The organism is Geodermatophilus sp. SYSU D00696, from assembly GCF_054050235.1.
In genome coordinates this window covers 1-44776 of the sequence record NZ_JBJGYY010000039.1, presented here as the reverse complement: position 1 = coordinate 44776, position 44776 = coordinate 1, and the positions used below count along the sequence as shown (strand labels likewise).

The window sequence follows — 44776 nt, the reverse complement described above, 5'->3', positions numbered from 1 at the left end:
GGTGCCCGACCTCACCCCGCAGCGCGAGGTCGGGCACCGCGCGGGGAGGGCGGCCGCCCCGTGCGCGTCGAGGAGCGCCGCGGTCAGCCGCCGTAGAGCACGAAGCCGGCCACCCGGCGCCCCGCGTCGTCGGCCGGGGTCGCCATCTCGACCTGTCGCCGTGCCTGCTCCTCGACCGGGTCGTCCGACAGCGCCTGCAGGTAGCGCCGGTGCTCGGCCAGCGAGGCCACCGCCCGGTCGACGACGGCGGTCACGTCGACGGTGTGGGTCACCCCCACGGGCGTGGAGACGGCGGTCCACCGCACGCCCTGCCACGGCTCCGGGTCGGCCAGTTCGGGGAAGATCCACTCGTTCGCCGCGTCGCCCACGGCGTCGAGCACCGCGCGGCCCAGCACCCTGTGGTCGGCGCTGTTCCAGTACGCGGGCGCGGTGCCCGGCGGCGTCCAGGTGTCCCCGAAGTGCATCGTCACCACCAGCTCCGGCCGGTGCCGGCGGATCGCCGCGGCCAGCGACCGCCGCAGGTCCAGACCCTCGACCAGCCGGCCGTCGGGATGGCCGAGGAACTCCACCACCGAGACGCCCGCCACCGCCGCGGCCGCCCGCTGCTCCCGCTCACGCAGCGGCCCGGCCGCCTCCGGCGGCAGACCGGCGATGCCGGCCTCCCCGCTGGTGGCCAGCACGTAGCGCACGTCGCGCCCGGCGGAGGTCCACGCGGCGACGGCGGCCGCGCAGCCGTACTCGATGTCGTCGGGGTGGGCGACGACGACCAGCGCGCGCTCCCAGTCCTCCGGCAGCGGCTGGGTCACGCCCGCCCCCGGGCCACGCGCAGCGCCGCGGCGATCATCGGCACCTGCAGCGGCAGCCGCACCACCCCGGCCGCCAGCAGCGCCGGCCGCCCGCGCGCCACCCGCAGGTGGTGCAGGTGCGCGGGCAGGAACGACGCCAGCAGGACCGCGGCCGCCCAGCCCCCGGCCCGCCGGCTCGGCGACGCGGACAGCAGCGCGGCGGTGGCCACCTCGGCGACCCCGCTGCCCAGCACCCAGCCGCGCGCGTCCCCGAGCTCCGGTGGCACCAGCCACTCGTAGGTCCGCGGCCGCACCAGGTGCAGCACGCCGGAACCGCCCAGGGCGGCGGCCAGCCAGGTCGCGGGCGCGGGCGGTCGCATGCGGCCACCGTAGGCTGCCGCTCCGTGCCCGTCGCCGACCTGCTCGTCGCCGCCGCGGTGGCGCTGGCCGCGGGCGTCGTCAACTCCATCGCCGGCGGCGGCTCGCTGATCCTCTTCCCCACCCTGGTGGCGCTGGGCCTGCCGACCGTCGCGGCCAACGTGACCAACTCGGTCGCGCAGTGGCCCGGTTACCTCGGCGGGATGGCCGGGTTCCGCCGCGAGTACGCCGGCCAGGGCGGGCGGCTGGCCCGCCTCGGCGTCGTCTCGGTCCTGGGCGGGACGGCGGGCAGCGTGCTGCTGCTCACCACACCCAGCGCGGCCTTCGACGTCGTCGTCCCGGTGCTGGTGCTCCTGGCCAGCCTCCTGCTGGCCGTGCAGCCGCTGCTCACCCGCCGGCTGCGGGACCGGGACGGCGCCACGGTGCGCGACCCGCGGTGGCTGTACCTCGCGCTGTTCCTCGCCACCGCCTACGGCGGCTACTTCGGCGGGGCGCTGGGCGTGATCCTCGTCGCCGTCCTCGGCACGGCGCTGCACCGGCTGCCGCTGGCCAACGCGCTGAAGTCGGCGCTGTCCGCGGTGACGGCGACGGTCACGCTGGTGGTGTTCGGGCTCTTCGGCCCGGTCGCCTGGCAGGTGGTCGCCGTCGCGGCGCCGGCGAGCCTGGTGGGCGGCTTCGCCGGCGCTCGCATCGCCAGCCGCATCCCCGCGACGCCACTGCGGGTGCTCATCGTCGTCTTCGGCGTCGTGGTGTCGGTGTACCTGTTCAGTCGGATCTGAGGGTCATTCGCCGCCGCGGCCGGGCTCGCCGATGGCGATCATCGCCTCCACGGCCCGGCGGGCACGGGCGGCGGTGTCCGGGTCGACGTCCACCGCGCCCTCACCGGTGCGCAGCGTGTGCAGCAGCTTGGCCGGGGTGATCATCTTCATGTAGCGGCAGGCCGCGCGCTCGTTCATCGGGATGAACGCCGTCCCGCTGTTCAGCGAGCGCAGCTGGTGCAGGATGCCGACCTCGGTGGCCACCAGCACCTGGCCCGACGACGTCCGCGCCGCCGCCTCGACCATGCCGCCGGTGGAGAGCACGCGGGTGCGGTCGGCGGGCAGGTCGCCGTGGCTGACCAGGTCGAGCACCGAGGTGGTGCAGCCGCACTCGGGGTGCACGAGGATCTCCGCGTCGGGGTGCGCGGCCACCTGCGCCCGCACGTCGGCCGGGCTGATGCCGGCGTGCACGTGGCACTCCCCCGCCCACACGTGGATGTTCGACCGGCCGGTCACGCGCTTGACGTGCGCGCCGAGGAACTGGTCGGGGCAGAACAGGATCTCCCGGTCCTCGGGGATCGAGCGGATGACGTCGGCGGCGTTGGACGACGTGCAGCAGATGTCGGTCTCTGCCTTCACCGCGGCGGTGGTGTTCACGTAGCTGACGACGACGGCGCCGGGGTGTTCGGCCTTCCACTCGCGCAGCTGCTCGGCGGTGATCGAGTCGGCCAGCGAGCAGCCGGCGGCGTGGTCGGGCAGGAGCACCGTCTTGTCCGGCGAGAGGATCTTCGCCGTCTCGGCCATGAAGTGGACGCCGCAGAAGACGATCTCCCGCGCGTCGGTCTGCGCCGCGACCCGGGAGAGGTAGAGCGAGTCGCCGGTGAAGTGGGCGACGTCCTGGATCTCGGGCACCTGGTAGTTGTGCGCGAGCACGACCGCGCCGCGCTCCTCGGCCAGCCGGCGGACCTCGGCGGCCCAGGTCTCGAACTCGGCGGGCGACAGGGTGCGCTCGTCACCGATGGCGGCGGGGGCGGCGGGCGCGGAGGTCGCGGTCACGGGGGCTCCTCGGAGGGGAAGGGGCTCTCATGGTGCCCCGCCCGGCGTCCGGTGCGGCAGCGTGGGGTCGCCGGGGCGGGCCGTTCGGTGCAACACCCGCCCGCCCGGCCCGCTTCCCCGTCAGCGCCGCACGTCGTAGACCAGGTGGGTCACCCGCCTGCCCTGGACCACCTGGGGGTCCTCGAACTGGATCTCCGGCGGGCCACCGGCGCCGAAGTACGGCTTGCCCGAGCCCAGGACCACCGGGACGAGGGCGAGCACCACCCGGTCGACCAGGCCCGCCCGCAGCGCCTGCCCACCGACGTCCCCGGCGCTGACCGTGACGTCGCGGTCCCCGGCGAGCTCCCGGGCCCGCTCGATCCCGGTCCGCACGTCGGGCACGAAACTGAACGGCGCGGTGCCCAGGTGCGGCCAGCCGTCGGCGGGCCGGTGGGTGACCACGACGACGTGCTCGCCGCTGGGTGGCACGCCCTCCCAGCCGTTGGTGATGTCGAACAGCCGGCGCCCGCAGACCATGACGCCCACCCCGGATGCCACGGCCTGCATGAACTCCGCCGTCTCCTCGGTCACGCGGAAGGGCCGGTCCGGGTCGCTGAAGGTCATCTCGACGTCGCCGTTCTGGTACCAGTCGAACAGCGGCCCGGGCATGTCGTCGTCCCTGCCGACGAACCCATCGAGCGACACCGCCGCGAACAGCACGACCCGTCCCATCGCCTGCCTCCTCGCTCGCGGCCCCCGGACGGGGCCGGCTGCAGTGGAGACCGCCCCGACGTGTTCAACTCATCGGTTGAACACGTTCCGCGCGAGATCGGCGCTCTCGTGGCGATCACGCGCTGATGGCCACGAGACCGCCGATGTCGTGGCGGGGGGCGGCACCTCAGCGCAGGTGCGACGTGTCGTTGACCAGCCGGACCGACGTGCGGCCGTCGGAGCTCCACGCCACCGTCGACAGCGCCGCGGCCTCGAGGAACACCCGGTGCACCACCTCGTCGCCGACGCCGAGGCCCGCGGCCAGCAGCAGCTTGATCGGCGTCACGTGGCTGACCACGAGCACGGTCCGCCCGGCGTGCCGCTCCAGCAGCCGCGCCCGCGCCCGGGCCACCCGCCGGGACACGTCGGCCACCGACTCACCACCCGGCGCGGCCACCGTCACGTCGGCCGCGAACCGCCGGACCGCGAGCGGGTGCCGCTGCCGCGCCTCGGTGGCGGTCAGCCCCTCGAGGTCGCCGAAGTCGAGCTCGGCGAGGTCGTCGTCGACCTCGACGTCGAGGCCGAGCGCGGCGGCCACCACCCCGGCGGTCTCCCGGGTGCGGCGCAGCGGGGAGGCGACGACCACCTCGATGCCCAGCTCCTTGGCGCGGACGGCGGCCGCCTCGGCCTCGGCCCGCCCGGTGGCCGACAGCGGCAGGTCGTTGCGGCCGCTGTACCGGCGTTCGGGGGTGTGCTCGGTCTGCCCGTGCCGCAGCAGGTGGGTGACCGTGGTGACGACGGGAGCGGGCTCGGCGGCGGGCTGGACGTCGTCGGCCACGACCGCGGGCTCGGCGACGGCGTCGCGGTGCACCGGCCGGCCGTCCATCGCGCTGTTGGCCAGCGCGTCGGCGGCGCCGTTCTGCGCGCGCGGCACCCAGGTGTAGCGGACCCGGCCCAGCTGGCGGGCGATGTCGCGGGCCTGCACGGCCAGCTTCTGCATGTCCGGGTGCTTGATCTTCCAGCGGCCCGACATCTGCTCGACGACGAGCTTGGAGTCCATCCGCACCTCGACGTCGGCGCCCGGGTGGAGGTCGAGCGCGGCCTGCAGCCCGGCCACCAGGCCGCCGTACTCGGCCACGTTGTTGGTGGCCCGGCCGACCGCGGCGGCCCGCTCGGCCAGCACCCGGCCGGTGTCCGCGTCGCGGACCAGCGCGCCGTACCCGGCCGGGCCGGGGTTGCCGCGCGAGCCGCCGTCGGCCTCGACGACCAGCCGGCGCGTCACAGGCCCGACTCGGCGGTGCGCACCAGGATCCGGCCGCAGTTCTCGCAGCGGACCACCTCGTGCGGGTCGGCGTTGCGGACGGCGGCCAGCTCCTTGCCGAACAGCTCGATCCGGCACCCCTGGCACTGGCGGGCCTTGAGCACCGCCGCGCCGGTGGTGCCCGTCTGGGCGCGGATGCGGTCGTAGAGCGCCAGCAGCGCGTCGGAGATGCCGACGGCGATCTCGGCGCGGGCGGCCTCGTGGCGGGCGGTGGCGTCGGCGATGTCGGCGAGGGCGTCGTCGCGGAGCTGCTCGGCCCGCTCGCGGTCGGCGACGGCCGAGGCGCGGCCCTCCTGGGCGGCGACCAGGGCGGCGTCGGCGGTCTCGCGGCGCTCCATCAGCTCGAGCACCTGGTCCTCGAGGTCGGACTGGCGCCGGCCGAGCGAGGCCAGCTCCGACTGCAGCGAGGTGATCTCCTTCGCCGTCACCGCGCCGGAGTCGATCCGGGACCGGTCGCGCGCCGCCCGCTGCCGGACGGTCTCGACGTCGGCCTCCAGCCGCTTCTGGTCCCGGTCGAGGTCACGCACCTCGGTGTCGGCGCGCACCTCGGCCTCGGAGAAGGTCCGCTCGGCCTCCGCCGCGGCGTCGACGGCGGCGATCTCCGGCAGCGTCCGCTTCCGGTGGGCGAGCTGGGTGAGCGCGACGTCCTCGTCGGCCAGCGCCAGGAGCTTCTGCTGCTCGAAGTGGTCGGCCTTCACCCGGCCAACCTACCTTCGGCCAGGGCGCCCTCCCGTCGTGCCGGGCGGGGCGGACTCCAGCGGGTCGGGCAGCTCGCGGAACGTCGGGTCCTCCCGCTCGGCGGTGTAGTCGGTGTCCTGCGTCCCGTCGACGCCGTCGTCGACCCGGGCCGCGCGCAGCGCCACCGTGACCAGCACGGTGACCAGCAGGTTGACCAGCAGCGCGAGCAGGCCGGTGTACACGGTGTAGGTGGTGTCCAGGCCCAGCTTCGACAGCGCGAACGACGACCCGCCGAAGTGCTCGCGCACCACCGTCCCGTCCGGGCCGAGCCGGGGGGTGTTGTAGAGCATCAGCAGGCCGGCGGTCATGCCGGCGACCCAGCCGGCGATCAGCCCGCCGCGGTGCATCCACCGGGTGTAGAGGCCCAGCGCCACCGACGGCAGCGTCTGCAGGATGATCACGCCGCCGATGAGCTGCAGGTCGATGGAGAACTGCGGGTCGATGAAGAGGATGGCCGCCACGGCGCCGAACTTCACGACCAGCGACACGATCTTGGCGACCTGCGCCTCCTGCCGCGGGGTGGCGTCCTTCTTGAGGAACTCCTTGTAGATGTTGCGGGTGAACAGGTTGGCCGCGGCGATCGACATGATCGCCGCCGGCACCAGCGCGCCGATGCCGATGGCGGCGAAGGCGATGCCGGCGAACCAGCTCGGGAACATCTCCTGGAACAGCACCGGGACGACCGTGTTGCCGTCCTCGCCGATCGGCGTCACGCCGGCCGCGATCGCCATGAAGCCCAGCAGCGCGATGAAGCCCAGCGCCAGGCTGTAGACCGGCAGCGCGCTCATGTTGCGCTTGAGCACGTCGCGGTTGCTGGCCGCCAGCAGCCCGGTGATCGAGTGCGGGTAGAGGAACAGTGCCAGCGCCGAGCCCAGCGCCAGGGTGGCGTAGCCGAGCTGGCCGCTGGCCGGGAGCAGCAGGCCCGCCCCCGTGCCGGCGGAGAACTTCTCCTCCGCGGCGCCGAAGATCGCGTCCCACCCGCCGAGCTTCGACGGGATGACGATGACCGCCACGATGATCGTCAGGTAGATCAGCGTGTCCTTGACGAAGGCGATCAGCGCCGGCGCCCGCAGCCCGGAGTTGTACGTGTAGAGCGCCAGGATCACGAACGCGACGATGAGCGGCAGCTCGCCCTCGACGCCCATCGCCTTGAGGATCGCCTCGATGCCGACCAGTTGGAGGGCGATGTAGGGCATCGTCGCGACGATCCCGGTGAGGGCCACCAGCAGCGCCATCGTCGGGGAGTCGAACCGGGAGCGCACGAAGTCGGCCGGGGTGACGAAGCCCCGCACGTGGCTCACCGACCACAGCCGGATCACCACCAGGAACACCAGCGGGTAGATGACCACGGTGTAGGGGACGGCGAAGAAGCCGGCGGCACCGGCCCCGAACATGAGCGCGGGGACGGCGACGAAGGTGTAGGCGGTGTAGAGGTCACCGCCGAGCAGGAACCAGGTGATCCAGGTGCCGAAGTTGCGCCCGCCCAGCCCCCACTCGTCGAGGTGCATGAGGTTCTCCGCGCGCCGCCAGCGCGAGGCGACGAACCCCAGGACGGTGACGACGAGGAACAGGACGATGACGATCGACAGCTCGACGACGTTGACCCCGTCCACGGCTCAGCGCTCCCTGTCCCGCTCGACGGCGGCGCGGGCGGCGGCCCGCTCGGCCGGGCTGCGCCGGGTGGCCCGGTAGACGACCACGGTGGTCAGCACGCCCAGGCCGACGAACGCCAGCTGCAGCCAGTAGAAGAGCGGCCAGCCGAACAGGGTCGGCTCGACGCTGTTGTAGAGGGGCACCAGCAGCGGCACCACGATCGGCACCAGCAGCAGCCAGTTCCACGGGCTGCGGTCGCTCCGCCGGGGGACCGCACCCCCTGACGGCGGTCGTTGGGCGGTGGCCACGGCGTCCTCCCGTCTCAGCCGGCCGCGCTGGCCGGGTCCCCTCCTGCCGACCGGCCCCGGTGCACCGTCCAGGGGTCCGTGCGGTGCCGCGAGGCGGCGGCCCCGACCCTGCCGGACAGGTCCGCGGCCAGCACCTCGGCGGCCACGGGCACCCAGGGCCACTCGGTCGCGAAGTGTGCCACGTCACACAGCGCCGGGCCCCTCGACTCCTGGGACTCCGACACCGGGTGGTGCCGCAGGTCGCTGGTGAGGAACACGTCGGCCCCCGCGGCCGCCGCCTCGGGCAGCAGCGAGCCGCCGCTGCCCCCGCAGACGGCGACCGTGCGCACCGGCCGGTCCGGGTCGCCGGCCGCGCGGACCCCGCCCTCGGTGGCCGGCAGCACCGCGGCGGCGTGCGCGGCGAAGGCGGCCAGCGTCGTCGGCTCGGCCAGCTCGCCCACCCGGCCGAGGCCCTGGCGGGAGCCGGGCGCGGCCGGCTGCAGCGGCCGGGTGCCGGTCAGCCCGAGGACGGCGGCGAGCGCGTCGTTGACGCCGACGTCGGCGGCGCGGTCGGCGTTGGTGTGCGCCACGAACAGCCCGCAGCCGGCGCGCACCAGCCGGTGCACCAGCCGGCCCTTCGGGTCGTCGGCCGGGACGCCGTGCACCGGGGTGAGGAACAGCGGGTGGTGGGTCACCAGCAGCTGCGCGCCACGTTCGACCGCCTCGTCGACGACGGCGGCCACGGGGTCGACGGCGACCAGCACCCGCTCCACCGGCTCGGCGGGGTCGCCGCACACCAGGCCGACGGCGTCCCAGCTCTCCGCGAGCGCGGGGTCGTAGCGGGCCTCCAGCGCGGCGACGACCTCGCCCAGGGTGGCGGTCACGGGCGCCGACCCTAGGTCAGACGGAGCGGCCCATCACGACGCGGCGGCCGTGGACCGCGAGGCCCATCGCCGCCTCCCGGTCGACCAGCGCCGCCAGCTCCGGCCCGGGGTCGGTGATCTCGGTGAAGCCGCGCACGGCGTACCACGGCGCGTTCCACGGCACGTCGGCGTAGGTGGTCAGCGTGACCCGTGCCGCCCCGGCCTCCCGCGCGGCCCGCACGGCGGCGTCGAGCAGGGCGGTGCCGAGCCCGCGCCGTCCCGCCGACGGGTGCACCGAGAGCTGTTCGAGGTGCACGTCGCCGTCCACCCGCTCCAGGACGGCGAACCCGGTGGCCGGGCGGCCGGCGACCAGCACCCGCCAGGCGGCCGCCCGCTCCTGCGGGGTCTGCGGCGGCGGGAGGTCGGCGAAGCCCAGCGGCTCGAACAGGGCGTCCGCGGCGGCCTCGATGCCGGGGAGCAGCTCGAGGTCGGCCGGCTCCGCGACGCGCACGTCGGCGTCCACGCCGTCAGGCCGCCGTCGGGGCCGAGTGCTCCACCATGCGCCGCAGCATGCCGGGCACCACCCGCGCGTGGAACGGGCGGACCGCCGCGAAGTACGCCCGGCCCAGGGCGTTGTGCCGCCGGACGACCGTGACGGCGACGAGCTCGTGCCCGTCCGCGGCGGGGCGCACGTGCAGGACCAGCCGGAAGTCCAGGTGCCGGTCGTCGACGCCGAGCACCACCGTGTCCGCGGCGGTCGAGTGCACGGGGAAGATCCCCGTCGGCCCGGTGCGCAGACCCAGGGGCCGGACCACCAGCGTCCGCACGGCCATGAGCGCCCGCACCCACGCCGGGACGGCGGCCGGGCCGAACGCGGCGAGCCAGTCGCGGACGTCGGTCGAGGCCCCCGCCGGGACGGGCGCGGCGAAGGCGTCGGCGAAGTCGGCGCCGTCGAGGGCCGCGGCGGCGACCAGTCCCGGTGGCACGGCGACCGCGCGCGGGCGGGGCCTCGCGACTGCTGCACCGGGGGTCACGGGCCACCTCCGTACGCTGCCGTATGGCCGTCCGTACGGTAGCGTACGGACGTGCCCCCACGGGAGAGGTTGTCGGCGGAGGACTGGGCCCGGGCGGCGGTGGAGGCGCTGGGCCGTGGCGGCCTGGCCGCGGTGGCCGTCGAGCCCCTCGCCACCCGCCTCGGGGCGACCAAGGGCAGCTTCTACTGGCACTTCGCCAGTCGTGACGCCCTCGTCGACGCCGCCCTGGAGCTGTGGGAGCGGGCGCACACCGACGCCGTGATCGCCGACCTCGACCGGCTGGCCGACCCCCGCGAGCGGCTCCGCGCGCTGGCCGGCCACACGCTCGACCACGCCGGCGGCGGTGACCCCGTCGTCTCGCTGCTGCGCGACGTGGACGACCCGCGCGTCGTCCGGGTGCTCGCCGCGGTCACCCGGCGCCGGGTGGAGTACGTGCGCGCGCTGCTCGTCGAACTCGGCGTCCCGCCCGCGGAGGCCGGGCGCCGGGCGACCCTCGCCTACGCGGCATACGTGGGCTGGTGGCAGGTGCGCGCCGTCGCGCCGGAGCTGGCCCCGGCGGGCGAGGCGTCGGAGCGCCACGCGCGGGTCCTGCTGGAGGTCCTGCTGCCCGGGGACCGGCCGGGGGCCTGGGCCGACGCCGACCGTCCTGGCTGACCGCGGCGCACTCCGGCTCACCGCAGCGGGTCATCCCTGACCGCAGCGCGTCCTCGTGCACCGCAGCGCGTCCTCCCGCACGTCCCACCGTGAGGGAGGACGCCGCACGATCAGGTCACCTGATCCCGGCGGCCCTCCGCCCCGGGTGAGACGCTGCCGGACGTGGCGGACCGGTCGCTGCGCGCCCCGGCGTGGCTCGAGGAGCTGGTGCGCACCTCTCCCCCGCCGGTGCCGTGGCGCGACGTCGCACGGTTCGCCGTCACCGTGCCCGCCCCGCTGGCCCTGGCGCTCGCCGTCGGCGGGGAGGCGGCCCTCGGCGCCGGGGTCTTCGCCACCACCGGGGCGCTCGCGGCCACCCTGGCCCCGCAGGGCGGACCGCGGCGCGACCGGTTGCGCCGCACCGCGGCCGCCGTCGGCCTGGGCGCGGTCGGCCTCGTCGCCGGGCAGTACGCGGCCGGAGGCGGGGTCCTGCCGGTGGTCGTCGTCGCGCTGCTGGCGCTGGCCGCGGCGCTGATCAGCGGGATCGGCTCGGCGGCGTCCCTCGGCGCGCTGCAGCTGCTCATCTACACGGCCTTGGCGTCGGGCCTGGTGACGCCGCTGTCCCCGGCGGTGGAGGTGGCGTGGTTCGCGGCCGGCGCGGCGTGGGCGACCCTGGCCACCGTCGTGCAGGCGGCGACCGAGCCCAGCGACCCCGACCGCAGCGCGGTGGCCGCCGTCCTCACCCGTATCGCCGGGCTGCTCACCGCCGTCGGCACCGAGGAGACCGACGACGCCCGTCGCGACCTGACCACCGCGCTCAACGACGCCTACGACCGGGTGATCCGCAGCCGCAGCCTCGCGGCGGGGCGCAACCGGGAGCTCGCCGAGCTGGCCGGGGTGCTCAACGCCACCGCGCCGCTGGTCGAGGCGGCCGTCGCCTCGGCCCGCGCCGGCGTGCACGCCGACCCGCACGACGTCACCGCGGTGCACGCGCTCGCCGCCGCGGTGACCGGGAGCCGCGAGCTGCCCCCCGCGCGGCCGCCGTCCCTCGAGGAGGGGCCGGCGCAGCGCCGCGCGGTGCGGCACGGGGTGCGGCTGGCCTGGGCGGTGGTCGGCGACCCGGAGGAGCGGGCGGGGGCCGCCGTCGACCCCGCGCGGCCGTCCTGGCGGGAGCGGCTGCGCGACCTCGCCGACCGCACGCTCGGCAGCGCCGACACCCGCGACTTCGCCCTGCGCCTGGTGCTGTGCATGACGATCGCCGAGGTCGCCCGCCAGCTGCTGCCCATCGAGCGGCCCTACTGGGTGCTGCTCACCGTGGCGATCGTGCTCAAGCCCGACTACGGCTCGGTGTTCACCCGGGCGGTCCAGCGCGGCGCCGGCACGCTGCTCGGCGTCCTCATCGGCTCGCTGCTGCTGTCGGTCCTGCCGCGCGACGGCTGGGTGGTGGTCGCGATGGCCGTCGCGGCCGGGCTGCTGCCGTGGGCGCGTGGCGCCAACTTCGGCCTGTTCTCGGTGTTCCAGACGCCGGTGATCATCCTGCTGCTCGACCTCGCCGACCCCGGCGGTCCGGGCCTGGTCGGCGCCCGGCTGGTCGACACCCTCATCGGCTGCGCGATCGTGCTGGTCGCCGGCTACCTGGCCTGGCCCTCGACCTGGCGGGCCCCGCTGGACGAGGCGCTGCGCGCGGCCGCGTTGGCCCTCGACGCGTTCGTCGGCGCGGCCTTCGGCGGCGACCCCACGACCCGGCGGCGGTCGCGGCGGCGCACCTACCGGGCGCTGACCGAGCTGCACACCCAGCTGCAGCGCCGGCTGGCCGAGCCGCCGCCGGTGAGCACCCGCGCCGCGGCGTGGTGGCCGGTCATCGTGCAGCTCGAGCGCACCGCCGACGCGGTCACCGAGGCGGTCATCGCCGTCGGCCAGGGCGGTCCCTCCCCCGACCCGGACCAGGTGGCGGTGCTGCGCCGCGCGCTGCGCGAGCTGGAGGACGACGTCCGCGCGCACCGGCCGCCCGACGACGCCGAGATCCTCGCCGACGGCGTGCTCGCCCCGGTGGCGCGCGAGGTCGACGCCGCCCGCCGGCTCGTCCGCGACGCCGCACCCGGCCGCCGCGCCGAGGACGTCACCCGCCGCGGCTGAGAGACGGCCGTCACTCCCGGTTGCCGGGACCGCGCCGCGCGCCTGTCATGGACGGATGCGCCGCCGCCGACGGACCCCCGCGCCTGTCCCCCGCATCCCGGCCGTTCCCGGCATCGACGGTCCCCCACCGCCGGGATCGCGCACCGTCCGCACCGACGACGGCGTCGACCTGCACGTCGAGTTCGACGGCCCCGAGGCCGCGCCGCTGACCGTGGTGTTCTGCCACGGGTTCACCGCCCGCCTCGGCGAGTGGGAGCTGCAGCGGCAGGCGGTCCGCGACCGCGCGCGGCTCGTGCTGTGGGACCACCGCGGGCACGGCCGGTCGGGCTGGGCCGCCCCGACGACGGCGACGATCGACCGCACCGCCCGCGACCTGGGTCAGGTCCTCGACGCCGTCGTCCCGGCCGGGCCGGTGGTGCTCGCCGGGCACTCGATGGGCGGGATGACGATCATGGCGCTGGCCCGGCAGCGGCCGGAGCTGTTCGGCACCCGCGTCGTCGGGGCGTTCCTGCTGGCCACCTCCGCGGGCGGGCTGGTCTCCGCCGGCCTGCTCGGCACGGTGGTCCGGGTGATGCGGGCACTGCGGCTGCTGCCGCTGTACCTGTGGTGGCTGCGGCTGCTCGCCCCGCTGCTCGAGCGCTACCGGCGCCGCGGCACCCGGATCGGCCACCGCTTCGTGCGCACGTACCTGTTCGGCAGGGACGACGCGACCCCCGAGGCGGTGCGGGCCGTGCAGGAGATGCTCGAGGAGACGCCGCTGACGATCACCATGGCCTTCTACGGCACGTTCCTCGACCACGACGAGACCGCGGCGCTGCCGGTGCTCGGCCGGGTGCCGGTCACCGTCGTCGCCGCGGAGCACGACCGGCTGACCCCGGCCGCACACGGCCGCCGGCTGGCCGAGCTGCTGGGGCCGCGCGCCGAGCTCCTCGTCGTCCCCGGCGCCGGGCACAGCGTCAACCTCACCCGCACCGCGGTCGTCGACGCCGCGCTCGTCGCCCTCCTCGACCGGGTGGGGACGGCTGGCTCCGGCGAGGCCCGGCAGGCAGGCTGAACCCGACCGGTGCCCACCGTGTCCCGCGCTCCACGCCCGTGTTACGCCGGGCGACCTGCGGGACAGGTACCGGACGAGACCGTCTCGTCGAGCCCGAGGAGTGACCCCCCGTGGACCGCCTGAGCGCCACCGATGCCGGCTTCTACTACGCCGAGACCGAGAACGCGCCGCTGCACGTGGGCTCCGTGGCCGTGTTCGAGGGCCCGGCACCGTCCTACGGCGACCTGGTGCGGCTGCTGCTGAGCAAGCTGCCGCTGGTGCCGCGGTACCGGCAGCGGGTGCGCGAGGTGCCGCTCAACCTGGGCCGGCCGCTGTGGGTCGACGACCCGCACTTCCAGATCCTCTACCACGTGCGGCACACCGCCCTGCCGAAGCCGGGCGGGCGGGAGCAGCTGCGCAACCTCGCCGGGCGCGTGCTCGGCCAGCGGCTGGACATGGCCAAGCCGCTGTGGGAGGTGTGGCTGGTCGAGGGCCTGGAGGACGACCGCTGGGCGATCATCTCCAAGGTCCACCACTGCATGGTCGACGGCGTCGCCGGCACCGACCTGATGCAGGTCATGTTCGACCTCGACCCCGAGGCCGAGCACGCGGCGCCGCGGGACTGGACACCGCAGCGCAGCCCCTCGGGCCTGGCGATGGCGGCCGGCGCGGTGGCCGAGACGGTCACCACGCCGCTGCGCCAGCTCACCTCGCTGCCCGGCCCGCAGGCGGTGACCGGCGGCGCGCGGAGCCTGGTCAAGGGCGCCCGCGCGGCGGCGGCCGGGCTGCCCACGCTGGCCCGGCAGGCGCTCACCCCGCTGGCCCGCACGCTCACCGGCCCGATCGGCCCCCACCGGCGGTGGGCGTGGGCCGACGCCGAGCTCACCGAGCTCAAGACCGCGCGCACCGCGCTCGGCGGCACCGTCAACGACGTCGTGCTCACCGCTATCACCCGCGGCTTCCGCGACCTGCTGCAGGGCCGCGGCGCACTCGGCGGGGACACCGTCGTGCGCACCATGGTCCCGATCTCGGTGCGCAGGGAGGACGAGCGGGGAGCGCTGAACAACCAGGTGACGGCGGTGTTCGTCGACCTGCCCGTCGGCGAGCCCGACCCGCTGGCCCGGCTGACCTCGATCCGGCGGCAGATGGACGAGTACAAGCAGACGATGCAGGCGGTCGACGCCCGGTCGATCATCGCGATGGGCGACTACGTGTCCCCCACGCTGCTCTCCCTGGGGGTGCGGGCGGCGGCACAGGGCGGGCAGATGTGGTGCCAGGCGGTGACCACCAACGTCCCCGGACCGCGCGTCCCGCTCTACGTGCTCGGCCGGCGCATGGTCTCGTCGTACCCGTACGTGCCCATCGCCGGCGGCACCCGGATCTCCATCGGCATCTTCAGCTACCTCGACTCGATGACGTTCGGGATCAACACCGACTTCGACGCCTTCCCCGACGTCGACGTGCTCTCCGAGGGGATCCGCCGCGGGGTCGACGAGCTCGTCGGGCTGGCGCAGGGCCAGCAGGCAGCGGCGGCCCGGTGAACCGGTTGCGGCCGGGAGGGGTCGGGTAGCCGAACGGCGTGACCGCACCCGAGAAGGACCTGACCGTCGCCGTCACCGGCCCCACCGGAACCTTCGGGGAGGGGCTGGTGCCCCTCCTGCAGGCCGACGACCGGGTGGAGCGGGTCGTGGGCATCGCCCGCCGGCCCTTCGACCCGGCGGCCCGCGGCTGGACGAAGATGGAGTACCGGCAGGGCGACGTGCGCGACACCGCCGCGCTGCGCGAGGCCTTCGCCGGTGCCGACGTCGTCGTGCACCTGGCGTTCCTCATCACCGGCAACGCCTCCCGCCAGACGACCCGCGCCATCAACGTCGACGGCACGCTCAACGCCTTCCGGGCCGCCGCGGCGGCCGGTGCGCGCCGGTTCGTCTACGCCTCCTCGCTCGCCGCCTACGGCTTCCACCCGGACAACCCGGTGGGCATGACCGAGGACTGGCCGGTGCGCCCGGCGTCGCGGCTGTTCTACGCGCAGGAGAAGGCCGAGCTCGAGCAGCTGCTGCAGGCCGAGGCGGAGGCGCACCCGGAGCTGTCCCTGTACCTGCTGCGCCCGCCGGTGGTGCTCGGCCCGCACACCGTGGGAGCCAAGGACCTGCTGCCCGGCCCGCTGGCCCCGCTCGGGCGCTGGCTGGCCGAGCAGAGCACCCGGCGGCTGCCGGTGCCGGTCCCGGTCGCGGTGCCGGCCCTGCCGCTGCAGTTCGTGCACGAGGACGACGTCGGGCAGGCGCTGCTGCAGTGCGTCGTGGCCGCCGGCCCGCCCGGGGCCTACAACATCGCCGGTGACGGCGTCCTGACCGCCGCCGACGTCGCCCGCGAGTACGGCGCCCTCCCGCTGCCGCTGCCCGCGGCGCCGGCGCAGCTGGCCGCGCGGGCGGTGTCGCGGCTGCCGTTCCTGCCGCCGGCGGCCGAGTGGGTGGAGGCGGCCAGCCACCCGGCGATCATGGACACGACCAAGGCCCGTGAGCAGCTGGGCTGGCGGCCGCGCTACACCGGCCTGGAGGCGCTGCGCTCCACCCTCCGCTCGGGGTGAGCGCGGCTTCCGCCCGGGACGCCGGACCGGCAGGCTCGGCGTCCCGCGGGCGGAGCCGCGACCGCCGCCGGCCGGTGACCCGGCAGCCCCCCGAGCAGGCCGGCGACGAGACCGCAGAGAGGTGCACATGACCAGGCTGGTGGACGCCGACGTCCCGACCATCGTGCTGGCCGACGTGACCAGCGAGGTGGAGCGCCGGCTGGTCGCCGAGGCGCTGCCCGCCGACGGCGACCGCGTGACCGTGCTGCCGCTGCACGGCACGGCCCTGCACGAGGCCCTCGACGGGGCCTCCCCGGACACCGTGGTCACGGCGGTCCGGGTGGCGTGGGCGCCGCGCCGTCCGCCCGCCCCGGCCCCGGGCCGCAGCCGGCGCGGGCGGCTGCACGACGCCCGCCCCTCGCTGCTGCGCCGTCCCCCGGCCGCCCTGCAGGCCGCCGCGCTGCGCCGCGACCCCGAGCGCGCCCGGGTGGTGGTCGCGGAGCCGGCCACCGTGGCCGAGCTGACCTGCCGCTGGGACGGCGGCGGCGCGCTGCCCGACTTCGTCGCCCAGCAGGCCGAGCTGGCGCTGGACCGGGCCGAGCGCTCGGTGGTCGGCGACCGGGCCAAGGTGCCGCGGCACGTGGCCGAGGCCATCCAGTACAGCCCCGAGTTCCGCGGCGAGGTGGCCGCCCTCGCCGAGCGTCTGGAGCGCCCGGAGGAGGAGGTCTACGCCGAGGCGGTCGAGGACCTCGGCAGCCTGGTCGCGGCGATGGACCCGATGGCCGTCGAGCTGTTCACCGCGCTGCTGCGCCCGGTCCACGCCCGCGCCTGGGACGTGCAGGCCGACACCGCGCGGCTCGACGACCTGCGCGAGCTCAACCGGCGGCACCCGCTGGTGTTCCTGCCCAGCCACCGGTCCTACGTCGACCCGCTGGTGCTCGCCGACGTGCTCGCCGCGCACGACTTCCCGCGCAACCACGTGCTGGGCGGGGACAACCTGCGCTTCTGGCCGGTCGGGCCGATCGCCAAGCGTGCCGGGCTGGTGTTCATCCGCCGCAGCTTCGGCGACGACCAGGTCTACAAGCTCGCCGTCCGGGAGTACTTCGCCTTCCTGCTGGCCAAGCGGTTCAACCTCGAGTGGTACATGGAGGGCGGCCGGACCCGCACCGGGAAGCTGCGCCCGCCCCGGCACGGGCTGCTGCGCTACGTGGCCGACGCCGTCGAGCGGGGCCGGGTCGACGACGTCTACGTCGTCCCGGTGTCGATCACCTACGACCAGCTGCGCGAGGTCACCGGCATGGCCGCCGAGCAGGGCGGTGCCGCCAAGCGCGGCGAGGGGCTGTCGTGGATGGCCTCCTACATCCGCGAGCAGGTGCGCACCCCGCTGGGCACGGTGCACGTCGGGTTCGCCGAGCCGCTGTCGCTGGCCGCGGCGCTGCGCAACGGCGCCGACCCGGCCGACCCCGACGCCCGCCGGCTGACCCTGCAGAAGGTCGCGTTCCAGGTCGCCGTCGGTATCAACGCGGTCACCCCTGCGACGGCGACGGCGCTGGTCACCCTGGCGCTGCTCGGCGTGCGCGACCGCGCGCTGACGCTGGGCCAGGTGCAGCGGGTGCTCGAGCCGCTGCTGGCCTACCTGACCGAGACCGGCCGCCCGCACTCGGGCTCGGCGCTGGCCACCGCCCAGGGCGTGCAGCGCGTGCTCGGTGCGCTCGCGCAGCAGGGCGTGGTCACCGTCTACGAGGGCGGCGAGGAGCCGGTCTACGCCATCGAGCGCGGCCAGCACCTGGTCGCCGCCTTCTACCGCAACAGCGCCATCCACCACGTCGTCGACCGGGCGATCGCCGAGCTGGTGATGCTGCGCGACCCGGTCGACCGGTGGGAGGAGGCCTTCCGGCTGCGCGACCTGCTGAAGTTCGAGTTCTTCTTCCCCGAGCGGGACGCCTACCGCGAGGCGCTGACCGCCGAGCTGGAGCGGCTGGACCCGCACTGGGAGACCGCCGACGGCCGCGAGGTGCTCTGCGGGGCGCCGCTGCTGTTCGCCCACCGGGTGCTGCGCTCGTTCGTCGACGCGCAGCTGGTGGTCGCCGAGCGGCTGGCCGCCCGCGACCCGCGCTCGCCGGTGGTGCAGGCGGACTTCCTCGCCGAGTGCAGCGGCGTGGGGCAGCAGATGCTGCTGCAGGGCCGGCTGCACGGGCCGGAGTCGCTCTCCCGCGAGCTGTTCGCCAGCGCCCTGCAGCTGGCCGCCAACCTCGACCTGGTCGACCCCGGCCGCGAGGAGCTGGCCCGCCGCCGGCAGGAGTGGGCCGCTCAAGTCCGCGACGTCGTCGGCCGAGTAGGAGTGATCGACGAGTTGGACGCCGCGTCGCGGCGGGAGAACGTGGGGGTGGAGCCGTGAGCGCCGACCAGGAGACGGCGACCGGCGGGCTGCGCGAGAACGCCGCGGCGATGGCGCGGAGCAACGTGTGGACCGAGGAGCAGCTGATCGCCGACGTCGAGGCCGCGCCCCCCGGGCCCCGCGTGGGCGCCTTCTTCGACTTCGACGGCACCGTCATCGACGGCTACTCGCTGGCCGCCTTCGCCCGCCACCACCTGCGCTCGCTGGAGGTGACGCCGAACGCGCTGGGGCAGCTGCTGCTGTCCGGCCTGCGCGGGGTCACCACCGAGGAGGACTTCGAGCGGTTCACCGTCCTCGGCATGCGCGCCTGGGCCGGCCGCAGCGAGGACGAGCTGGTCGAGCTCGGGGAGCGGCTGTTCGTCCAGGGCATCGCCGGGTCGCTGTTCCCCGAGGCCTGGCGCCTGGTCACCGCCCACCTCAACGCCGGGCACACCGTCGTCCTGGCCTCCTCGGCCACCCGCTTCCAGGTCGAGCCGGCCGCCCGCGCCCTCGGCGTGGAGCACGTGCTGGTCTCCCCCGTCGAGATCGTCGACGGCGTCTGCACCGGCCGCCCCGGCGGGCCGCTGCTGTGGCGCAAGGGCAAGGCCGCCGCCGTGCGCGCCTTCGCCGAGGAGCACGGCATCGACCTGCTGCAGAGCTACGCCTACTCGAACGGCGACGAGGACGTGCCGTTCCTGCGCACGGTCGGGCGGGCCCGCGCGCTCAACCCCGGCAAGGGGCTCGCCGCCGCCGCCCGCCACTACTCGTGGCCGGTCGCCCGCTTCCGCCGGCGCGGGCAGACCTCGCCGGTCGACCTCGCCCGCACCGTGGCCGGCGTCGGCGGCATGGTCGGCGGCTTCGCCACCGGCCTGGCCGTCGGCGCGCTCAACGGCTCCCGGCGCGAGGCGGTCGACCTGGGCATCACCCTCGCGGGTGAACTCGGCAGCGCGCTGGCCGGCGTCCGGCTCGACGTCCAGGGCGCCGAGCACCTGGCCACCCGGCCGGCGGTCTTCCTGTTCAACCACCAGAGCCAGCTCGACGTCCTGGTGCTGGCGAAGCTGCTGCGCGGCGGGTTCACCGGCGTGGCCAAGAAGGAGCTGGCCCGGACGCCGGGCTTCGGGCTCGCCTTCCGCCTCGCCGACGTCGCCTTCGTCGACCGCGGCGACCCCGCCCAGGCCCGCAAGGCGCTCGAGCCCGCGGTGGAGCGGCTGCGGGAGGGCATCTCGCTGGTCGTCGCGCCCGAGGGCACCCGGTCGGCCACCCCCACCCTCGGCCCGTTCAAGAAGGGCGCCTTCCACGTCGCCATGCAGGCCGGCGTCCCGATCGTGCCGATCGTGCTGCGCAACACCGGCGAGCTGATGTGGCGCGGCGCGACCACCATCCACCCGGGCGTGGTGCAGGTCCGCGTGCTCCCGCCGGTCCCGACCGAGGGCTGGACCGTCGAGCAGCTCGACGAGCGGATCGCCGAGGTGCACGACCAGTACCTGCGCACCCTGGCCAACTGGGGCGGCCGCGGCGAGCGCCCGGTGGTCAGCGAGGAGCCGACCGCCGGCGAGCCCAGCCGCAGCCCCGCGCCGCCGCTGGACTGGGGCAGCGCGCCGGAGATGAACCCGCTGGAGACGGCGATGTGGCGCGCCGAGGTGGCCGACCCGCGGCTGCGCGCCAACGTCGCGCTGCTCGAGCTGCTCGACCCCGCGCCCGACTGGGAGCGGCTGCGCGCCGCCCACGAGTGGGCCTCGCGGATGGTGCCGCGGATGCGCCAGCGGGTGGTGGAGCCGGCGCTGGGCATCGGCACCCCGCGGTGGGTGACCGTGCCCGAGCTCGACCTCGACGCGCACGTGCGGCGGGTCCGGCTGGAGGCCCCCGGCTCGATGCGCCAGCTGCTCGACGTCGTCGGGGAGTTCGTCTCCGCGCCGCTGGATCGCGACCGGCCGCTGTGGCAGGCGATGCTCGTCGAGGGGCTCTCCGACGGTCGGGCCGGCTACGTCGTCAAGACCCACCACAGCACCACCGACGGGCTGGGCGCGGTCCAGCTCATGGGCAAGCTGCACAGCCGCACCGCCGAGCACGACCCGGCCCGCCCCGAGCCGCCCGTCCCCACGCCCGACGACGGCGTCTCGCGCACCGGGCTGCTCACCGAGCAACTGGTCGGCACGGCCCGCTCCGCCCCGCTGGCCGTGCTGCGCCGCGGGGTCGACGCGCTGACCGCGGGCGGGCGGCCCTGGGACCTGGTCGGCTCCGCGCTGGGCTCGGTGCGCTCGGCCGGGCGCACGCTCACCCCGCCGGGACCGGGCTCGACCCTGCTGACCCCACGCGGCGGCGACTGGCACCTCGAGGTCCTCGAGGTGCCGCTGGCCGACCTCAAGGCCGGGGCCAGGGCGGCCGGCGGCTCGCTCAACGACGGCTACCTCGCCGCGGTGATCGGCGGGTTCCGCCGCTACCACCAGCGGCACGGGGCACCGCTGGGCACGCTGGCGATCGGCATCCCGATCAGCCTGCGCGCCCAGGACGCGCCCGAGGGCGGCAACCGCTTCACCGGCGCCCGCTTCCCGGCGCCCCTGGACGAGGCCGACCCCACCGTCCGCATCCAGGCCCTCCGCGAGTTCGTCATGTCGGTGCGCGGCGACGCGAGCTCCAGCGTGCTCAACGACCTCCTGGCCCCGACGCTGAGCTGGCTGCCCGCCCCGGTGATCGGCGCGGTCTCCGGCCAGCTGACCAGCGCCAACGACGTCCAGGTGTCCAACGTGCCGGGCGTGACCCACCCGGTCTACATCGCCGGCTCGCGGATCGACCGGATGTACCCGTTCGGCCCGCTCCCCGGCTGCGCGGCGATGATCACGCTGCTGTCGCACGAGGCGCAGTGCTGCATCGGGATCAACGTCGACTCCGCCGCCGTCACCGACCCGGCCGGGCTGGTGGCCGACCTGCAGGCGGGACTGGACGAGGTGGTGGCCCTGGCTGGGGTGTGAGGGGCGGCGGATACGGTACTGGACCGGGAGTAACCCGCGTCACAGTCCCCACCGCCGGGAGCGTCCATGAGCTTCAACCTCGCCACCATCCTGCGGGAGTCCGCCCTCGCCCAGCCGGACAAACCGATGCTCCGGCTCGGGCCGCTGACCCTCACCTACGGGCAGGTCGACCAGCTCTCGGCGCAGGTCGCCGCGGGGCTGCAGGCCGCCGGGCTGCAGCGCGGCGACACCGTCGCGCTGCAGCTGCCCAACGTGCCGCAGTTCGTGCTCGCCTACTTCGGAGCGCTGCGCGCCGGGCTGACCCTCGTCCCGCTCAACCCGCTGCTCAAGGCGCCCGAGGTGGCCTACCACCTGTCCGACAGCGGGGCGCGGCTGCTGGTCACCTTCGACGCGTTCGCCGACGAGGCGGTCAAGGGCGCGGCCGAGGCCGGCGACGTCCGCGTGTACGTGGTGCCCTCCCCCGGCGCGCAGGCGGACTCGCTGCCGGCGGACACCACCCCGTTCGACGCGCTCCTGGCCGGCGGCGCGGGCGCCGACGCGGCCGACGTCGAGCAGATGTCGCCCGACGACACCGCGGTGGTCATCTACACCAGCGGCACCACCGGCCGGCCCAAGGGCGCCGAGCTCACGCACTTCCAGGCGTTCATGGCGGCCACCGTCGCCGCCGACACCTTCCAGTACCGCGACGACGACGTCGGCATGGCGGTGCTGCCGCTGTTCCACGTCTTCGGCCTGTCCAGCGTGATGAACTGCGCGGTCCGCGCCGGGGCGACGCTGGTGCTGGTGCCGCGGTTCGAGGTCGGCGCCGTCCTCGACGCGATGGAGCAGCACCGCGTCACCGTGTTCTGCGGCGTGCCGACGATGTTCGTGGCGCTGATGCACGCCGACCTCAGCGGCCGCGACGTCTCCGCGCTGCGGGTGTGCGTCTCCGGCGGCGCCTCGATCCCCGGCGAGGTGATCAAGGGCTTCGAGGCGGCCTACGGGGCCACGGTCCTGGAGGGCTACGGGCTGTCGGAGACCTGCGCGATCGCCACCTTCAACCGCAGCGCCGAGGAGCGACGGGTGCTCTCGATCGGCAAGCGGCTGTGGGGCTGCGAGGTGCGCGTGGTCGACCCCGACGACCGGGAGCTGCCGCCCGGCCCCGACCACGTCGGCGAGATCGTGCTGCGCGGCCACAACGTCATGAAGGGCTACCTGAACCGGCCCGAGGCCACCGCCGAGGCGATGAAGGGCGGCTGGTTCCACACCGGCGACCTCGGCTACCGCGACGAGGAGGGCTTCTTCTTCATCGTCGACCGCAAGAAGGACCTGGTCATCCGCGGCGGGTTCAACGTCTACCCGCGCGAGATCGAGGAGGTCCTGCACGCCCACCCCGCCGTCCTCGAGGCCGCCGTCATCGGCCGGCCCGACGAGCGGCTCGGCGAGGAGGTCGTGGCCTACGTCAGCCTGCGCGCCGGCGCGTCGGCCGAGCCCGACGAGGTGATCGGGTTCTGCAAGGAACGGCTGGCGGCCTACAAGTACCCGCGCGAGGTGGTCGTGATCGACGAGCTGCCGAAGGGGCCCAGCGGCAAGGTGCTCAAGACCGAGCTGCGGAGCCGCTGACGGCGACCTCCCCCAGCCAGGTCAGCACGAGGTCGGCCAGGCGCTCGGGCACCTGCAGCTGCGGCACGTGCCCGACGCCGGCCATCTCCTCGTACCGCCAGTCCGGGTGCTCGGCGGCGACCTCCCGCGCGGCCGACACCGGCACCAGCCGGTCGCGGTCGCCCTGCACCAGCAGGACCGGGGCGGTCACCCGCGCCATCGCGCTCCGGTAGCGCTGCGGGCGGAGCAGGATCCCCAGCAGCGACCGGGCGGCGACGAGGAAGGCGCGGTCCATGCCGACGACGTCCTCGCGCTGCTCGAGCAGCGCCACCGCCCGGTCGACCACCGGCGCGGGCAGCTCGTCGGGGTCGACGCCGACCAGTCCGAGCATGGTCCGCACACGGGTGAGCGGCGTCTGGCGGGCGCGCCGCACGGACAGCACGCGCTCGCCGACACCCGGGATGGCGTAGAGGGCGAAGGTGGCGGCCACCAGCGGGTCCAGCCGGCGGCGGCCACCGGGCAGGGCCGGGTCGAGGAGCACCAGCGCCCGGACGGCGTCCGGGGCGGCCGCGGCGGTGAACAGCGAGACCATGCCGCCCATCGAGTTGCCCACGAGCACGGCCGGCTCGCCGACCACCTCGCGCAGGAACCGCTGGAGCACGGCCACGTTGGCCGGCACGGTGGCGCGGCGCTCACCGGGCTCGCTGCGGCCGAAGCCGGGCAGGTCCAGCGCCCACACCCGGGCCGACGGCGTCAGCAGCGGGGCGAGCAGGTCCCAGTTGCCGTGCGAGCCGCCCAGTCCGTGCACCAGGACGACGGCGGGACCGTCGTCGGCGCCGCCGTAGTCGACGACGTGGACCGGCCCTCCCAGGTCGACCGTCCTGCTCGTGCCCGGTGCGTGCTCCACTCGCCGTCCTCCCGCCGTCGTCAGCGCCCCGCGCGCCGACTCCGTACGGTTCCACGGCTCCGCGGCTGTCGCGCGGCGGGCTCCTGGGACCCCTGCGACCGGTGTGGTCTGCGCCACACTCTCCTCACCGGCGTTCCCGCGCGCCGGAACAGTCAGGTGTGACGGGTCCCCGAGAGTGGTACCCGGCCGTACGGCGGCGACGGGGCTGCCGGCGAGGAGGGCGACGTGGCACGAGAGCAGTTCCAGGGACCGGGTCTGCCGCTCTACCTCACGGAGGTCGGTCGCGCGTTCGCCGACTACGGCCTCTACCTCGCCGCCCGGCCGCTGCTGCCCCGCCTGCCGGTGGGCGACGGGCACCCGGTGCTCGTGCTCCCCGGGCTGATGGCCGACGACATGTCCACGGTGACCCTGCGCCGCGTGCTGCGGCGGCTCGGTTACCGCGTGCACGGCTGGCGGCTGGGCCGCAACATCGGGCCGACGGCGGAGTGCGTCGAGGGCATGGCCCGGCGCATCGAGGACCTCGGCGACCGCTACGGCCGGCCGGTCAGCCTCGTCGGGCAGAGCCTCGGCGGCATCTTCGCCCGTGACCTGGCGCGCAAGACCCCCGACGCGGTACGCCAGGTGATCACCCTCGGCAGCCCGTTCGCGCTGCGGGCCGACAGCCAGACCCGCGCCCACCGGGTGTTCGAGCGCTACTCGCACCTGCACGTGGAGCGGCGCACGCTCCCGCTCGAGAGCGAGGCGACGCCGATGCCGGTGCCCTCGACGTCGATCTACTCCCACCAGGACGGCATCGTCGCCTGGCAGGCCTGCCTGGGCCGGCTCTCGCCGACGTCGGAGAACATCGCCGTCCACGCCAGCCACCTGGGCATGGGGCACAACCCGGCGGTCATCTACGCGGTGGCCGACCGGCTCGCGCAGCCCGAGGGCACCTGGCGCCCGTTCCGCTGCTCCCTGGCGCTGCGCCCGGCCTTCCCGCGCCCCGACGTCCCCGAGTTCGCCTACCTCCCGCCCGTCGCGGCCTGAGGAGGAACTCCGCCCGGGTCACCTCACAGGCTCGGGTCGGACTCGAGTGCAGGACCGGCGGGTGACGTCCACGGATGGATCCGGGCTGCCGGCAGTCCATGACGTCACTGATCGGCCGATCCTGATCGCGGAGCCTCGAGTTCACGCAGCGGTCGAACCTGTACCTCTCGTGGCGTTCCGCCGCGCTGGTCTCCGACGACGTGGTGCCGGGCTCCTGGTCGGTGCTTGGCGTACCCCCGTCCCCGGCCGGGGGGTCCAGCGAGTCGCAGCCTCGGGATCGATCTCGGGACGACGGTCGTCGCCGCCGTCGCGAGGGACGGCGATGTCGAGACGGTCCTCTCGGGGACACGTCGGCGGTCGCGCACGTCGCGGTGCACGTCGCCGCGGACGGCTCGGTGACCGCAGGCGATGCAGCCGTCCCCCGAGCCGTCAGCGACCCGGGCCGGGTGAGGACCTCGAGCACCGGTCCCGGGTGCCCAACACCGGTGGTGGTCGGCGGCATGCCGTTCGCGGTGCCCGCCCGTCCGGGCACACTCCTTCGAGGCCGGCGAGGACCTGCCGGCACCGACCTCGGCGACGGGGTCTCCGACCTCACCGCCTTCCTGCGGACCGACCCGTCACCGCAGGGAGGCGGTGAGGTCCACGCTGTCGGCGCCGACGGCCCTGCACTCGAGGTCCAGCGGGCCCGACGAGACGCTCTGCCCGGGCGCGAGGGAGACGTCCTCCTCCCCGACGCGGAGGTCCGCCCGGCCGTCCCGCACCTCGAGGAAGGAGATCGCCGTGTCGAAGACGGTCGCTCTCGAACCGTTGCCCGCCAACGTCACGGAGCACGAGGTCCCGGAGCAGGACACGCGGCTGACGGAGGAGGAGCCGGCGGACGCCGTCGCGGTGGCTGCGGCCGACGCACTCCCGCCGGGAGAGCCCGGCGCGCCAGGAGAGCCTGACGTGCCGGCGGACCCCGGAGCGCCGGGCGAACCGGACGCGCCGGCGCCACCGGAGGTGCCGGCCGCACCAGAGGAGGCGCTCGAGCCGCCGGGGTCGCGCGAGGTCGAGCAGGCGGTCAACAGGACGAGCAGGAGCACCCCGGCGAGCACTCCGGGGTGGCGGCGCAGGGCGGGCCCTCCACGCGGCCAGCGCCGGCGGGGCGGGGATGCAGGGTCGGAGATCACGGGCTCCACCTCCAGTGCATCGGGCACGACGGGTCCACGGTCACATCGGGGTGAAGCGGACCCGGAAGGAGACCGGCCACAGCTTGCCGGTGAGCAAATACTCGTCGTCACCGAGGGCCGCGATCCCGTTGAGCACGGCATCGGCGTTGGCCCGTCGCTGCGGGTCCAGCAGGGCGGCCGCGTTGACCACCGCGGTCACCGCTCCACTGCTGGTGTCGATGCGGACCAGCTCATCGGTCTGCCACACGTTGGCCCAGACCTCACCGCCGACGCACTCCAGCTCGTTGAGCCGGGTCACCGGGGTCCCCCGCAGCGTCACGGCGATGCTGCCGGTCTCCGCGAAGGTGCCCAGATCGTGGAAGTACAGCCGGTCGCTGCCGTCGCTGCGCGCCAGCCGCGCGCCGTCGGAGCACAGGCCCCAGCCCTCGCCGGCCAGCGGTAGCTGCCGACGCAGCGTGAGGGTGTCGCGGTCCCACTCGAGCACCACACCGTCGCGCCAGGTGAGCTGCCAGACGCTGTCCCCCGTCACCGCGATGCCCTCGCCGAACAGCTGCCCGGGAAGCGGGACGGCCCGCCGCACCTCCCCCGTCTCCGGGTCGAGCTCCCGTAGCTCGGATCGGCCGGCGAGTCCGGTGCCCTCGTAGAGCACGCCGTCGTCCAGCTCCAGGCCCTGCGTGAAGGCGGACGGGTCGTGCGGGACCTCGCTCAGCACCTCCGCCCGCAGCACCGGCACCTCCGGTGCGGTGGGCGACGCCGCCGTCGACCGGCTGGTCAGGTACTGCTCCGCAGACGCCGGGAGCGCCGCGGGCACGAAGAGCGTGCCGACGAGGACGAGCACGAAGGCGGGCGCCACGAGCGCCGTCCGCACCAGCGGGTGCGGCCGCTCCACCGGACGCCGCCGCACCAGCGAGTGCACGGCCAGAGCGGCGAGCACGGCGGCGGCGCACACGGCCAGCGGGAGGACCCCTACGGCACCCGGCGCGGGGAGGAGCGCGACCACGACCAGGGACCCCAGCACCACCGCCGCCCACCAGAGCTCGCGCATTGTCGACACCGCGGCGACGACGAGCAGCGCCGTGGCCACGAGGACCTGCTGCTCCGGGACGGAGAGCACGGTTCCCGCACGCGTGCGCAGCAGCACCGGGGCGACCAGTGCGGTCAGCACCGCGACCCCGAACGCCGCGACGGCCAGCGGGGTCCACCAGGCCACGGGCCCCGGGGCCGCTCCCCGGCGGACCACCAGCAGGACAGCGGCGACGGAGACGGGGATGCCGAGCAACGGCGCCGTCGCGATCCCCACCGCCACGGCCACGGCTCCCACCCCGCCCAGGAGCAGGTGCAGGAGCTGCCCCTGCCGGCCGCCGTCCTCGCGGCGGTCCCGAGCGGCCAGCGCCAGCGCGGTGCCGCCCGCGGCCACCCAGGCAGCCCCCACCACGGCCGGCCCCAGGGTGGCGAGGGTCGACACAGCAGGACCCATCGCGGCCACCGCCGCCAGGGGGACGGCGACGGCCATCGGCCGCCAGCGGTGGACGACGCAGACCAGGAGCAGGCAGGTGACCAGGACGAGGACGGCCAGGACGGCCAGCTCACGCCCGCCACCCAGGACGTTCGCGTGCCGGTCGAACGCGCCGGTCAGACCGGCCAAGGCGGCCAGCTGGTCACGTACGAGCGTCTCGCCCGGACCCACTGCCGGAGCGGCCGCACGCCCGACGTCCAGGACGCCCGCCGCGCTCGCGGCGATCCGGGCCTCGGTCGAGGACAGCGGCGCGGACAGGGCCACCAGGGTCACGCGCAGGACCAGCACGGCCCCGAGCAGGCCGAGTCCCACGGGCACGACGTAGTGGCGAGCCGCCGTCCACCGGCCGGGTGAGAGCCAGGTCCACCCCCACGACACGACGATGCGACGAAGGAGGGTCCCGACCATGCAGAGGACGAGGACCATGCCGACCCAGGGCACGAGGAACAGGACCAGCTGGAACACGCTCAGGACGACCTGTGGGAGGTCCCCCTCGCCCAGCGCGGTCTGCATCACGTCGCCGTACGCGAGCGCGGCCTGCCACACCACCGGCAGCACCCGGGGCAGGACGAGGAGGAGCACGACCAGGTAGTACGTGAGCACCGGGACGGCGACCGCCACCCACAGGGCGATCAGCCGGCGCGCCCGGGGCCGCAGCGCCCGCAACCGCGGGTCCGCCGGACGGCCGGGCACCAGGCTCTTGAGCACCGGCCCGACGTAGCCGAACAGGTCCGGCACCCCGATCAGGTCGGCGAGCATGTAGTAGCCGTCGAACCGGAGCAGGGGGAGGAACTGGCGGGTGGTCTCCAGGTGCATGGCGAAGACCGCCAGCAGCAGCCAGGCCTGCCCGGTACCGAGGTAGGCCAGGCCCACCGCGGTCATGACGAGGGCGTTGAAGTAGACGCCGCCGCTGTCGGTGCGCAGGCGCCCGGTCCGGCTGAGGCGGTAGGAGTCGGTGACCGTGCTGTAGAAGGCCGGCCAGACCAGGTAGACACCGACCCCCATGGCGCCGGGGCGAGCGCCGCCGAACCGGCAGGCAGCGGTGTGGCCGCACTCGTGGAACACCCCGGAGAGGAGGACCAGTGCGAGCAGCAGGAGGGTGAGGCCCGGGCGGTGGACGAACTCCGTCACACTCGCCGTGAGCCGGCCGACGAGGTCGCCCTGGGCGAGGATCGCGACGTCGACGGCCACGAACGCGGCCACCGCCGCGATCCAGACCGGGCGCAGGAAGAGGGGGCGGAACAGCACGGCGATGTGCCGGGCGACCCGTTCCGGGACGAGGTCCACCCGGTACCGCAACCCCAGCAGCGGGTCGGCACGGACCGGAGGCGGCGCCGCCTCCGCGTCGCCTGCCTCGGCGGCTTCCGGGGCGATGAGCCCGACGGGACGGAGGCGCTCGTCGGCGAGGTACAGCACCTGCTCGGCGGTGAGGTCCCGGCCCAGCCGTGCGCTCAGGTCGGCGGCGACCTCCCCGGCGGTGTGGCCGTCCAGGGACTCCGCCACCCGGTACAGGAGCTCGGGCAGCTGCATGACCTGGCCGTCGGCGCGGCACACGAGGTACTTCGGCTCCTGGTACCCGGAGTCGGCGTACGCACCGAGCAGCTCGGTGCCCTCGGCGAGGCGACGGACGTGGTCGTCGAGCGCCGCCGGCTCCCCGGCCAGGCTGCTCGGTGGCACTGTCTGCGTCACCTGGTGCTCTCGTCCTCTCTGGGGCCGTGCCGCCGCACGGTCGACGGCCGGTGTCGGACGGAAGGGGGGCGACCGAGTTCCGGTCGCCCCCCTCCTCGTCCGTGCGGTCCCGTCCCGTCAGGCTATGGGGCGGGGACCGCCGTTCAGGCGTACAGGTCAGCCGCTGATGCCCGGGCCGCCGGCGCCGCCCGCGCCACCCGCGCCACCGGTGGCCTCGGCCGCGCCGGAGGTGGCGTTGCCCGTGGTGACCTCGTTGAACGCGGCGGCGTCGCCGAACACCGAGACGGCGGTCGAGGTCTGCGTGGCCACCACCACGTTGGCCGCGAGGGAGAGCGCCAGGGCGTCGCCGCCGGCGCCGCCGGGACCGCCCGGGCCGCCCGTACCGACGATGGTGATGGTCTGCATGGTGGTGCGGGCCGGCAGCAGCTCGACGTACTGGTCCTCGAACATGGGTCCTCCTGAGTGGTCGGTGCGGTTGGTTCCTACGGTCGTGCCGGGACGGCCGAAGGGCACCAGGACGACGTCACGCACGTCACCTGCCCGGTGCTCCCCCGGCTGGCCGCGTCAGGTCAGCCGGCGGTGATGCCGGCGCCACCGGCACCGCCGTCGCCGCCGGCACCACCGGTGGCGGTGGCGTCGCCGGCGGTCGCGTCGCCGGTGACGACGGCGTTCGCGGCGGTGGCGTCGCCGAACCCGGAGGTGGCGGTCGCCGTCTGGCTCGCCTCCACGAGGTTGAGCGCAACCGACGCTGCGGCGGCGAAGCCGCCGGCGCCGCCGGCGCCACCGGCGCCGCCCGTGCCGTTGATGGTGATGGTCTGCATGGTGGTGCGGGCCGGCAGCAGCTCGACGTACTGGTCCTCGAACATGGGTCCTCCTGGTTGGTCGGTGTGGTCGGTGCTCAGGGTCGTGCCGGGACGGCCGGCGGACGCCGGGGAGACTTCGAGCAGACCGCCTCCCCGGCGCCACACCGACCGACCACGTCAGGTCAGCGGCGCCAGGTCACGCGCCGCCGATGCCGGCGCCACCGGCGCCACCAGCACCACCGGCACCACCCTCGGCAGTGGCGTTCCCGGCGGTCGCGTCGCCGGTGACGACGGCGTTCGCGGCGGTCGCGTCGCCGAACACCGAGGTGGCCTCCGCCGTCTGGTCGGCGAACACGACGTTCGCCGCGGCCGAGAGCGCGGCAGCGAAGCCGCCGGCGCCGCCGGCGCCACCGGCGCCGCCGGTACCGGTGATGTCGATCGCCACCTGCATGGTGGTGCGTGCGGGCAGCAACTCGACGTACTGGTCCTCGAACATGAGTCCTCCTGGTCGTCCGGTATGACGGTCCTGAGACAGCAGCCGGAGACCATGGAAAACGGCCATGAAATGGCCCAGCAGACGTTCCCTCAGCCCCGACCGGTCGCCGATCCCCATGTGGCGTCGACGGGCCCGACCATTTCATCAGATCTCTGCGGGGCGCAACCCGGGAATAACTGATAGTCAAATTGGATACCGACGTTCATGCCCACGCCCGCCCATGTCGAATAGGTGCCCTACGGAGACCCCTGCGGTGGACTACGTAGATCAGCCGGGCCCATCACTGACACCGGGCAACCGGCGTCGCCCGTCGAGCAGGTCGTGTGACCGCACTGAGTCCCCGACGTCGCCACGACGCCGGCAGCTGCGGTCGACGCATGGCCCCCACAACCCGGCGCACCGCCCTGATCAGCGCTGATCACTGTCCGTCCGGTTACCGATACGTACTTCGGCGCGCCACGCGGCCGACTGGGGAACATGCGGGAAACGACACGGACACGCGAGACCCCCGTGCCGCCGACCGTGGGCGCGACCCCGGTGGGACCACCGGCCCCCGCGCGAGGCGCGTCCGGCAGCGGCGGGACGGCAGCTCCGACGCGGTGACCTGCGGGTTTCCGGAAATCGATCGACCGACTCCCGGAGGCGAAGGACAATAGGCCTCGCAACTCGCGTGCGGAACGGTCGTGCGGCCGGGGTGGTCCCGCTGCAATCGGCCTCCGCCGAGACTCGCGCGGCCCCATAAAGTACTGGCCCGTGGGGGAGACGACGCGATTCCACGGGAACGGGCCGCCGCACGACGACCCCGGGTCCGGAAGTGTCGATCTTCCCGGTCAACCGCCCGAGCGGTCGGCGCACCCGGAGGCGGAATGGGTCTTCGTCGATCGAGGTGGGGAGCTGCGCACCCTCCTCGAGGAGGTCGACGGCGCCGAGCCCGCCGCTGTGGTGGTCTCCGGCCGACACGGGGCAGGCCGGACCCGGCTGGCCCAGGAGGCGATCCGGGTCTTGCGTACGCGGCGACGCGGTACCGAATGGGTCACCTGCACCCGGAGCACGGAGGCCATCCCGCTCGGGGCACTCACACACCTGGTGCCGGTCGGGGGGGCGACGTCGGAGGCGACGTCGGCCTGGCACGCCCTGGCTGCCGCACTCGACGCCCGGCGCGAGCAGTACGGGCGCGTGATCGTGGGGATCGACGACGCGCACCTGCTCGACGACCTGTCGGCCACCCTGGTGCACAAGCTGGTCCTCACACGCAAGGCCAGCGTGGTCCTCACCGTCCGCGGCGGCACCCGGCCACCCGACGTCATCGCCGCCCTGTGGAAGGACGGGCTGGCCACGAGGGTCGAGCTGCTGCCGTGGTCTCGCGGCCAGGTCGACCGGCTGCTCACCGCGGTGGTGCACGGGACGGTGGACAGTCGCACGACGGAGTTCCTCTGGCGCACCAGCCGTGGAAGCGTGGCTCACCTGCGCGAGCTGGTGGCGGCCGGCTCGGAGACCGGTCGCCTGCACCAGGTGGGCGGCGTGTGGCGCTGGGACGGCGACGTCGAGCCGACGCAGCGACTCCTCGACGTGCTCCAGGTGGAGACCGGCGATCTGGGACCTGACGAGCAAGCGGCGGCGGAGCTGCTGGCCGTCGGCGGTCCGCTGGACCTGACCGACCTCGTGGAGCTCACCTCGTCGGAGGCGGTCGCCTCCCTGGAACGCCGGGGGTTGGTGTCCGTCGAGGGGACGCCACACGGGCCGACCGCGCGCTTGACCGAACCCCTGCACGCGATCGGCCTCCGCGCCCAGCTGCCACACGCGACCGCCCGACGCTTCCAGCTCCGCCTCGTCGGGACCGCCTCGGCGCGACGATGGACCGAGGAGGACCCGGTGCGGGCCGCGGAGCTCCTCCTGCAGACCGGTGGCTCGACGGTCGCGGCGGATGTCCTGGTCCGCGCCGCTCAGCAGGCCTGCGCGTCGGCCGACCACCGTACCGCCGAACGGCTTGCCCGGGTCGCGCTGGAGCGAGGGGCGCGCACCGCGGCCTCGGTCGTCCTGGCGGAGGCGCTCCGGTGGCAGGGACGTCCGGTGGAGGCCGAGTGCGCCGTGCGGCAGGCCGAGGCGGGCACAGCCGCCGAGCAGGAGCAGCTCGTCGTCACGAGGACTCTCAATCGCTTCTACGGCCTCGGGTCGACCGAGGAAGCCGACGCCGCTGCTCCGGCAACCGAGCAGGCCCTGCTGTCCGGGGTGCGCGGCCTGCTGCTGTTCTCCGCCGGACGACCGTGGGAGTCGCTCGACCTGACCGAGGGCGCCCGGAGCGATCTGCGCTCCCGGCTGTGGGCGTGTGCCGCGCGGACCGGCGCCCTCGCCGTCCTCGGCCGCGCCGACGAGGCGCTCACCACCGCCGGGCAGGGGTGGACGGCGCTCGACGAGGGCGCGGCGACGGTGGAGTCGTCGACCGCGCGGGCCGCGCTCACCCACGCGGAGGTCCTGGCGCTGGAGCTGTCCGGGCGGTTCCGGCAGGCCGTGCAACGGGCCCACGAGCTGCACCGGTCCGCGCTGTCCCGGTCCGCCTGGGCCGGTGATGCAGTATCCGCACTCGCCGTCGGCTCGGCGACGCTCGCCACGGGCCGTCCGGCCGGGGCGCTCCGGTGGCTGGCGGAGGCGGCCACCGGGCTGGCCGACCGCGACCCCCTCGGGCTGCTCGGGCTGTGTCGGGCACAGCTGGCCCAGGCCCACGCCCTGGCCGGGGACGAGGTCCGCGCCCGACAGATCCTGGCAGCGCCCAGTCCCTCCGCGGTCACCGTGTTCGCGCCGGAGACCCACCTCGCCCACGCCTGGACGGCGGCCGTCGAGCACCGCCGCGAGGACGCGCTCGCCGCGGCGCTGGAGGCAGCCTCGTGCGCCGCGGGGACGAGGCAGCCCGCAGTGGAGGCACGCGCCTTGCACACCGTCGTCCGTCTCGGCGGGACCCGCGAGGCAGCGGGACGGCTGAAGGAGCTGGCGGGAGCCGTCGAGGGCCCACTGGTCGGCACCTGTGCCGCACACGCCGACGCGCTGACTCGTGGGGACGGGGACCTGCTGGACCAGGTCGCCACCCAGTTCGAGTCGATGGGTGCCCCCGCCCTCGCTGCCGACGCCGCCGCGCAGGCGGCCGAGGCGCATGCGGCGTCCGGCGAGCGGCGCCGGGCAGCCGCCTCCGCCGCGCGGGCGGTCGCCTTCGCCCGAGCGGCAGGGGACGTGCACTCCCCCGCCCTCCAGCGGGTGGGTGTGCGCCCACTCACGGCTCGGGAACGGGAGGTGGCCGCACTGGCGGCCGAGGGACTGAGCAACCCCTCCATCGCGCAGAGACTGCACCTGTCGGTCCGCACGGTCGAGACGCACCTCGCGCACGCCTACACCAAGCTCGGGATCAGCACCCGGACCGCGCTCACGGTCCCGTTGGTCACGGCTGCCCGAGGGTGGGTGCCGCTGCCCCGCACCAATCCCCGACCGGGGACTCAGCGCCCTCCGGAGCCGGGGCCGCCGAGAGCACGGCAGTGAGGCACGCCAGGCATCCCGGCGCGCGGACGGGTAGGTGGGTACGGCAGGCGTCGGACCTGCGACCGCTCACTCGTGAGGCCTCTCTGGGCCGGGGGGTGCGTCCTGCCATCGCCGGCCTCGGCACCGGCCGCTCCGACCTCACCCGTCTGCGGCAGCTGCCACTCGACGAGATGGAGCCCGACGCCGCATCGACGGCCGGCCGGCGCGACCCCGGCCGCGGAGCAGCCCTCGAGGCGCCCACCATGCTGCGGGCCCGGCCCTCGGCATCCTGCCGGGCCCTTGGTCCCTGTCGGCCTCCTCGGCGTCGCCCTTACGGTCGCCGCTACGCGCCGCCGGCGCGCTCAGCGGGGGCTGTCCTACCGGCCACGGGGTCCGGGGCCTCCTCCCAGGACGTGCACGACGGAGGAAACGGACGATGGCATCCCGGACGGTCACGCGCGCGTCGGCCGCGACACTCCTGGCAGGTGCGCTGGTCTTCGCCGGCTCGACGCAGGCGCACGCCGCCCCTCCCGGCGGAGGCACCGGCTCGACACCGCGCGTCATCCAGCGGGACCTGCCGCACAGCGGGGAGGGCGCCCAGACCGTCGTCGTCGACACCAGTGCCGGTGCAGGCAGCACCGGCGGGACGATCAGCCGCAAGCCGATCGTGCAGCTCGACCTACCCCACAGCGGCGACGGGGACCAGGTCGTCGTCTACGACGCGAGCGCCGGTAACGCGGGAACCGGCGGGGCCGGTGGCACCGCCATCGCTGCATCCCTCGCCGTCACCACGACCACCGTCACGCAGACGGTCACCGCCGTCGCCGTCACGGGCACCGCGAGCGCCACGGCCACCGTCACCACGGGCGGGGCGACCGCCGGCGACGCGACGGCCGTCGGCGGCGCCGGGGGTGCCGGGGGAACCGGCGGCACGGGGAGCGCCGGCGGCACGATCACCACCGGCCCGACGATGCAGCAGGACCTGCCGCACAGCGGCGAGGGCGACCAGACCATCGTCCTCGACGCCAGCGCCGGGAACGGCGGGGACGGCGGCGACGGCGGCGACGCGACCGCGCTCTCGGCGGCGCTGAACACCACCACGGTCACCCAGACGGCCACCGCCGTCACCGTCACGGGCACCGCGAGCGCCACGAACACCGTCACCACGGGTGACGCGACCGCCGCTGGTGTGCTCGCCGTCGGAGGCGACGGAGGCGACGGAGGTGACGGAGGCGCGAACAGCGCCGGCGGCACGATCACCACCGGCCCGATGGCCCAGCGGGACCGGCCGCACAGCGGCGAGGGCGACCAGACCATCGTCCTCGACGCCAGCGCCGGGAACGGCGGGGACGGCGGCGACGGCGGCGACGCGACCGCGGTCTCGGCGGCGGTGAACAGCCCCACGGTCACCCAGACGGCCACGGCCGTCAGTGACGGTGGAGACGCCACCGCGGCCAACACCGCGGTCACCGGTGACGCCTCGTCGGGGAGCGCGGAGGCCATGGGGGGCAACGGCGGAGCCGGAGGCGACGGCGGCACGGACAGCACGGGTGGCACGATCGCTGCCGACCCGATCGTCGAGCAGTCGTCCCCGATCAGCGGCGGGGGTGACCAGGACACGGTCGACGACACCGGCGGCGGGAACGGCGGGGACGGCGGCGACGGCGGCGACGCCGTCGCGGCGTCGGTCGCGGTGAACAGCCCCACCATCGACCAGACGGCCGTCGCCGGTGCCGACGGCGGCGCCGCCACGGCCGCGAACACTGCGACCACCGGCGACGCGACCTCCGGAGCCGCGAGCGCGACCGGCGGCGAGGCAGGTGCCGGCGGCGACGGTGGTGCCGGCGAGGACGGCGGTAACGGCCTGAGCGGCGGGGATGGCGGCGACGCCGGCGCGCTGTCGCTGGCGGTCGACGCCTCCACCGCGACCCAGGCGGCCACCGCGGAGGACGTCGCTCCCGCCGAGCAGCTCACCGGTGACGCCAGCGACGGCTGAGGTCACCGCGGGAGCCGCTGCCCGTCAACAGTCTGGACGCGACACCGGGAGGGGCCGCAGCGGGGACTGCGCGATCACTCCGCTCGGCTCGGGCACCCGCATCAGAGTCCGGACGCCACCGCCGGAGGCCTGAACCGGAGGGTCATCGGCGCACACACCTGGCCGCGTGGGGCCACGTGTGCTGACTCCGTGGCCGACGCGTGGCCGGACACGCCCTGCTGGTCCCTGGGGGTTCCGGTGACCGGATCCGGTCGCCCAGACCCAGTCGACGGTGCTCGGCCCGCGCCCGCTCGGGCCGAGTGCTGCCTCCAAGCGCCGGACCGCCTGCGCGCTGGACCATCCGACGAGGTCCACGAGCCCCGTTCCAGTGCCCGGCGGCCGGGTGGGCGTGGGCCACGGTGCCGGAACGGTGTGCCTGGAGCCGGTCGATGCCGACCGCCGCCCCTCGCCGGCTCAGCGCTCGGACTCCTGCCCTGGGCGCGCAACGCCGTCAGCCAGTCCCGCCGGCACTCCGACCACGCGGTGTCGGCGGCAGCCGGGTCGGGGACGACGGCGAGCCCCATGGGCGGCTCCCGACAGGCGGGTGTCACGCCGCGTCTGACCGCTGCGCCCGCCCAGCACGCTCCACCCGTGAGGTGCCGCCGCAGGTCGAGTGGGAGTCGTGGGCGCGGCAGTGTCCTGGTTCAGGAGACACCGGACGGGTGTCTCGGGACATGCCGGACTGGTGTCGCAGGTCATGCCGGACGGCCGGCTGAGGCTCGACCACGTCGAAAGCCCGGCTGGTCATCACCGCGGTCGAGGTCGAGGGACGCAGCCCCGAGGCGGTCGTGGCCGCCTATGGCGTCTCCCGGTCCTGGCTCTAGGAACTGCTGGCCCGCTACCGAGCCGAGGGCGACGCGGCGCTCGAGCCCCGCTCCCGGCGCGCGCACACCTCACCCCGGGCCACGCCCCCCCCGACCGTCGAGCTGGTGCAGCGGATCCGCAAGCAGCTGCACGACGCGGGCCTGGACGCCGGCGCCGAGACGATCGGCTGGCACCTGACCCACCGGCACCGGATCACGCTGTCGCGGGCCACGATGCACCGGATCCTGACCCGTTCCGGGGCCGTGAGCCCCCAGTCGGCCGAGCGGCCCAAGGCCTGCTACCTGCGCGTTCAGGCCGGGATGCCGAAATGAGACCTGGCAGTCGGACGTCACTCACCACCGGCTGGCCACCGGCGCCGACACCGAGATCACCAGCTGGCTCGACGACCACTCCCGGCTGGCCTCACACGTCTTCGCGCACGCCCGGATCACGGCTGCGACCGTGGTCCCCCTTCACCCAGGCGACCGCCGAGCACGGCCATCCGGCGTCCACGCTGACTGACAACGGCACCGTCTACACCACCCGCTTCGCCGGCGGTCGCGCCGGCCGCAACCACCTGGAGCACGAGCTGCGCCGGCTGGGCATCGTGCAGAAGAGCTCCCGCCCCGACCACCCCACCACCTGCGGCAGGGTCGGACGCTTCCAGCAGACGATGAGGGAATGGTTGGTCGCCCAGCCAGTGCAGCCGGTCGCCATCACCGGCCTGCAGGCCCTCGTCGACGCCTGCATCCGGGCCTACAACCACGACCGACCGCACCGCTCGCTACCGCACTGGTCCACCCCCGCGGCCGCCTACGCCGCACGGCCCAGGGGCACCTCGGCACCGGCCGCGCCCGCGACACCCACGACCGACTCCGCCACGACAGGATCGACCTAGCCGGATGCGCACGCTGCGGGTCAACGGCCGCCTGCACCACATGGGCGTCGGCCGAACCCTCACCGAACCGACGCCCTACTACTCGTTCAGGACCTGCACATCCGCGTCAGCAACGCCGCCACCGGTGAACTCCTTCGCGACTTGACCCTCGATCCTCGCAAGGACCACCAGGCCACCGGCCGACCACCCGGCCCCGCCCGGAAATGAGAGACGCCCGAACCCACAACTCGTGGGTTCGGGCGTCCGCGACGTCCTGAGACATCACAGTCGTGGGCGCGGCAGGGATCGAACCTGCGACCACTCGCTTGTAAGGCGAGAGCTCTCCCGCTGAGCTACGCGCCCCGGCCACCCAGCTTAAGGGCCCCGGGCGGCGGGCCTCAGGCGGCCAGCGCCTGGACGGCGTCCTTCCAGCCGGACTGCTCGCGCGCGTCACCGGGCGCGTTGACCTCGGCGAACGCGATCCTGCCCTCCGCGTCGACCAGGAAGGTGCCGCGCAGCGCCATGCCCGCCTTCTCGTTGAACACCCCGTAGGCCTGGGCGGTCGCGCCGTGCGGCCAGAAGTCGCTCAGCAGCGCGAAGTCGAAGCCCTGCTGGTCCTTCCACGCCTTGAGGCTGAACACCGGGTCGGTGCTGATCGCGACCACGCGCACGCCGGCGTCGGTGTAGACGGCGAGCTCGTCGCGCAGCTGGCACAGCTCACCGGTGCAGATGCCGGAGAAGGCGAACGGGTAGAAGACGACCAGCACCGGCGTCCCGCGCAGTTCGGAGAGGGAGACGACCTGACGGTCGGAGTCGGGGAGGCTGAAGTCGGGCGCGACGTCGCCGACGGAGAGGCTCATGCGCCCGATCGTGCCGCACCCGCCGGGGGTGCCGTGACCGGGTCCCTAGCGACGGGTGCGCGCCGTCTTCGGGGTGACCAGCCGGATGCCCGACCAGTCCTTGGCCGCCGAGATGCTGCTGGTCTGGGCCAGGCCCGCGGTGGGCGCGGCCTCGGTGACGTCACCGGGCTCGACGTGGCCCGGCCGCCCGGACTTGGGCACCAGCAGCCAGACGACGCCGTCGTCGGCGAGCGAGGCGATGGCGTCGACGAGGGCGTCGACGAGGTCGCCGTCGTCCTCGCGCCACCACAGCAGGACGACGTCGGCCACCTCGTCGGTGTCCTCGTCGACCATGTCGCTGCCGGAGACGTCGACGATGGAGTCGCGCAGGTCCTCGTCGGCGTCCTCGTCCCAGCCGAGCTCCTGCACGACCATGCCCGGCTTGATGCCCAGCCGGGCCGCCATGCTGGCGCTGCCCGAGTCGACGCTCATCCCTGCTGTTCCTCCGAGGCTCCGTGGGGTGCCGGCCGTGGTTCGGCGAGCACGCGACGCCGGCTCCCCGGCGTGTGCGGAAGGGGTGGGCCGACGACGGACACGACCGGCGGGGAGGGCACCCGCAGCCTGGTCATGTCACCCCCCTCGAGCCCGGACGTGCGGCGCCGACGACGTCGGTCCGCGTGGGCAGGAGCGTAGGGCATGCCTGGTCAGGCGCAAGACGTCCGCGTGACGCCGCGCGGACCCCGGAGCGGCGCGGAACGGCGGCCGTACGGGTCCTCGCGTGACGCCGGGGCGCCCGACGCGCGACCATGGACCCATGAGCTCACCGCAGCAGGGTGGAGAACCCACTCGCGACGCCGGCCAGCCCCGCGCGGTCATCACCGACGGGCTCCCCAGTCAGCTGGTCGACACCGATCCCGACGAGACCCAGGAGTGGGTGGAGTCGCTCGACAGCGTCGTCGAGCACGCAGGCCGCGGGCGCGCCCGCTACCTCATGCTCAAACTGCTGCAGCGCAGCCGTGAGCAGCAGGTGGGCGTCCCGGCGCTGCGCAGCACCGACTACATCAACACGATCCCGCCGGAGCGGGAGCCGTACTTCCCCGGCGACGAGGACACCGAGCGGCGGATCCGCGCCTACATCCGCTGGAACGCCGCGATCATGGTGCACCGCGCGCAGCGGCCGGGGATCGCCGTCGGCGGGCACATCTCTTCCTACGCCTCCTCCGCCTCGCTCTACGAGGTCGGCTTCAACCACTTCTTCCGCGGCAAGGACCACCCCGGCGGCGGCGACCAGATCTGGTTCCAGGGCCACGCCTCCCCCGGCATCTACGCCCGCGCCTTCCTCGAGGGCCGGCTGACCGAGCACCAGCTCGACGGCTTCCGGCAGGAGGTCAGCCACCCCGGCGGCGGGCTGTCGTCCTACCCGCACCCGCGGCTCATGCCCGACTTCTGGGAGTTCCCCAGCGTCTCCATGGGCCTGGGCCCGATGAACGCGATCTACCAGGCCCGGTTCAACCGGTACCTGCACAGCCGAGGCATCAAGGACACCTCCGACCAGCACGTCTGGGCGTTCCTCGGCGACGGCGAGATGGACGAGCCCGAGTCGCTCGGCCTGATCGGCCTGGCCGCCCGCGAGGAGCTGGACAACCTCACCTTCGTCGTCAACTGCAACCTGCAGCGGCTCGACGGCCCGGTGCGCGGCAACGGCAAGGTCATCCAGGAGCTGGAGTCGTTCTTCCGCGGCGCCGGCTGGAACGTCGTCAAGGTGATCTGGGGCCGGGAGTGGGACCCGCTGCTGGCCGCCGACCGCGACGGCGCGCTGGTCAACCTGATGAACTCCACGCCCGACGGCGACTACCAGACCTACAAGGCCGAGGACGGCGCCTACGTGCGCGAGCACTTCTTCGGCCGCGACCCGCGCACCCGCAAGCTCGTGGAGTCCATGAGCGACAAGGAGGTCTGGGACCTCTCCCGCGGCGGGCACGACTACCGCAAGGTCTACGCGGCGTTCAAGGCGGCCGTCGAGCACAAGGGCCAGCCGACGGTCATCCTCGCCAAGACCATCAAGGGCTGGACGCTGGGCAGCCACTTCGAGGGCCGCAACTCCACCCACCAGATGAAGAAGCTGACCGCCGAGGACCTCGCCGCCTTCCGCGACCGGCTCTACCTGCCCATCCCCGACGAGGCGCTGGACAAGACCCTGCCGCCCTACTACAAGCCCGACCCGGACTCCGACGAGATGCAGTACATGCTCGAGCGCCGGCGGGCCCTGGGCGGCGCGGTGCCGCGGCGGCGGGCGGAGTTCAAGACGCTGAAGGCGCCCGACGACAAGGCCCTCGACGTCCTGCGCCGCGGCTCGGGCAAGCAGGAGGTGGCGACGACGATGGCGTTCGTCCGCCTGCTCAAGGAGCTGCTCAAGGACAAGGACCTCGGCCCGCGGTTCGTGCCGATCATCCCCGACGAGGCGCGCACCTTCGGGATGGACTCCCTGTTCCCGTCGCAGAAGATCTACAACCCGGCCGGCCAGCGCTACACCTCGGTCGACCGGGAGCTGATGCTCGCCTACAAGGAGTCCGAGCAGGGCCAGATCCTGCACGAGGGGATCAACGAGGCCGGGTCCACGGCGTCGTTCACCGCCGTCGGCACCTCCTACGCCACGCACGGCGAGCCGATGATCCCGATCTACATCTTCTACTCGATGTTCGGGTTCCAGCGGACCGGTGACTCCTTCTGGGCCGCCGCCGACCAGATGACCCGCGGTTTCGTCCTCGGCGCCACCGCCGGCCGGACGACGCTCAACGGCGAGGGTCTGCAGCACGAGGACGGCCACTCGCTGCTGCTGGCGCTGACCAACCCCGCGGTCGTGTCCTACGACCCGGCCTTCTCCTACGAGGTCGGGCACATCACCCGGGACGCGCTGCTGCGCATGTACGGCGAGGACCCGGGCGCGCCGCTGGGCGGGCACCGCAGCCCCGACGTCATGTACTACCTGACCGTCTACAACGAGCCGTACAACCAGCCGGCCGAGCCGGAGGGCCTCGACGTCCAGGGGCTGCTCGCCGGCATGTACCGGTACGCGCCCGGCCAGGGCGACGGCCCGAAGGCGCAGGTGCTCGCCAGCGGCGTGGCGGTGCCGTGGGCGCTGCGCGCGCAGGAGCTGCTGCGCGAGGACTGGGGCGTGTCGGCCGACGTGTGGTCGGTGACCTCGTGGACCGAGCTGCGTCGCCAGGCCGACGAGGTGGCCGAGCGCAACCTGCTGCACCCGGAGGAGGACCCGCAGGTCCCCTACGTGACCCAGCGGCTGCAGGAGGCCGAGGGCCCGGTCGTCGCCGTCTCCGACTGGATGAAGGCGGTCCCCGACCTCATCGCGCCCTACGTCCCCGGCGGGATGTCGACGCTGGGCACCGACGGGTTCGGCCTGTCCGACACCCGCCCGGCGCTGCGGCGGCACTTCCACGTCGACGCCGAGTCGATCGTCGTCCGCACGCTCGCCTCGCTGGCCGACCGGGGGGAGCTCGACCGGGCGAAGGTGCGCGAGGCGGTGGAGCGCTACCGGGTCCGCGACCCGCAGGCGGCGCCGGCCGACGAGCGGTCGGACCCCAGCCCCGCCACCTGATGCAGCGCGATGGCGGCGGCCCGGGTCTCCGGGTCGCCGTCGTCGGCGGCGGGGTCATCGGCCTGACCTGCGCCCTGGAGCTGGCGCGGGCCGGCCACCGGGTGCGGCTGCACGCGGCCGACCCCCCGGAGGGGACCACGTCGGCCGTGGCCGCGGCCCTGTGGTTCCCCTACCGGGCGGCGCCGGCCGACGCGGTGCTCCGCTGGGGTGCCGCCTCGCGGACGGTGTTCACCGCCCTCGCCGGTGACCCGGCCACCGGGGTGACCCTGCGGCCGGGCACGGTGGTGCACCGCACCCCCGAGCCCGACCTGTGGTGGACCGTCGGCATCCCGCACCGGCCAGCGACGGCTGCGGAGCTGCCGCCCGGGGCGCCCGGCGGCACCCGCTGCACGCTCCCGGTCGTCGACACCGGCCGGTACCTGCCGTGGCTCGCCGGCGCCGCCCGGTCGGCGGGGGTCGAGTTCGTCCCCGAGCGGGTGGCGCGGCTGGGTGACGTCCCCGGCGACGCGCTGGTCGTCGCCGCGGGGCTGGCCTCGGGCCCGCTGCTCGGCGACGACACCGGTGTGCCGGTGCAGGGCCAGGTGGTGCGGCTGGCCGACCCCGGCCTGACCGGCTGGGTGCTCGACGAGGACGGCCCCGACGGGCTGACCTACGTCGTCCCGCGCGGGCACGACGTCGTCTGCGGCGGCACCGCCGTGGAGGGCGCCACCGGCACCGAGCCCGACCCGGACGTCGAGGCCGCCGTCCTCGCGCGGGCGCGGGCCCTGGTGCCGGAGCTGCGGCAGGCGCCGGTGCTCTCCCGCGCGGTCGGGTTGCGGCCCGGCCGGCCCACCGTGCGCCTCGAGCGCGTCGAGGGGGCGGGCCGGCCGGTGGTGGCCTGCTACGGCCACGGCGGCGCGGGCGTCACCCTCTCCTGGGGCTGCGCGGCCGACGTCGTCGCGCTGGTGTGAGGCGGCGCGGGAGCGCAGGCCACCTGCGCTCCCGCGCCGGGCTCAGGCGCGCTCGCGGTGGCGGCGCAGCACCTCGGCGTAGACCCGGCCGCTGTCCTTCACCGTGCGCCGCTGGGTGTCGTAGTCGACGTGCACCAGGCCGAAACGCTGGCCGTAGCCGCGGGCCCACTCGAAGTTGTCCAGCAGCGACCAGGCGAAGTAGCCGCGGACGTCGGCGCCCCGCTCCACGGCCGCGGTCAGCGCGGCGAGGTGGCGCAGCAGGAAGTCGACCCGCGCGGGGTCGCGCACGGCGCCCTCGGCGTCGACCTCGTCGTCCCAGGCCGAGCCGTTCTCGGTGACCACCAGCGGCAGGCCCGGCGCCTTCTCGCCGAGCCACAGCAGCAGGTCGGTGAACGCCTGCGGGCTGATGCCCCAGCCCATGCTGGTGGTCGGTCCCTCGGGGTCGAGCTCGTCGACGTCCTCGCCGCCGATGAACGACGTCGGGGGCCGGCCGGCGGGGCGCCCCCCGGCCCGCACGGTCTCCTCGAAGTAGTAGTTCACGCCCAGCCAGTCCAGCGGCGCGGCGATCGTCTGCAGGTCGCCGTCCTGCACCGGCAGGGGCGCCCCGGCGGCCGCGAGGTCCTCCACGACGTCGGCGGGGTAGGCGCCGGAGACGACCGGCTCGAGGAACATCCGGTTCTGCTGGCCGTCGAGCCGGCGGGCGGCGTCGACGTCGGCCGGTGAGTCGGAGGCCGGGTTCATCGGCGTGAAGTTCAGCGTGATGCCCAGCGAGCCGACGCCGGCGTCCCGCAGGCGCCCGGCGGCCAGGCCGTGGCCGAGCAGCAGGTGGTGGACGGCGCGGGAGGCGGCCACCGGGTCCTGCAGGCCGGGGGCGTGCGCGCCGCTCATGTGGCCGAGCAGAGAGCTGACCATCGGCTCGTTGAGCGTCGACCAGTGCCGCACCCGGTCCCCCAGCGCGTCGACGACGACCGCCGCGTAGTCGGCGAAGCGCGCCGCGGTGTCGCGGTCGGTCCAGCCACCCCGGTCCTGCAGCGCCTGCGGCAGGTCCCAGTGGTAGAGGGTCAGCCACGGGTCGATGCCCGCGTCGAGCAGCTCGTCGACCAGCCGCCGGTAGAAGTCCAGCCCGCGCTGCTCCACCCGGCCGGCGCCCTCGGGCACCACCCGCGGCCAGGCCACCGAGAACCGGTACGCCGAGAGCCCCAGCTCGCCCATCAGCGCGACGTCGTCGCGGTAGCGGTGGTAGTGGTCGCAGGCCACGTCGCCGGTGTCGCCGCGCTCGACGCGGCCGGGGGTGTGGCTGAAGGTGTCCCAGATCGACCGGCCCCGCCCGTCCTCCTCGACGGCGCCCTCGATCTGGTACGCCGCGGTCGCGGCGCCGAAGACGAAGTCGGGCGGGAACGTCAGGCCGGCGAGGAGGTCCTCGCGGCCGTCGCTGGTGGTCATGGGAGGTGGGCTCCTTCGGGACGACGGGTCAGGGAGGGCACCGGCACGCAGGCCGCCGGGGAGTGCGGGCAGTGTGCAGGACGCCCCGGCCGCGTCCGGCGCCAAGGGTGTCGATCAGTCCGCCCAGGCGGGGCGGGCGGGATCGACCTGCCAGACGACGACCCTCCCGCCGCCGGGGCACAGCACCACCCCGTCGGGCACGCCGGGCCCGTCCTCGCCGCCCGCTCCGGAGCCCAGCCACAGCCGGGCGTCGGGACGGCCGAGGTCGACCCAGCCGCGCGGCGCCGGCAGCACCTCGTGCGCCGGC

The 44776-nt window shown here is 75.1% G+C and carries 36 protein-coding genes, 1 tRNA gene and 1 pseudogene; 16 read left to right on the top strand and 22 right to left on the bottom strand.

Going from position 1 to position 44776, the window contains the following annotated elements; translation table 11 throughout:
- Positions 1-83: 83 nt before the first annotated feature.
- Complete coding sequence (locus ACI79O_RS20105) at positions 84-806, bottom strand: PIG-L deacetylase family protein (protein ID WP_456915006.1); 723 nt, start codon at positions 804-806, stop codon at positions 84-86.
- A complete protein-coding gene (locus ACI79O_RS20100; protein WP_456892193.1) occupies positions 803-1165 on the bottom strand; it encodes a DoxX family protein in 363 nt (120 codons plus the stop codon). The genes ACI79O_RS20105 and ACI79O_RS20100 overlap by 4 nt, the downstream gene beginning before the upstream one ends.
- A 24-nt stretch (positions 1166-1189) precedes the next feature.
- On the opposite strand from ACI79O_RS20100, the gene ACI79O_RS20095 reads away from it, so the two are divergent.
- Complete coding sequence (locus ACI79O_RS20095; protein ID WP_456915005.1) at positions 1190-1942, top strand: sulfite exporter TauE/SafE family protein; 753 nt, start codon at positions 1190-1192, stop codon at positions 1940-1942.
- A 3-nt stretch (positions 1943-1945) separates the two neighbouring features.
- Here the strand turns inward: ACI79O_RS20095 and nadA are convergent, their stop codons facing one another.
- The 9 genes from nadA to ACI79O_RS20050 all read right to left on the bottom strand — a co-directional run bounded on the left by nadA (position 1946) and on the right by ACI79O_RS20050 (position 9455).
- Positions 1946-2977 (bottom strand): quinolinate synthase NadA, encoded by a 1032-nt coding sequence (nadA, locus tag ACI79O_RS20090; protein WP_456892197.1) that lies wholly within the window; start codon positions 2975-2977, stop codon positions 1946-1948.
- Positions 2978-3097: 120 nt separating this feature from the next.
- Positions 3098-3688, bottom strand: coding sequence for a dihydrofolate reductase family protein (locus ACI79O_RS20085; RefSeq protein WP_456892199.1), 591 nt, complete (start codon positions 3686-3688; stop codon positions 3098-3100).
- Between the two features lie 166 nt (positions 3689-3854).
- Entirely contained in the window at positions 3855-4949 is a 1095-nt protein-coding gene (locus ACI79O_RS20080; RefSeq protein WP_456892201.1) for a bifunctional RNase H/acid phosphatase, read from the bottom strand.
- Entirely contained in the window at positions 4946-5686 is a 741-nt protein-coding gene (locus ACI79O_RS20075; protein WP_456892203.1) for a zinc ribbon domain-containing protein, read from the bottom strand. The genes ACI79O_RS20080 and ACI79O_RS20075 overlap by 4 nt, the downstream gene beginning before the upstream one ends.
- Before the next feature lie 9 nt (positions 5687-5695).
- Positions 5696-7339: a monocarboxylate uptake permease MctP gene (gene mctP / locus ACI79O_RS20070; RefSeq protein WP_456915004.1), complete on the bottom strand. Its 1644-nt coding sequence runs from the start codon at positions 7337-7339 to the stop codon at positions 5696-5698.
- 3 nt (positions 7340-7342) lie between these two features.
- The gene (locus tag ACI79O_RS20065; protein WP_456892207.1) at positions 7343-7627 is read right to left on the bottom strand and encodes a DUF3311 domain-containing protein; all 285 of its coding nucleotides are present in this window, start codon (positions 7625-7627) and stop codon (positions 7343-7345) included.
- 14 nt (positions 7628-7641) lie between these two features.
- Complete coding sequence (locus ACI79O_RS20060; protein WP_456892209.1) at positions 7642-8490, bottom strand: Nif3-like dinuclear metal center hexameric protein; 849 nt, start codon at positions 8488-8490, stop codon at positions 7642-7644.
- 16 nt (positions 8491-8506) lie between these two features.
- The gene (locus ACI79O_RS20055; protein WP_456892211.1) at positions 8507-8992 is read right to left on the bottom strand and encodes a GNAT family N-acetyltransferase; all 486 of its coding nucleotides are present in this window, start codon (positions 8990-8992) and stop codon (positions 8507-8509) included.
- 4 nt (positions 8993-8996) lie between these two features.
- A complete protein-coding gene (locus tag ACI79O_RS20050; protein WP_456915003.1) occupies positions 8997-9455 on the bottom strand; it encodes a DUF2867 domain-containing protein in 459 nt (152 codons plus the stop codon).
- A gap of 99 nt (positions 9456-9554) precedes the next feature.
- On the opposite strand from ACI79O_RS20050, the gene ACI79O_RS20045 reads away from it, so the two are divergent.
- The 8 genes from ACI79O_RS20045 to ACI79O_RS20010 all read left to right on the top strand — a co-directional run bounded on the left by ACI79O_RS20045 (position 9555) and on the right by ACI79O_RS20010 (position 22819).
- On the top strand, positions 9555-10157 hold the full coding sequence (locus ACI79O_RS20045) for a TetR/AcrR family transcriptional regulator (RefSeq protein ID WP_456915002.1): 603 nt from the start codon (positions 9555-9557) through the stop codon (positions 10155-10157).
- A gap of 162 nt (positions 10158-10319) precedes the next feature.
- Complete coding sequence (locus ACI79O_RS20040; RefSeq protein WP_456892217.1) at positions 10320-12272, top strand: FUSC family protein; 1953 nt, start codon at positions 10320-10322, stop codon at positions 12270-12272.
- Between the two features lie 55 nt (positions 12273-12327).
- Positions 12328-13326, top strand: coding sequence for an alpha/beta fold hydrolase (locus ACI79O_RS20035; RefSeq protein WP_456915001.1), 999 nt, complete (start codon positions 12328-12330; stop codon positions 13324-13326).
- Positions 13327-13436: 110 nt separating this feature from the next.
- On the top strand, positions 13437-14846 hold the full coding sequence (locus ACI79O_RS20030; protein ID WP_456914999.1) for a WS/DGAT/MGAT family O-acyltransferase: 1410 nt from the start codon (positions 13437-13439) through the stop codon (positions 14844-14846).
- Between the two features lie 38 nt (positions 14847-14884).
- Positions 14885-15892, top strand: coding sequence for an NAD-dependent epimerase/dehydratase family protein (locus ACI79O_RS20025; RefSeq protein WP_456875842.1), 1008 nt, complete (start codon positions 14885-14887; stop codon positions 15890-15892).
- Positions 15893-16019: 127 nt separating this feature from the next.
- Positions 16020-18269, top strand: coding sequence for a glycerol-3-phosphate 1-O-acyltransferase (locus ACI79O_RS20020; RefSeq protein WP_456914998.1), 2250 nt, complete (start codon positions 16020-16022; stop codon positions 18267-18269).
- Positions 18266-21217 (top strand): wax ester/triacylglycerol synthase family O-acyltransferase, encoded by a 2952-nt coding sequence (locus tag ACI79O_RS20015; RefSeq protein WP_456892225.1) that lies wholly within the window; start codon positions 18266-18268, stop codon positions 21215-21217. Before ACI79O_RS20020 ends, ACI79O_RS20015 begins: the two co-directional genes overlap by 4 nt.
- A gap of 66 nt (positions 21218-21283) precedes the next feature.
- On the top strand, positions 21284-22819 hold the full coding sequence (locus tag ACI79O_RS20010) for a long-chain-fatty-acid--CoA ligase (protein WP_456914997.1): 1536 nt from the start codon (positions 21284-21286) through the stop codon (positions 22817-22819).
- On the opposite strand, the gene ACI79O_RS20005 is transcribed toward ACI79O_RS20010, so the two are convergent.
- Positions 22794-23705, bottom strand: a complete 912-nt coding sequence (locus tag ACI79O_RS20005; protein ID WP_456892229.1) for an alpha/beta fold hydrolase — start codon at positions 23703-23705, stop codon at positions 22794-22796. The genes ACI79O_RS20010 and ACI79O_RS20005 overlap by 26 nt on opposite strands.
- Before the next feature lie 225 nt (positions 23706-23930).
- Between ACI79O_RS20005 and ACI79O_RS20000 the strand changes: the two genes are divergently transcribed.
- Positions 23931-24731 carry an esterase/lipase family protein gene (locus ACI79O_RS20000; protein ID WP_456892231.1) on the top strand — a complete coding sequence of 267 codons (801 nt, stop codon included), beginning with the start codon at positions 23931-23933 and terminating at the stop codon, positions 24729-24731.
- A 617-nt stretch (positions 24732-25348) separates the two neighbouring features.
- Here ACI79O_RS20000 and ACI79O_RS19995 read toward each other — a convergent pair.
- The 5 genes from ACI79O_RS19995 to ACI79O_RS19975 all read right to left on the bottom strand — a co-directional run bounded on the left by ACI79O_RS19995 (position 25349) and on the right by ACI79O_RS19975 (position 30404).
- Complete coding sequence (locus ACI79O_RS19995) at positions 25349-25555, bottom strand: hypothetical protein (RefSeq protein ID WP_456914996.1); 207 nt, start codon at positions 25553-25555, stop codon at positions 25349-25351.
- A 385-nt stretch (positions 25556-25940) separates the two neighbouring features.
- Positions 25941-29093 carry a glutaminyl-peptide cyclotransferase gene (locus tag ACI79O_RS19990; RefSeq protein WP_456914995.1) on the bottom strand — a complete coding sequence of 1051 codons (3153 nt, stop codon included), beginning with the start codon at positions 29091-29093 and terminating at the stop codon, positions 25941-25943.
- Positions 29094-29261: 168 nt separating this feature from the next.
- Positions 29262-29555, bottom strand: coding sequence for a hypothetical protein (locus ACI79O_RS19985; RefSeq protein ID WP_456892237.1), 294 nt, complete (start codon positions 29553-29555; stop codon positions 29262-29264).
- A gap of 119 nt (positions 29556-29674) precedes the next feature.
- The gene (locus tag ACI79O_RS19980) at positions 29675-29971 is read right to left on the bottom strand and encodes a hypothetical protein (protein ID WP_456892239.1); all 297 of its coding nucleotides are present in this window, start codon (positions 29969-29971) and stop codon (positions 29675-29677) included.
- Positions 29972-30104: 133 nt separating this feature from the next.
- A complete protein-coding gene (locus tag ACI79O_RS19975) occupies positions 30105-30404 on the bottom strand; it encodes a hypothetical protein (RefSeq protein ID WP_456892241.1) in 300 nt (99 codons plus the stop codon).
- A 1086-nt stretch (positions 30405-31490) separates the two neighbouring features.
- Here ACI79O_RS19975 and ACI79O_RS19970 point away from each other — a divergent pair.
- The 4 genes from ACI79O_RS19970 (at position 31491) to ACI79O_RS19955 (ending at position 37645) form a co-directional block, all read left to right on the top strand.
- Positions 31491-33929 (top strand): LuxR C-terminal-related transcriptional regulator, encoded by a 2439-nt coding sequence (locus ACI79O_RS19970; RefSeq protein ID WP_456914994.1) that lies wholly within the window; start codon positions 31491-31493, stop codon positions 33927-33929.
- Positions 33930-34344: 415 nt separating this feature from the next.
- Positions 34345-35904 (top strand): hypothetical protein, encoded by a 1560-nt coding sequence (locus tag ACI79O_RS19965; protein ID WP_456914993.1) that lies wholly within the window; start codon positions 34345-34347, stop codon positions 35902-35904.
- Positions 35905-36770: 866 nt separating this feature from the next.
- Complete coding sequence (locus tag ACI79O_RS19960) at positions 36771-37079, top strand: helix-turn-helix domain-containing protein (RefSeq protein ID WP_456915007.1); 309 nt, start codon at positions 36771-36773, stop codon at positions 37077-37079.
- The gene (locus tag ACI79O_RS19955; protein ID WP_456914992.1) at positions 37076-37645 is read left to right on the top strand and encodes an integrase core domain-containing protein; all 570 of its coding nucleotides are present in this window, start codon (positions 37076-37078) and stop codon (positions 37643-37645) included. Before ACI79O_RS19960 ends, ACI79O_RS19955 begins: the two co-directional genes overlap by 4 nt.
- Positions 37646-37915: 270 nt before the next feature.
- Here ACI79O_RS19955 and ACI79O_RS19950 read toward each other — a convergent pair.
- From ACI79O_RS19950 to ACI79O_RS19940, 3 genes are all read right to left on the bottom strand, one after another.
- Positions 37916-37987 (bottom strand) — tRNA-Val (locus ACI79O_RS19950).
- A 35-nt stretch (positions 37988-38022) separates the two neighbouring features.
- Positions 38023-38484 (bottom strand): peroxiredoxin, encoded by a 462-nt coding sequence (locus tag ACI79O_RS19945; RefSeq protein WP_456892251.1) that lies wholly within the window; start codon positions 38482-38484, stop codon positions 38023-38025.
- Between the two features lie 45 nt (positions 38485-38529).
- Positions 38530-38955 (bottom strand): DUF3052 domain-containing protein, encoded by a 426-nt coding sequence (locus tag ACI79O_RS19940; RefSeq protein WP_456875833.1) that lies wholly within the window; start codon positions 38953-38955, stop codon positions 38530-38532.
- Between the two features lie 322 nt (positions 38956-39277).
- Here ACI79O_RS19940 and aceE point away from each other — a divergent pair, with 322 nt between their 5' ends.
- Both aceE and ACI79O_RS19930 read left to right on the top strand, forming a co-directional pair.
- A complete protein-coding gene (gene aceE / locus ACI79O_RS19935) occupies positions 39278-42076 on the top strand; it encodes a pyruvate dehydrogenase (acetyl-transferring), homodimeric type (protein WP_456914991.1) in 2799 nt (932 codons plus the stop codon).
- On the top strand, positions 42076-43026 hold the full coding sequence (locus ACI79O_RS19930) for an FAD-dependent oxidoreductase (protein ID WP_456892255.1): 951 nt from the start codon (positions 42076-42078) through the stop codon (positions 43024-43026). The genes aceE and ACI79O_RS19930 overlap by 1 nt, the downstream gene beginning before the upstream one ends.
- A gap of 42 nt (positions 43027-43068) precedes the next feature.
- Here the strand turns inward: ACI79O_RS19930 and ACI79O_RS19925 are convergent, their stop codons facing one another.
- Complete coding sequence (locus ACI79O_RS19925) at positions 43069-44469, bottom strand: GH1 family beta-glucosidase (protein WP_456892258.1); 1401 nt, start codon at positions 44467-44469, stop codon at positions 43069-43071.
- A gap of 114 nt (positions 44470-44583) precedes the next feature.
- Positions 44584-44776 (bottom strand): annotated as a pseudogene (locus ACI79O_RS19920) (pirin family protein); the annotation flags it as partial.

Bases quoted from the DNA above. Each gene is read 5' to 3' on its own strand.
- ACI79O_RS20100 (WP_456892193.1), bottom strand. From the start codon at position 1,165: ATGCGACCGCCCGCGCCCGCGACCTGGCTGGCCGCCGCCCTGGGCGGT.
- ACI79O_RS20085 (WP_456892199.1), bottom strand. From the start codon at position 3,688: ATGGGACGGGTCGTGCTGTTCGCGGCGGTGTCGCTCGATGGGTTCGTC.
- ACI79O_RS20035 (WP_456915001.1), top strand. From the start codon at position 12,328: ATGCGCCGCCGCCGACGGACCCCCGCGCCTGTCCCCCGCATCCCGGCC.
- ACI79O_RS20020 (WP_456914998.1), top strand. From the start codon at position 16,020: ATGACCAGGCTGGTGGACGCCGACGTCCCGACCATCGTGCTGGCCGAC.
- ACI79O_RS20010 (WP_456914997.1), top strand. From the start codon at position 21,284: ATGAGCTTCAACCTCGCCACCATCCTGCGGGAGTCCGCCCTCGCCCAG.
- ACI79O_RS19985 (WP_456892237.1), bottom strand. From the start codon at position 29,555: ATGTTCGAGGACCAGTACGTCGAGCTGCTGCCGGCCCGCACCACCATG.
- ACI79O_RS19980 (WP_456892239.1), bottom strand. From the start codon at position 29,971: ATGTTCGAGGACCAGTACGTCGAGCTGCTGCCGGCCCGCACCACCATG.
- ACI79O_RS19975 (WP_456892241.1), bottom strand. From the start codon at position 30,404: ATGTTCGAGGACCAGTACGTCGAGTTGCTGCCCGCACGCACCACCATG.
- ACI79O_RS19965 (WP_456914993.1), top strand. From the start codon at position 34,345: ATGGCATCCCGGACGGTCACGCGCGCGTCGGCCGCGACACTCCTGGCA.
- ACI79O_RS19955 (WP_456914992.1), top strand. From the start codon at position 37,076: ATGAGACCTGGCAGTCGGACGTCACTCACCACCGGCTGGCCACCGGCG.
- ACI79O_RS19945 (WP_456892251.1), bottom strand. From the start codon at position 38,484: ATGAGCCTCTCCGTCGGCGACGTCGCGCCCGACTTCAGCCTCCCCGAC.
- ACI79O_RS19940 (WP_456875833.1), bottom strand. From the start codon at position 38,955: ATGAGCGTCGACTCGGGCAGCGCCAGCATGGCGGCCCGGCTGGGCATC.
- aceE (WP_456914991.1), top strand. From the start codon at position 39,278: ATGAGCTCACCGCAGCAGGGTGGAGAACCCACTCGCGACGCCGGCCAG.
- ACI79O_RS19930 (WP_456892255.1), top strand. From the start codon at position 42,076: ATGCAGCGCGATGGCGGCGGCCCGGGTCTCCGGGTCGCCGTCGTCGGC.
- ACI79O_RS19925 (WP_456892258.1), bottom strand. From the start codon at position 44,469: ATGACCACCAGCGACGGCCGCGAGGACCTCCTCGCCGGCCTGACGTTC.